Here is a 50,081-nt window from a genome sequence, read left to right on the forward strand (position 1 = left end):
AACGTCCGGATCGCGATCCGGCGGCGGCAGGCCCCCACCCGACCCCAGGCACGACAAAGGCCGGACCCCGGGGATCGGGGTCCGGCCCTCGCCGGCACTCACTCGGCCAACGGCGACGCGTCAGAGAGGTCAGACACGTCAAAGACGTCAGACGGTGACGCCCTTCGACCGGAGGTAGGCCAGCGGGTCGATGTCCGAGCCGTAGTCGGGGGTCGTACGCATCTCGAAGTGCAGGTGCGGGCCGGTGACATTGCCGGTCGCGCCCGACAGCCCGATCTGCTGGCCGCCGCTCACGGACTGGCCCGCGGAGACGCCGATCGAGGAGAGGTGGGCGTACTGGGCGTAGTAGCCGTCGGCGAGCTTGATGACGACCTGGTTGCCGTAGGCGCCGCCCCAGCCGGCGGAGACGACGGTGCCCGCGCCCACGGCCTTGAGACTCGTGCCGGTCGGGGCCACGAAGTCGACACCGGTGTGGTAGCCGCTGGACCACATGCTGCCGGCGGTCTTGTACGCCGTGCCGATGGTCGCGCCCTCGATGGGCAGGGTGAAGCCGGAGTTGTTCGCCGGAGCGGCCTGACCCGCAGACGTGTCGGCCACCTCCTTCGTCGCGGACGCGGAGGTCTTTGACGCCTCGGAGGGCTTGGACGGCTGCGTCGACGGGGCCTTCGTCGACGACTGCGACAGCCCGGCCTTCGCGGCCTTGCCGCCGATGGTGAGCTTCAGACCGGGGTGGATGAGCGAGGGGTCGGAGCCGATCACGGAACGGTTGTCCGAGTAGAGCCGCTTCCAGCCGCCCCGGACGTCCTGCTCGTCCGCGATCTTCGCGAGGTAGTCGCCGGCCTTCACCGTGTAGGTCTTCGTCGCCTTCTTCTTGGCGGCGACCTGTTCGACGGCACCCTTCTCGGGGGTGGCCGTGATCGTCTTCTCGGAAGCCCCGGAAACGGCGGCCGTGGGGGTCGCGGCGTGGGCACCGGCGGCACCCATCAGGGGCAGTGCGAGCGCGGCGCCACCGGTTCCGGCGGCGGCGATGGAGCGGGTGAGACGCTGGGACTTGGGACGGCGGTGCTTACCCTTCGCGGGCATGGCGAATTCCTCTCCGGCGCCTGCGAGGTGAGCTGTCGGGTGCGGACTGGAGATGTCCGGCCGGGCTTGTGCCCGGCTTTACCCCTAGCCGTTCCGGAGACCGGAACAGGCGGTACTACCTGTGGGTCCCCCGCTCCTGCCATGGATCGGGTCGGTACGCGGCTCCGGTCGGCGGCAGGATTGGGCGTCCGTCCGGATCGAGGGTGAACGTAAGCGACTTGTCCCCACAGAGACAACCATCGGGATTTCCTGTGCGTCTTCCTACGTGATCCATACAACGAATCCCGATTACGCTCCGTAAACAGGTGCCGGATATCCCATTCCAACGGACCTGGAAATGCGTGAAAATTACGTGGACATGGCGGCGACAGTGCGTCACGGATATGACGCTGCTCACGCACCTACGCCCCAGTAGTCTTTATTCCAGGGCTAGTTGGATTAACGGTTTCATTTCGGGCAGAACGCTCACATACGACGTAGGCGGACAACCTTCGCGTCGAAGTCGCCGCGCAGCCCCGTCCGCAGGCCGTGATGCAACAGCACCGCCCCTCGGTGCAGTTCGCCCGTTTCGCGGCATTCATAGGTTGCCGCGGGGTCGAGGCCGCGCAGCCGGAGCGGCGGGAGCGGCTCGCCGTAGTGCTGGGCCTGGAGGCAGGCGAGGACGACCACCTCGTCGCCGTGGACGTACTGCACGGCGCTCAGCCCTCCGCTCGGCGGGCGCAGCCGGTAGAGGTCGCCGCGCTGCACCACGGGCTTGATCTCCTTGTACAGCTCCACCCACTCCCGCGCCTCGGCCAGCTCCTCGTCGCTCCACTGCGTGAGGTCGCCGCCGACGCCGAGCACGCCCGCCATGGAGCTGACGAAGCGGAACCGCAGGGAGCTGACCCGGCCGTTGAGCTGGTTGTTCGGGCTGTCGGTGACCCAGGCGGCCATGACCCGCGCAGGGTGGATGTGGCTGAACCCGTGCTGGATGGCGAGCCGGTCCAGCGGGTCGGTGTTGTCGGAGGTCCACACCTGGTCGGTCCGCGACATGACCCCGAGGTCGATCCGGCCGCCGCCGCCCGAGCACGACTCGAAGGCGACGCCGGGGTGAGCGGCGCGCAGCCGGTCCAGCAGGGCGTAGTAGGCGTGCACGTGCTCGACCCACAGCTTCTGCGGGTACTCCTCACCGGGCCAGCCGGCGTCCGTGAAGCAGCGGTTGAAGTCCCACTTCACATAGTCGATCGGGGCGCTGGAGAGCAGGGTGTCCAGCTTCTCCCACAGGTACTCCTGGACGTCCTGCCGCGCGAGGTTGAGCACCAGCTGATTGCGCAGTTCCGTCCGCTTTCGTCCCGGTTGGAACTGCGCCCAGTCGGGGTGCGCCCGGTACAGCTCGCTGTCCGGGTTGACCATCTCGGGCTCCACCCAGATGCCGAACTGCATCCCGAGGGCGTGCACCTGGCCGGCGAGCGGCTTCAGCCCCTCGGGGAAGCGGTCCGGGTTGGGCGTCCAGTCGCCGAGTCCGGCCCGGTCGCTGGTGCGCGCCCCGAACCAGCCGTCGTCGACCACGAACAGCTCGACCCCGATGGCCGCCGCCCGCTCGGCGAGCGCCCGCTGCTGCTCCTCCGAGATGTCGAACTCGGTGGCCTCCCAGGAGTTGAACAGCACCGGACGGTCCCGCTCGGCGTCCGGGATGACGTACGCCCGCTGGTAGGCGTGCCAGGCGCGGCTCGCCCCGCCGTGGCCGCCGTCGGACCACAGTCCGGCGAAGACGGGAGTGGTGAACGTCTCGCCCGCCTCCAGTCGCAGCAGGCCCGACTCGTCGTACCCGGCGCCGCCGGTGATCTGCACCCGCGCGTCCGGGAGCTGGGCCACGGCGATCCGCCAGGAGCCCGACCAGCCGAGGGCGCAGCCGTAGACCTCGCCGTGCTCCTCGGTGGCGTCGGTGTCGAGGGCGACCCAGGGCAGGTGCTGGTGTCCGGTGTGCCCGCGGCGACTGCCGATGACCTTCTCGCCGTAGGTCAGCCCACCGCGCGCCAGCCGGGACTCGGCCGCCCACCGGCCGTGCAGCTGGGACAGGCGCCAGCTCTCCTCGCGGCGGGGCAGCGTCCAGGTCGCCGAGTCGGCCCGCAGCAGTTCCACGGTGGTCCCCTCGTTGGCGAGGGTCACCCAGCGCTCCACGACGTCGTCGCGCATCCGGTAGTGCAGCGTGATCCGCAGACCGTCGTCGAGGAAGCGCAGGCGCAGCTCGTCACCGTCCGCCTCGTACTCCTGGAAGGTCCACTCGGTGCCGCGCCGCTCCTCGGTGCGGACCGAGAGGGCGGGGCGGGTGAAGCGGGGCCCGCCCTCGACGGGGTACTCCTCGTGGCCGTCGACGGGGGCTTCGAAAGGCCAGTAGGGCAACTCCTGGCGGGCGGCCAGCTCCTCGGCGTCGGCGAGGGTGATCCTCGGGCCCCAGTGGAGGTGCAGCAGCTCGTCGTTCTCGGTGAGCCGCAGGGCGTAGCTGCTCCGGGGGCCCGTGAGAAGCCAGGTCCGGCCGTCCGTGGCGATGTCCAACATCATGGCCTCACAAATTCGAACAGGTGCGATCGTGCTTCAACATCATTGCAGGTCGTCGCGAGAGCGCACCGCCGCCTGTGGACAACGGGACGCCGACGCCGTGGGCGCCTGTGGACAACTCATTGCGTCAGGCACCCATGTCGTATCGTCGAGGGGCGCCTCGATGCCGAGCGCGTGCCCGTCGACGATCGGCGCCGACGGCCGGATGGGAGGAGCCCCCGTGACGCAGCAGATCCCGTCGACCGAACCCGAGTTGGCCGGGGTGCGCAATTTCCGCGATGTGGGCGGCCTGCCGACCGTGGACGGCCGCCGGGTGCGTCACGGAGTGCTGTTCCGCAGCGGGCATCTCGCGCACGCCACCGACGACGACGCCGCGTTCCTGAGCTCCCTCGGCCTGCACACGATCTTCGACTTCCGCAATGCGGCCGATCAGAAGCTGGAGGGCCCGGACGTCGAGCTGCCCGGCGTGCGGAACGTGAATCTGCCGCTGTCCGACCCGGCGGACGGCGCCGAGTTCTGGAAGATGGTCCGCGACGGCGATGTGGACCAGCTGCGCGCGCTGCTGGACGACGGCAAGGCGGCGGGCCGGATGATCGCCTCCTACCGCACGATCATCAAGCACCGCACGGCCGAGCACTCCCGTGTGCTGCACGCGCTGGCGGAGGACAGCGTGCCGGCGCTGATGCACTGCGCGGCCGGCAAGGACCGCGCGGGCCTCTCCATAGCGGTCACGCTCCTCGCCGTCGGCGTGGAGCGCGAGGCCGTCGTGGCCGACTACCTGAAGTCGAACGCCAAGCACCGCCGCTACAAGGTGCACCGCAGCAGCAGCTCCCCGAGCGCCTACTCCCCGGAGATCATGGAGCTGCTGAGCCCCCTGTTCGACGCCCGCGCCGAGTATCTCCAGGCGGCCTTCGACACGGTCGAGGAGACCTGGGGCGACGTGGACACCTACCTGGAGCAGGGCCTGAAGCTGAGCCCCGCGAGCCGGGAGCTGCTGCGCGAGCGCCTGCTCGACTAGTCACCGCAAGGCGCCCACGTCGGTCACCCACGGCGCGCCCACCTCGGTCACCGCACGGCGTCTCCCCTCGGTCACTGCTTGGCGCCCACCTCGAACAGCAGGTAGATGAAGGCCGCGAAGACATGGCCGACGGCGATGTAGATGATGAGCCGCACCCACAGGGCGCGGGGGAACTTCTCTTCCATGTCAGCCATGGGTGGTCTCCGGGGTGGTCGGCCCGAGGCACAGCGCGGCGGTCGGGCTCTGCAGCAGGGTATGGACGAACAGCAGGTCGGCGCCGTCGTGATCGGCGGCGGCGATACGGTGCGGGGTGAGCGAGTCGAAGTGCGCGCTGTCCCCGGGCCCGAGCAGGTGCGCGGCGTCCCCGAGGCGCAGCCGCAGGCGTCCCTTCAGGACGTACAGCCACTCCTCGCCGGGGTGCACGCGGACGATGTCGCCCTGGGAGCCGTACGGCACATGGACGCGCAGCGCCTGCATCCCGCGTCCGGGGGCGCCCGCCTGCCAGTATGTCCAGCCGCCGGCCCGGGTGGGCTCCATGTCACCGGCACGCAGGACGGCGTCCCGTTCGGGGACCGTCTCGCCGAGCAGTTCGGAGACGGTCGTACCGTAGACGCGGGCCAGCGCGAGCAGCATCGGCAGCGAGGGCTGGCGCTGCCCCGTCTCCAGCCGGGAGAGGTGCGCCGGTGACAGCCCGGCGGCCCGGGCCGCCGCCTCCAGCGTGAGGGAGGCCCGGCGGCGCAGGGCACGCAGCTGCGGGGCGACGACGGGCAGGTCCGCGTCCGCCGCGGGCTCGGGAGGGTCCGTACCCTCGGAAGGGCTCATGCCCTCCATTCAGCCCCAGCTTTGCCTGTGGGACAAACTTCTTGCCTCAGAGGCAAAGCGTCGGGCGCCGGGGGCCGGTCGCTCGGAGCGTGGCCTAACGGTTGGCCACCGCCTGCTTCACCAGGGTCTTGCCGAAGTCCCACATCAAACCGCCGCCGCTGTGCGCGTCGTCCATCACCTCGGTGAAGGCCGCGACGAACCGGTCCACCTCCCGCTCCCCGATGATCAGCGGCGGGATCAGCTTGATCACCTCCAGATGATCGCCGGAGACCTGCGTGAGGATGCGGTGCCGTTGCAGCAGCGGCACGACGACCATCTGCGCGAACAGTCCCTTGCGCGCCGCCTGGAGCATCGTCCACCGGCCGCGCAGCTTCAGCGACCTGGGTCTGCCGAACTCGATGCCGATCATCAGCCCCCGTCCGCGCACCTCGCTGAGCAGCTCGTACTTGTCGACCAGCGCGGCCAGCCGGCTCTTGAGCAGTTCTCCCGTGGCGCGGGCGTTCGCCACGATCTCCTCGTTCTCCATCACCGACAGGACGGCGAGCCCGGCGGCCATGGCCTGGGCGTTGGAGCCGAAGCTCGCCGAGTGGACGAGGACGCGGTCCATCGACGAGTAGACCTTCTTGAAGATCCACTCCTTGCCGAGGGTCGCACCGACCGGTACGTAGCCACCGGAGAGCGCCTTGGCGACGCACACCAGGTCCGGCTCCACGCCCTCCTGGTGCTGGTAGGCGTAGAAGTCCCCGGTCCGTCCGAGGCCGGTCTGCACCTCGTCGAGGATGAGCAGCGCCTTGTGCCCGTGCAGGAGTTCCTGGGCGGCGCGCAGATAGCCGGGCGGCGCCTCGTGCACCCCCTTGCCCTGGATGGGCTCCACGATCAGGGCGGCGACATCCCCCTTCTTCAGCTCCCTCGCCAGTGCGTCGAGATCACCGAGCGGTACGGCGGTGTCGGGCAGCAGCGGGGCGAAGCCGTCCCGGAAGCCGTTCTCGCCGTTGACGGAGAGGGAGCCGGTGGTGAGCCCGTGGAAGGCGTGGTCGCAGTAGAGGACGCGGGGCCGGCCGGTGGCGTACCGGGCGAACTTCAGCGCGGTCTCGACGGCCTCCGTACCGCTGTTGCCGAAGAACACCCGGTCCAGGTGCGGGCTGTGGGCGAGCAGCCGTTCGGCGAGCAGTCCGGGCAGGGGCTGGCAGTCGAAGCGGGTGAGATCGGCGAGTTGCGCGTCCAGGACGTCGTGCAGCGCCTTGCGGACGACGGGGTGGTGGCGGCCGAGGCCCATCACCCCGAACCCGGCGAGCATGTCCAGGTGGTCCTGCCCGTCGGCGTCCCAGAAGTGCGCGCCCTCGGCCCGCTCGTAGACCTTGTCGAAACCGATGGTGTGCAGCATGCGCGGGAGTTGGTGGTTCAGGTAGCGGGCGTGGAGTTCGTAGCGCTCGGCGCCGCGCTCGGCGAGCAGTCTTCCGAGGTCGAACTCCCCGTTCCCGGCGGCGGGTTCCGCGGTGGTCATTGCGGTGTCTCCTTGACGGGCTCCTTGACGGCCTCGGCCTCGATCGGATCCCCCTGCGACGCCGACACGCCCGTCGACGACGCCCCCCGAGCGCCCTCCTCCTTCGGCCGCTCCGTCACGGACGCGCCCTTGTGGACGGCCCTCTCGACGGGCGCGCCCTTCGCGACGGCCCCCTCGACGGAGGCCCCCTTCATGAGCGCCCCCTTCTCGATCGCGGCCTTCCCCGCCAGGCACGCGCTGATCCGTCCGGCGATGTCGACCGGTGTCAGGCCGATGTCCGCCAGCACCTCGCCCCGCTTGGCGTGCGCGAGGAACTGCTCGGGGATGCCGAACCGCCGTACGGGTACGTCCACGTCGGCGTCCCCCAGGGCCAGGGCGACCGCCGAACCGACTCCGGCCGCCCGGCTGTTGTCCTCCACGACCGCCACCAGCCGGTGCTCGTCGGCGAGCCACGGCAGCGCCGGGTCCACCGGCTTGACCCAGCGGGGGTCGACGACGGTGCAGCCGATGCCGCGCGCCTCCAGCAGCTCGGCGGCCTGGAGGCACACCCCCGCCATGACGCCGACGGCGACCAGCAGCACTTCGGGGTCCGCGGGGGCCGGGGTCCGGTGCAGGACGTCCATGCCGCCGACCCGTTCCAGGGACGGGATCTCGGGTCCCACCGACTCCTTCGGGAAGCGGATCAGGGTCGGCGCGTCGTCCACGGCGACCGCTTCCCGCAGCTGTGCCCGCAGTTGTTCGGCGTCGCGCGGCGCGGCGATCCGCAGCCCCGGCACGACCTGGAGGACGGACATGTCCCACATGCCGTTGTGCGAGGCTCCGTCGACGCCCGTGACCCCGGCCCGGTCCAGGACGAACGTCACCCCGCACCGGTGCAGGGCCACATCCATGAGCAGCTGGTCGAAGGCCCGGTTGAGGAAGGTGGCGTAGACGGCGACGACGGGATGGAGGCCGCCGGTGGCGAGGCCGGCCGCCGACACCGCCGCGTGCTGCTCGGCGATCCCGACGTCCCAGACCCGGTCGGGGAACTGCTCCGCGAACTTGCCGAGGCCCACCGGGTGCAGCATGGCGGCCGTGATGGCGACGACGTCCTCCCGCTCGTCGGCGATCCGGACGATCTCGTCGCCGAAGACCGACGTCCAGGACGGTCCACCGGGGGGACCGAGCGGCTCGCAGGTGAGCGGGTCCATCACGCCGACCGTGTGGAAGTGGTCCTCCTCGTCGGCGAGGGCCGGCTCGTACCCCCGCCCCTTCTGGGTCATGCAGTGGACGAGGACAGGCCCGTGGAACCGTTTGGCCCGCCGCAGCGCCGACTCGACCGCCTGGACGTCGTGCCCGTCGATCGGTCCGACGTACTTGAGGCCCAGGTCCTCGAACATGCCCTGGGGTGCGAACGCGTCCTTGAAGCCCTTCTTCGCCCCGTGCAGCGCCTCGTAGATCGGGTGGCCGACGACGGGGGTGCGCAGCAGGACGTCCTTGCCCCAGGCGAGGAACTGCTCGTAGCCGTCGGTGGTGCGCAGGGTGGCGAGGTGGTTCGCGAGGCCGCCGATGGTCGGCGCGTAGGAGCGTTCGTTGTCGTTGACGACGATGATCAGCGGCCGGTCCTTGGCGGCCGCGATGTTGTTGAGAGCCTCCCAGGCCATGCCCCCGGTGAGCGCGCCGTCGCCGATGACGGCGACGACGTGACCCCGCTCGCCCTGCACCTGGCGGGCCTTGGCTAGGCCGTCGGCCCAGCCGAGGGCGGTGGAGGCGTGGCTGTTCTCGATGACGTCGTGCTCGGACTCCTCACGCGAGGGGTAGCCGGACAGGCCGCCCTTGCCGCGCAGCTTGGAGAAGTCCTGACGCCCGGTCAGCAGTTTGTGGACGTAGCTCTGGTGACCGGTGTCCCACAGGATCCGGTCCGTGGGTGACTCGAAGGCCCGGTGGAGCGCGATGGTCAGCTCCACCACCCCCAGGTTGGGCCCCAGGTGACCGCCGGTCCTGGCGACCGCGTGCACCAGGAACTCCCGGATCTCCTCGGCCAGTGCACCGAGTTCCGCCTCGGTCAGCGCCTTCACATCGCGCGGTTGCCGGATGTTCTCCAGAATCGTCACGTCGGGCCCCCTCTCGATCCGTGCCTTACAGCCCGTGTCGTCAACTCACGGTGACCGCCGGTTCCCCCGACGCGACGCCGTCCTTCTCCATCTGCTCGGCGATCTTCATCGCCTCTTCGATGAGGGTCTCCACGATCTTCGACTCGGGCACGGTCTTGATGACCTCGCCCTTCACGAAGATCTGGCCCTTGCCGTTGCCGGAGGCGACCCCGAGGTCCGCCTCCCGCGCCTCCCCGGGACCGTTGACGACGCAGCCCATGACCGCGACGCGCAACGGCACCTCCATGCCCTCCAGCCCGGCGGTCACCTCGTCCGCCAGCCGGTAGACGTCGACCTGCGCCCGCCCGCACGACGGGCAGGACACGATCTCCAGCCGCCGCGCCCTCAGGTTCAGCGACTCCAGGATCTGGATGCCGACCTTGACCTCCTCCGCCGGCGGCGCGCTCAGCGAGACACGGATCGTGTCGCCGATGCCCTCGGACAGGAGCGCCCCGAAGGCCACGGCCGACTTGATCGTGCCCTGGAACGCGGGGCCCGCCTCGGTGACGCCCAGGTGCAGCGGATAGTCGCAGCGGGCGGCGAGCTGCCGGTACGCCTCGATCATCACCACCGGGTCGTTGTGCTTGACGGAGATCTTGATGTCCCGGAAGCCGTGCTCCTCGAACAGCGACGCCTCCCACAGGGCCGACTCGACCAGGGCCTCGGGCGTCGCCCTGCCGTACTTCTGCAGGAGGCGGCGGTCGAGGGAGCCAGCGTTGACACCGATGCGGATCGGGGTGCCTTGGTCCTTCGCCGCCCGCGCGATCTCCTTCACCTTGTCGTCGAACTGCTTGATGTTGCCGGGGTTGACCCGCACGGCCGCGCACCCGGCCTCGATCGCGGCGAACACGTACTTCGGCTGGAAGTGGATGTCCGCGATCACCGGGATCTGCGACTTGCGGGCGATGGTGGCGAGGGCGTCCGCGTCGTCCTGCGTGGGGCAGGCGACCCGCACGATCTGGCAGCCGGAGGCCGTCAGCTCGGCGATCTGCTGCAAGGTGGCGCCGATGTCCGACGTACGGGTCGTCGTCATGGACTGCACGGACACCGGCGCGCCGCCGCCGACGGCCACCGAGCCGACCTGGATCCGTCGGCTCTCCCGGCGCTCGGCGACCGGCCGGACGGGCACCTCCGGCAGCCCGAGGGACACGGCGGTCACGGCGTCACCCCTCGTTCCCGGAGACCGTCTCGCGCAGGGCGCGCAGCGACTCCTTCAGGGATCCCATGGTGGCGAGGACGGCGGTGGGCTCGTAACCGCAGTGCGCCATGCAGTTGGCGCACCGCGGGTCCTTGCCGCGGCCGTACGCGTCCCAGTCGGTGTCCTCGATCAGCTCCCGGTAGGTCGGGACGTAGCCGTCGCTCATCAGGTAGCAGGGCCTCTGCCAGCCGAACAGCGAGTAGTTGGGGATCGCCCACGCGGTGCACGGGAAGTCGACCCTGCCCTCCAGGAAGTCGAGGAAGAGGGGCGAGTGGTTCAGGCGCCAGCGGCGCCGGTTGCCGCCCGCGAAGGCCTTCCTGAACAGTTCGCGGGTCTGCTCCACACCGAGGAAGTGCTCCTGGTCGGGCGCCTTCTCGTAGGCGTAGGCGGGCGAGATCATCATCTCGTCGACCTTCAGGTCGTCGTTGAGGAAGTTGAGGACCTCGATGATGGTCTGCGGGGTGTCGGTGTTGAAGAAGGTCGAGTTGGTGGTCACCCGGAAGCCGCGCCGCTTGGCCTCCTTGATGGCGGCCACGGCCTCGTCGAACACGCCCTCCTTGGCCACCGACTCGTCGTGCCGCTCCCGCAGCCCGTCGATGTGCACGGCGAACGCGAAGTACGGCGAGGGCTTGAACTTGTCCATCTTCTTGCGCAGCAGCAGCGCGTTGGTGCACAGGAAGACGTACTTCCGGCGGGCCACCAACTGCCGCACGATCTCGTCGATGTGCGGGTGCATCAGCGGCTCGCCGCCGGCGATGGACACCATCGGCGCGCCCGATTCGAGGACGGCGCCCACGGCCTGCGCCACCGGCATCCGCTGCTTGAGCACCCCGGCCGGATGCTGGATCTTGCCGCAGCCCTCGCACTTCAGATTGCAGGCGTAGAGCGGTTCCAGCTCGACGATCAGCGGAAACTTGTCGCGCTTGCGGAGCTTCTGTTCAGCGAGATACGTCGCCACCTTGATGGACTGGCGGAGCGGCATGGCCATCTGGCTCACCTCCTGGGGAGCAGCAAGGAACGGTGCCATTCGTAGTAAGCGGGGAGGACGGCACGAAGAACGCGGAAAGCCGATATTCCACCGCGTACCGTGCCGATCCGGACCAGTTCGTGTTCTGGAGCGTCCACGACCACTCGGACGGCCGCAACCGGGCGCGCGCCCGCTCGCACGGCGCAGTGGAGCGTGACGGCGGATTCCATGTCGACCGCGATCGCTCCGGTGGCGAAGAGGTCCGCCCGTTCCTGACCGCGGACGACGTGAGCGGATCCGGTGAGCGGGCCGGTGTGGACCGTGCGTCCGGGCACGGCCCGCCCCAGCTCCTTGACCAGGCGTTCGACGCCCACACAGGGCGTGACGGCGCCGTCGGGCCCCCTCGTCTCCCCGGCGACGACGAGGTCACCGGGGTGCATGCCGGGGGCGAGCCCGGCACAGAATCCCGTGGCCAACACGGCGGCCCCGTCCAGCGCCCGGTCGGCGAGCAGCCGGGTGACGGCGCGCTCGGCGGCCTTCGGCCCCATGCCGGTCCGCAGGACGGTGACCGGGCCCCCGGCGCCGCCCGGGTCGCCGCTGCGCAGGGCGAACTGCTCGATGCCGAGCGCGCAGGCGATCAGCAGCGGGGCGGGGACGGCGGCCGTGTCCATCAGCTGGCCCCGGCCTTCAGCGCGGCCGGTTCGCCGTGGACGTACCGGCCGAGCGCGGTGAGCGGGAAGATCTGACGGTAGAGGTGGTAGTTGATGGAGAAGTCCCACGGGAAGCCGGTCCCCGTGAACTGGGGCTCGTCCCAGCCGCCGTCCCTACGCTGGGTCTGCGCGAGCCAGGCGACGCCGTGCTCCACGGCCTTGGAGTCCCGCTCCCCCGCGGCCAGCAGTGCGAGGAGCGCCCAGGCGGTCTGGGAGGCGGTGGAGGTGCCCTTGCCGCCCCATTCGGCGGGGTCGGGGTAGGAGCGCAGGTCCTCGCCCCAGCCGCCGTCGTCGTTCTGGACGGTCTCCAGCCAGGCCACGGCCCGGCGGATCGCCGGGTGCGCGGCGGGGAGCCCGGCGGCGACCAGCGCGGGGACGACGGACCCCGTTCCGTAGATGTAGTTGACGCCCCAGCGGCCGAACCACGCGCCGCCCGGCTCCTGTTCGGCGAGGAGCCATTCGATGCCGCGCCGGGTGCGCGGGTCGTGGGAGAGGCCCTCGACCGCGAGCATCTCCACCACGTGGGCGGTGACGTCGGCGGACGGCGGGTCGATGACCTCGCCGAAGTCGCAGAAGGGCAGCTTGTTGGGGAAGGCGCTGGTGTTGTCGACGTCGAAGGCGCCCCAGGCGCCGTTCTTCGACTGCATCCCGAGGTTCCAGCGGACGCCGCGGGCGATGGCCTTCTCGACGCGTTCGGGGTCGGGGTGCTTGACCCTGCGCAGGGCGAGCACCACCTCGGCGGTGTCGTCGATGTCGGGGTAGTTGTCGTTGTGGAACTCGAACGCCCACCCACCCGGAGGCAGTTGGGGGCGTCTGACGGACCAGTCGCCGGGGCGGACGATCTCCTCGCCGAGCATCCAGTCGGCGGCCCTGACCAGTTGGGGGTGGTCGGCGGGCAGGCCGGCGTCGGCGAGGGCGATGGTGGCGAGGCAGGTGTCCCACACCGGTGACTGGCAGGCCTCGATCATGCGGGCGCCGTCCTCGCGCCACACGGCGAACCGGTCCAGGGACTCCAGGCCCGCCCGCATCACGGGGTGCTGGAGGTCGTAGCCGAGCAGATGGAGCGCGATGATCGAGTACACGGCCGGCGGCTGGATACCGCCCCAGCAGCCGTCGTTCTCCTGCCGCTCGATGATCCAGCGGGCCGCGCTGTTCATCGCCGCCCTGCGCAGGCGCTTCAGCGCGACCTTGTGGTAGCCGTGCAGCACCTTGTCGAGCCGCTGGAAGGCGCCCTCCCATGTGCCCAGCGGGTCGAGGGGCGCGGGCGGGTTGGGCCGGCCGGGGTCGGTGTGCAATTCGTCGAGGGGGAACGGGGCGGGCCGCACCGGGCGCTTCGCGGAGACGACGGTGAGCGGCACGATGGTCTGGCGCGCCCAGCACCCGAAGTCGTAGATGTTCAGCGGCATCCACTTCGGGAAGTAGATCAGCTCCGGCGGCATCTCCGGCAGGTCGTCCCACTTCCACCAGCCGAACAGGGCGAGCCAGATCCGCGTGAAGACGCGGGCCGCGGCGATCCCTCCGCGCCCCCGGATCCACGCGGACGCCTTCGCCATGTGCGGCTCCGACGGATCGTCACCGGCCAGCCGCAGCGCGACATACGCCTCGACGGTCGCGGAGAGTTCGGGCGGGCCGCCGTAGAAGGTCGCCCAGGTGCCGTCCTCGCGCTGCTCGCCCCGGATGAACAGGGCGGCGGCCCGTGTCGTCTCCTCGTCGCGGATGCCCAGGAACTGACGGAGCAGCAGGTCCTCGGCGTCCATGGTGACGTTGGTCTCCAGGTCGCCCTTCCACCAGCCCTGGGCGTCCTGACGCGCGAGGAGGAACGCGGTGGCACGCCGCAGGGCGCGTTCGGCGGTGTCCTGGACCCCTGCCGCCACCGGGGTGTGGGTGTCGGTGTCGCTGGCCGAGGCAGCGCGGGGCGGCAGGGCCCCGGTGCTTCCGTCGGTCGTCGCTGTCATGGCTTCCCCTTCGTGCAGTGGACGGATCTCTGCGGTGGGTCAGCCGTCGGCCGGTGCGTGTCCGGTGAACGGGCACCGGCCGGCGACTACGCGAGGGCTATTCGACCGATGGCGGTCGGCGGTCGGTCGATGGCGGTCACCTCTTCCGTACGACGACGAAGTCGGCGAGGGCCGTGAACTGGTCCCGTACGTGCTCGGGCATCCGGATCGAGTCGAGTGCCTCGATGGCGACGGCGTGCTGGCGGCGGGCCTCCTCGGCGGTCCACTCCCGGCCGCCGGCCTCCTCGATGAGGGCGGCGCGGGCGGCGAACTCCGCCTCGGAGAAGTTCTCGAAGTCGCTGCTCTTGGCGTCGGCGGCGAGGAGTTCACCGAGCTGCTCGGAGGCGGGGCCGCCCGCCGCGAGCGCGGCCACCACGGGCAGGGACTTCTTGCGCTGGCGCAGGTCGCTCCAGGTCTGCTTGCCCGTGGAGACCGGGTCGCCCCAGATGCCCAGCAGGTCGTCGACGGCCTGGAAGGCGAGCCCGAGGTGGTAGCCGTACTTCTCCAGCGTGTCGGCGGTGCGGTCGTCGGCGCCGCCGAGGACCGCACCGATGGAGCAGGCGCAGGCGAGCAGCGCGCCGGTCTTGTTGCCCTCCATCTCCAGGCACTCCTCGACGGTGACCCGCTCGCGGTGCTCGTAGGAGATGTCCTGGGCCTGTCCGTCGATGAGCGCGCGGGTCGCGGTGGTGACGCGGCGGGTGGCGCGGGCCGCCTCGGCGGTGCCGAGTTCGAGGAGGATCTCGTTGGCGAGGACCATCAGGGCGTCGCCGACGAGGATGGCCTGGGCGGGGTCGTACGCCTTCCAGACGGTGTCGCGGTGGCGGCGCTGTTCGTCACCGTCCATGAGGTCGTCGTGCAACAGCGAGAAGTTGTGCACCAGCTCCACCGCGACCGCGCCGGGGATGCCGACCTCGGGGGCGGCGCCGGTGACCTCGGCGGACATGACGGCCAGCGCGGGGCGTACGGCCTTGCCGCCGTCCCCGGCGGCCGGGTTGCCGTGCGTGTCGATCCAGCCGAAGTGGTAGGCCGCGACGGTGTTCATGGGGGGCGCGAGCCGCTCGATCGCCGCCCGCAGCACGGGCGTGGCCAGGGTCCGCCCGCGCTCCAGGAGCGCGGTCACGTCCACCGCGTCGGCTGCCGTCGCGGCCGGGGGCACAGTGGGCACAGTCTCTCCTCTAGTTGCGGTGCCGAGAGTGCGGGAACCGTTCGGATGCGCTTCGAGCGTCACGCTGCCTCCTCGTGGACGAGGAGGTGGTCCCGGGGCCGGCCCAGGGCGGCGAGCGCGGCGGACGCCGCGCTCACGCCGCTGCGGACCGCACTCTCCATGGTCGCGGGCCACCCGGTGGCGGTCCACGCTCCGGCCAGGTACAGGCCGGGTGCCTTGGTGCGGGCGCCGGGCCTGAGCCGTCCGACGCCGGGGGTGGGAGCGAAGGTCGCGGTGCGCTCCCGGGTCACGAAGAAGTCCTTCACCCGCGCGCCGCGCGCACCGGGCAGCAGCCGCTCCAGCTCGGGCAGATAGCGCTCGCGGAGCACGGCCACGGGCTCGTCGATCTCGTGGTGCGCGGCCGACTGCGACAGCGCCAGGTACTGGCCCTCGCTCAGCCCGGACGCCTCGGTCCGGTCGAAGACCCACTGGACGGGCGAGCCGAGCGCCGCGAAGAACGGGCGGCTCAGCACCTTGCGGTCGTACACCACATGGGCGTTGAGGATCGGCGCGGTGCCGATCTCCAGCAGCCGCTCGGGCCGGTCGAGCGCGCCTGGCGGCAGCAGGTCGTACGCCTCGCGCTGCGGTACGGCGAGGACGACCGCGTCGGCGTCCAGGCTCTCGCCGGGCACCTCGACGCGCCAGCCGCCGTCCTCGCCGGCGGAGAGGGAGGTGACGCGGGTCCGCAGTTCGGTGCGGACGCCCGCCGAGTCGAGGGCCTTGCGGGCCAGCCGGTCGTGGAGTTCGCCCAGCGGGACCTGGGCCCAGCCGATGTCGGCCGCTCCGGGGTCGGACAGCAGTCCCGTCTTGAAGACCATCGCGGCGAGCCCGAGGGAGGCGTCCTTGGCCACGGCGTTGAGGGTGGCGACGCCCACGAGGTCCCAGAGCGCCTCGACGGCACGCGCGGACTGGCCGTGTGCGGTGAGCCAGTCGGCGAAGTCCCGCTCGTCCAGCGCGGGGTCGTCGAGGTCGAGCGCCTTGAGCGCCAGCGCGGCACGTCCCACCTTGGCGCGCTCGGCGAGCGAGAGGTGCGGGTACGTGGCCAGGCTGCGCCCGAGGTGCAGGGGCACGGGCAGCGCGTCGCGCCGCAGTCGGCCGAGCCGTCGGCCGGGCCTGCCCGCCGCGTCGAGCACGGGCACGTCGAGACGGTTCTGCAGCGGAGCCAGCGCGGCGGCGTCGATCCGGTCGAGGAACCAGCGGTAGGCGGTGCAGCAGCGCAGGTACACATGCTGTCCGTTGTCGACGGTGAGGGTGCCGCGCTGGAAGGAGAAGGCCAGTCCGCCGAGGCGGGGGCGTCCTTCCAGCAGGGTGACCCGTACACCGGCGTCGGCGAGTGCGAGGGCGGTGGTGACGCCCGCCAGTCCCCCGCCGACCACCACGGCCGTGCTGCCGGGTCGGCCGGTACGGTTCTCGCCCGGCGGTCCTCCGGGCCGTGCCGCTTCGGTCATCGCGCACCCTCCCCTGCCGGTCCGCCGGGGCGAGGGATCGGTCCGCGGCAGTCCGTCGCAGTCAGGGACGCCCCCGCGTCGCGGAGGGTTGCGTACCACTTGTTCCCGATGGGATCGCGTTGGTCCAGATTGTCCATCAGACGCGCCTCCTGACGGTGCGCCGGGAGGCATGGCGGGTGTCCAGGCCGGACAGTCCGCGCACCGCGACATAGGCCTTCTCGCGTCCGGGCAGCGAGACCCGGCCGCGCAGCACGGCCTCCGGCTCGCGCTCGATGCGGTCGAGCAGCCGCCGGTAGATGCCGGCCATGGCGGCGACGCAGGCTCCGCTGCGCCGGTCGAGCATCGGCAGCAGGCGGTAGCCCTCGGCGAAGAGGGCGCGGGCCCGGCGCACCTCGAAGTGCACCAGACCCGCGAAGTCGGAGTCGGTCGGCGGGAGCGGCCCGGCGAACCCCGCCGAGCAGCCGAATTTCGCGAGGTCGTCGCCGGGCAGATAGGTTCTGCCGCCCTGGGCGTCCTCGCGAACGTCTCTGAGGATGTTGGTGAGTTGCAGGGCGAGGCCGAGGGTGTCGGCGTACTCGGGTGCGCGCTCCGCTCCGCGTGCCGCGGGTTCGGTGCCGAAGACGCCGAGGGAGAGGCGGCCGATGGCGCCGGCGACACAGCGGCAGTAGACCTTCAGGTCGTCCCAGGTCTCGTAGGTCTCGCCGCGCACGTCCATGAGGACGCCGTCGATGAGTTCGTCGAGGGCGTCGAGCGGGACGGGGAAGCGGCTCACGGTGTGGGCGAGGGCCACGACCACGGGGTCGGTGTCGTCCTCGTCGACGGTGCCCGCGCGGATCCGGGCGAGCTGCGACCGGGTCTCCTCCAGCCGGGCCGTCTTGACCTCGGCCGCGAGGGCGCCGTCGCCGATGTCGTCGACGCGCCGCGAGAAGGCGTACAGCGCGGACATGGCGCGACGCTTGGGCGTCGGCAGCAACCGGATGCCGTAGGCGAAGTTGCGGGCCTGCTGTCCGGTGACGGCCTCGCAGTAGCTGTAGGCGGCGAGTACCGGCGCGGACGCGTGTGGTTCCGACTCCACGGTCCGGATCACCTCTCTCCTCGCAGGGTCGCGCCCATGCCCCGCAGCAACCGGAGCCTGCCGGGCTTGGGTGGGCCGGGAAGTACGTCGTGTTCGGCGGCGGCGATCGCGTGGAGGGCCGCCCTTCCCCCCGCCACGAACCCCGCGAGGAGCAGCCTCAGCCTGCCGTGGACGCTGCCCACCAGCGGGGCGCCCTCGTCCAGCAGCTTGCGGGCGCGTTCCGCCTCGTAGGCGATCAGCGCGCGCACCGACGCGCCCGCCGTGGGCGCGGCGAGGTCCGCCTCCTGGACGTGGAAGCGCTTCAGGTCCTCGGCGGGCAGGTAGACGCGGTCGCGGCGGAGGTCCTCGGCCACGTCCTGGAGGTGTTCGACGATCTGCAGCGCGGTGCAGATCGCGTCGGACAGGCGGATCCGCTCGGGGGTTGTCGTGCCGGTGACGGCGAGCACCAGGCGGCCCACGGGGTTCGCGGACAGCGCGCAGTAGGAGAGCAGGTCGTCGTAGGTCTCGTAGCGCGTGACGAGCTGGTCCTGGCGGTTGGCCGCGATCAGGTCGAGGAAGGGTCCGGGGCCGAGGCGGTGGCGGCGGACCGTGCGCTGGAGGGTGCGGAGCAGGGGGTGTGCGGGGGTGGCGTCGAAGACCTTGCGGAGGTCGGCCTCGAAGGCGTCGAGGAGGAGGAGCCGGTCGTCGGCGTCCCGCGGGGGGACGCCCAGGAGGCGGGCGTCGGCGCCGCCGGGGGCGAGGTCGCCGTCGCCGATGTCGTCGACGAGGCGGGCGAAGCCGTAGAGGGCCGTCAGGTCGTCGCGCCAGGCCCGGGGCAGGAAGAACGGCGCGACGGGGAAGTTCTCGGCCGCGGCCTTGTCGAGGGTGTCGCGCTCCGGGTCGCCGGTGCGCGCCGTCCCGCTTTCGGTCACCGCTCGTCACCCGGTGCGGGGACGGCGGAAGCGTTGTTGAGCTGGGGAGTTTCCGTAGCCATGGCCGTCACATCTCCCGTTCTACACTGCCGACCCAAGACGCACTATTTCGGACACGCCGCCCAATCGTCAGCGTGTGCGGCGGATGCCGGGTGTCGCGCATTATGGACCCACTTGCCGCGATTCGGCACCGGTACAGCTTACGTTCTACAACGCACCATGCTCCGACGGGGTGTCCTGCACATCACAAGAACGCACCGATTGCCCCCAAGATTCCTACGGGTGGCCGGAGTTGACTGTTCCTTGCCGGAGTTGGCGGTTCCTTTGCGGACGCCGTGTCTCCCTCTCCTCCGCAGACGCCGGGCCCCACCGGAGCAGTTCCGGCGGGGCCCGGGCGGAGGCGGACTACTTGCCCGTGAACTGCTCGTACTCCTTCAGGACCTCTTCGGTCGGTCCGTCCATGCGCAGCTCGCCGCGTTCCAGCCACAGGACCCGGTCGCAGGTGTCCCGGATCGACTTGTTGTTGTGGCTGACGAGGAAGACCGTGCCGGCCTCCTTGCGCAGCTCGCGGATGCGGGCCTCGGAGCGCTTCTGGAACTTGCGGTCACCCGTGGCGAGGGCCTCGTCGATCATCAGGACGTCGTGGTCTTTGGCCGCCGCGATGGAGAAGCGCAGTCGCGCCGCCATGCCGGAGGAGTAGGTGCGCATCGGCAGGGTGATGAAGTCGCCCTTCTCGTTGATGCCCGAGAAGTCGACGATCTCCTGGTAGCGCTCCTTGATCTGCTCGCGGGACATGCCCATCGCGAGGCCGCCCAATATGACGTTCCGTTCGCCCGTGAGGTCGTTCATCAGGGCGGCGTTGACGCCGAGGAGGGAGGGCTGGCCGTCGGTGTAGACCTTGCCCTTCTCCGCGGGGAGGAGGCCGGCGATGGCGCGCAGCAGGGTGGACTTGCCGGAGCCGTTGGAGCCGATGAGGCCGATGGCCTCGCCCCGGTAGGCGATGAAGGAGACGCCCTTGACGGCGTGTACCTTGCGCACGCCCCGCGCCGCGTCGTCGGAGCCTCTCTTGAGTATCCGGCTCAGGGCGGCCGTCGCGCTGCCCTTGCCGGTCTTGGCGCCGTTGACGCGGTAGACGATGTGCAGCTCGTCCGCGATGACGGTGGGGACTCGGGTCTCAGCCACGGCCGTACCTCTCCTCCGCCTTCCAGAAGTACACGAAGCCGCCGAGCGCGACCAGCACGGCCCAGCCGCCCGCGACCGCCCACACGTGCGGGGGCAGGTTCTCGGAGCCGTAGCCGTCGATGAGCGCGAAGCGCATCAGGTCCATGTAGATGGCGGCCGGGTTCCACTGGAGGACGTCGCTGATCCACTGAGGGTGTTTGGCCAGCATCACCGGGATGGAGAACATGACGCCGGAGGCGTACATCCAGGTCCGCATCACGAACGGCATCAGCTGGGCGAGGTCCGGGGTCTTGGCTCCCATACGGGCGAAGACGAGGGCCAGGCCGGTGTTGAAGCAGAACTGGAGCACCAGCACCGGGAGGATCAGCAGCCAGGACAGCTTGGGGTAGCTGCCGAAGCCGATCGCCACGGCGAACATCACGATCATCGAGAACAGCAGCTGCTGGAGCTGCTGGAGCGCGAAGGAGATGGGCAGCGAGGCCCGGGGGAAGTGCAGCGCGCGCACCAGGCCCAGGTTGCCGGAGATCGCGCGGACGCCCGCCATCACCGAGCTCTGGGTGAAGGTGAACACGAACACACCCGTGACCAGGAACGGGATGTAGACCTCGCGGGACATGCCGCGGTCGGCGTCGAGGATCAGGCCGAAGATCAGGAAGTACACCAGCGCGTTCAGCAGCGGGGTGGCCACCTGCCACAGCTGGCCGAGCTTGGCCTGGCTGTACTGCGCGGTGAGCTTCGCCTGGGAGAAGGCGAGGATGAAGTGACGCCGCCCCCACATCTGGCGGACGTACTCGGCGAGTCCGGGCCGGGCACCGCTCACGGACAGCCCGTACTTGGCGGCCAGTTCCGCCGCGGAGATCCCGTCGTCGGGCGACGGGCGGTCGCTCACCGCGAGCCTGCCGTCATGCGTTGTCTCACTCACAAATGGATACTTTCGTCCTCAAAGTGCGCAGCCTGGTCGGGCCGAGGCGGAAACCTGGGACCGGGTACCGCCGCATGCTCTCAGATGTCGAGCTTGTCAGATGACGGGAGGTCGTCCCAGTCGGGTCAGGCGCCACACCGTACGCCACTTCATGGGCCGGCGGGGACCGCAGGAGCTGACCCAGCCCTCCTTGAAACCGCCGAACCAGGCCTTCAGCGCCGGGCCCGAGGGCTTGCGCAGCAGCGTCAGCAGCAGCCAGACGCCCAGGTAGACGGGGACGAGCAGCGCGGGCAGGTTGCGGCGCGCGAGCCAGACGCGGTTGCGGGCGACCATGCGGTGGTAGACCGCGTGCCGGGAGGGCGCGGTCGTGGGGTGGTACAGCACCATGTCGGACCGGTAGTCGATCATCCAGCCCGCGTCGAGGGCCCGCCATGCCAGGTCGGTTTCCTCGTGTGCGTAGAAGAACTCCTCCGGGAGCCCGCCGACTTCGGCGAAGACCCGGGTGCGTACGGCGTTGGCGCCGCCGAGGAACGTGGTGACCCGGGAGGAGCGCATCGGGTCGGAGGCGCGCAGCCGGGGCACATGGCGCCGCTGGGTCTCGCCGGTCTCGGGGTCGGCGATGCGGAAGCTGATGATGCCGAGCCGGGGGTCCGCCTCGAAGGCGCCACGGCACAGTTCGGCGGTGTCGTGGTGGGCGAGCAGACCGTCGTCGTCCAGGAAGAGGAGGACGTCGACGTCCCGGCCGCCGGGGCCGAACGCCTCGATGCCGACGTTGCGGCCGCCGGGGATGCCGAGGTTCTCGGGCAGCTCGATGGTCCTGACGCCCTCGGGGACGTCCGGGACGGGTGAGCCGTTGCCGACGACGACCACCTCGACCCGGTCGCCCTCCTGCTTGGCGACCGAGTCGAGGAGGGCGCGGAGTTCGTCGGGGCGGTTGCCCATGGTGATGATGACCGCGCCGACCTTCATGCCGCCGCTCACTTCAGCCTGCTGGAGGCGAGGATGGACACCAGGTGCAGCAGGGTCTGCAGCAGGGCGATGCCCGCGAGGACGGCGACGCCGAGCCGCGAGTAGAAGAGGTCGTCCCGGACCTGGTCGACGATCGCGAGGACCAGGACCAGCAGGGAGGCCTCGACGCCGAGGATCAGCCGGTGGAACTTGAGCGCGGCGGCGGCCCGGCGGGCCAGGGCCATGCCTGAGGAGCGGGGCACCGAGGCCGACTCCTGGACCGGCGGCTTCCCGGTCTGGTGCCGGGCGACCCCGACGAGGTCGGTCTCCGCCTTGATCAGGATGGCGCCGAGGGCGGCGAGAGTGCCGAGGAAGGCCCACAGCCAGTCGATCCGGCCGGTGCCCCACAGGTCGGCGGCGCGCAGACCGAAGCCGACGAGGACGGCCGCGTCGCACAGGTACGCGCCGACCCGGTCGACGTAGACGCCGGCGATCGAGTACTGCTTGCGCCAGCGGGCGATCTCCCCGTCGACGCAGTCGAACAGCAGGTACAGCTGGACCATCAGCACACCGAGGACGGCGCCCCAGATGCCCGGGACGAGCAGCGCCGGGGCGGCGAGGACGCCGAAGACGGTCATCAGGTAGGTCAGCTGGTTGGGCGTGACCCGGGTGTTCACCAGGTGCCGGTCTATGCGCAGGGAGATTTCGCGCATGTAGAGCCGGCCGGCCCAGTGCTCACCGCTCCGCCGGTCCTTCACACCCGGGGGGTGGACGACCGGTCGGAGCTCAGCTACCGATGGCTTTGGCATAGTCGGCGTATGCGTCCTTGATCTGCTCGGTGCTCAGTTCGAGGTGCTCGAGGATGGTGTACCGGCCCGGCCGGGTCTGCGGCGCGAACTCCACGACCTTGACGAACTCGTCGATGGTGAAGCCGATCTCCTCCGGGAGGACGGGCAGCCCGTGGTGCCTGAGGACCTCGGTCATCTGGCCGGCGATCTCCTTGTCGCCCCGCAGGAACGTGGCGAAGGCGCCGCCCAGTCCGCACTGCTCGCCGTGGAGGGCGTTGCGCTTGGGGAAGCTGAGGTCGAAGGCGTGGCTGATCTCGTGGCAGGCGCCCGAGGCGGGACGGCTGTCGCCGGCCACGGACATGGAGATCCCGCACAGCACGAGGGACTCGGAGAGGGTCGTGAGGAAGTCGTCGTCCCCGATGCCGCCGGGGTGGCGGAGCACGGCCTCGGCGGCCTGGCGGGCCATCGCGGCGGCCAGTCCGTCGACCTTCTCGCCGGTCTCGCGGCTGGACAGCTCCCAGTCGGCCACGGCGGAGATCTTGCAGATCACATCGCCGATACCGGCCCGCACGAAGCGCACCGGGGCCTCACGGATGACATCGAGGTCGATGACGATCCCGATGGGGTTCGGCACACCGTACGAGCCGCGGCCCGCGTCGTTGTCGAGCGTGGCGACCGGGGAGCACAGGCCGTCGTTGGCGAGGTTGGTGGCGACGGCTACCAGCGGCAGGCCCACCCGGGCCGCGGCGTACTTGGCGCAGTCGATGACCTTGCCGCCGCCGAGCCCGACCACGGCGTCGTAGTGACCGCCCTTCTTGATCGAGTCGGCGAGCCGTACGGCGCCGTCGATGGTGCCGTCGGCGTCGCTGAACCAGTCCGCCTCCGGGAACGCGGGGGCGAACCGGTCGCGCAGCGCCGCGCCGGAGCCGGCGCTGATCGCGAAGGCCAGCCGGCCCGACGGCGCGATGCGCTGGTCCGACAGGATCGTCGCCAGATCATCGAGCGCGCCGGGACGGATGTCCACGACGACCGGCGAGGGGATGAGCCTCGTCAGTACTGGCACGCGATCTCACGTCCCTTGGCGAGGTCGTCGTGGTTGTCGATCTCGACCCACTTGACGTCGCCGATGGGGGCCACGTCGATGCGGAAGCCGCGGTTCACGAGCTCCTGGTAGCCGTGCTCGTAGAACTGCTGCGGGTCGGTCTCGAAGACCGTCTTCAGCGCGTCGGCCAGCTCGTCGGCGGCCTCGCCCTCGATGAGGGTGACGCCGATGTACTCGCCGGTCGCCTCGGCCGGGTCCATCAGCTTCGTGATCTTCGTCATGCCGCCCTCGGGGCCGACGACGACCTTCATCTCCTCGTCGGCGAGGGACTTCACCGTGTCGAGCGCGAGGATGATCTTCTTGTCGCCGCCGCGGGCGGCGAGCAGGGTCTTCTCGACGGAGACCGGGTGCACGGTGTCGCCGTTGGCGAGGATCACCGAGTGCTTGATGGCGTCACGGCCGCACCACAGGGAGTAGGCGTTGTTCCACTCCTCGGCCTTGTCGTTGTCGATCAGGGTGATCTTCAGGCCGTACTTCTGCTCCAGCGCCTCGCGGCGTTCGTAGACGGCCTCCTTGCGGTACCCGACGATGATCGCGACCTCGGTCAGGCCGATCTCGGCGAAGTTGCCGAGCGTGAGGTCGAGAACGGTGAGGCTGTCCTCGTTGCCCTCGGGGCCGACCGGCACCAGAGCCTTGGGCAGGGTGTCGGTGTAGGGGCGAAGACGCCGTCCGGCGCCGGCCGCCAGCACGAGGCCGATCATGCGGGTTCTCCTTCATCGTGTACGGCGGGTGCGCCGGTTTTATGGGCGGTCACCCAGAAGCGGATGCTCTCGAGGAGCACCACGAGCGCCACGGCCACGGCGAGCACCGTGAGCGCGACCTTGAAATCTGTGGGCGCGAGCAGCGCGGCCAGGACGGTGACCAGCAGCGTCCTGCCTTCGTGACCGCCGATCACCCGCACCAGCCACCGCGGCGGCGCGCCAGCGTCACCGCGGATGCGGTACACCGTGTCGTAGTGATGGTAGGCGACGGCCGCCACCAGCCCGAAAGCCGCGGGAAGGGCTCCGTTCACGTCGGCTTCGGCCGCCAGTACCAGTACGGTGCCGTATTCGGCCGCCCGGAACAGCGGGGGAACCAGCCAGTCCAGGGCGCCCTTGAGGGGGCGCTCGACGGCTTCCGCCGACAGCAGGACGTACAGCCCGGCCGCGAGGACGACCTGCCAGGACGGGCCCCAGACCCAGGCGGCGGTCACCACGGCCGCGGCTCCGACGGCCGCGCTGAGCAGTGCCGTCTTGCGCGGGGGGCCGGGCAGGAGCCGCGCCAGCGCCTCGGAGAGCGGGCCGCTGTCGGCGAGGTCCGCCAGTGCCTGGGCCGCCCGGTCGGTGCGCTGTGCCTTGCGGGTCAGCGAGCGCAGCACGCGGCCCGCCGTGGTGTAGGTCGCGGCGAACGCGCAGCCGATGAGCAGCGCGTAGAAGGTGATGCGGGGGGTGGTGACCGCCGTGAGGACGGCGATCATCGCCCAGCGCTCGCCGATGGGCAGCACGATCATCCGGCGCACCCACACCGTCCAGCCGACGCTGTCGAGCTTGTCGGAGAGGGCGGCGGTGGGGCTGGTGTTGGCGGTGGCGTCGTGGTTCGCCTCGTTGAAGGAGAAGTCGACGACGTGGCGGCAGGTCTGGAGGACCATCGCGGCGAGCGCGAGCGCCCATACGTCGTCACCGCCGCGGGCGGCGCCGAGCGCGAGGCCCGCGTAGTAGGCGTACTCCTTGGCGCGGTCGAAGGTGGCGTCGAGCCAGGCGCCGAGGGTCGAGTACTGCAGCGAGTAGCGGGCCAGCTGGCCGTCGGTGCAGTCGAGGACGAAGGAGAAGATCAGGAGCAGGCCGGCGGCGACGAATCCGCCGCGGGTGCCGGTGGCCGCGCAGCCCGCCGCGATCAGGGCGGTGATCAGCGAGGCGGTGGTGACCTGGTTCGGGGTGAGGCCGCGGCGGGCGCACCAGCGGGCGAGGTAGCGGGAGTAGGGGCTGATGAAGTGCGTGGTGAAGAAGCCGTCGCGGGACTTCACGGCCGTCCGCAGCCGTACGGCCTCGTCGTCGACGGCGGCGAGCGCCTGGCGGGCCTCGTTGCGGGTCTGCGGGTCGGTGGGGACGACGGCGACCAGGGTGCCGAGGTCGGGCCGGTGCAGGGCGACGCCGTCGGCGTCGAGGGCGGCGACCACCCGGTCGGCGACGCTGTCGACGGCGACGGCGGTGCTGCCGCTCGCGTCGGAGTTCTCGCGGGCCAGCGCGCGGGTGAGGGCCTGGCGGGCGGCGGGCCGCACGGTCACGGCGCCGGGCAGGGCGGCGGCGTCGAAGCGGGGGTCGGTGAGGCCGAGGCGCAGGGCGTGCACGTGCCCCACGAACCGGGCGTCGACGATCGCGACCCGCTGACCGGCGGGAACGGTGGCCAGGAGCGTCTCGGCGTCACCGGCGTCGGAGGCGACCCGCACGTCGAAGCCGAGCGACCGCAGATCGCCCTCCAGCGACGATCCGGGGACCGGCTGACCGGTGAGGATGGCGGTCGACAGACGAACTCACTCCCTGGGTGCCGACGCGACCGCGCCGGGCATGTGCGTGGTGGGGACGCCCCGGCCCGCTACGGCCCGGCGGCGTGTCGGCAGAGGTTATCGGATGAAGGGAAACGAGGATTCACCGCCCGTTCACGGCCCGATCAACTGGGCCTGCTGGGCTCCGCCGCGATCATCATCGGGGATCCGAGGGGCACGCGACAAACTCCGATTCGCATATCGGCTCATAGGCGATATACGGCGAAGCCCGCACGACATCACACCAGGTTCAACAAATTCCAACATAAGCAAACAGAAAACATCAGCATGATCCCGGGGACCCGGTTAAGGTAGGTGCCCATGACTTGGCTGATCACAGGCGGAGCCGGATATATCGGCGCACACGTGGCGAGGGCCGTGGCCGACGCCGGAGAACAGGTGGTCGCGCTCGACGACCTCTCGGCGGGTGTCCCCGGTCGCCTCCCCGACCGCATCCCGCTCGTCCACGGCTCGGCCCTGGACGGCGACCTCCTGAAGCGGACCCTCGCCGAGCACGCCGTGACCGGTGTGGTGCACCTGGCGGCCCGCAAGCAGGTCGGCGAGTCGGTGGCCCAGCCGACGCGCTACTACCAGGAGAACGTGGGCGGACTGGCCACGCTCCTGGACGCGGCGGCGGGCGCGGGCGTGAAGCGGTTCCTGTTCTCCTCCTCCGCCGCCGTGTACGGCAACCCGGATGTGGACCTCATCACGGAGGACACCCCCTGCGCGCCGATGAGCCCCTACGGCGAGACCAAGCTCACCGGTGAGTGGCTGGTCCGCGCGGCGGGCCGGGCGCACGGGATGGCCACCGTGTGCCTGCGCTACTTCAATGTGGCCGGCGCCGCCGAGCCCGCCCTCGCCGACACCGGCGTCTTCAACGTGATCCCGATGGTCTTCGACCGCCTCACCCGGGACGAGGCGCCCCGCATCTTCGGCGACGACTACCCGACCCCGGACGGCACCTGCGTCCGCGACTACATCCATGTCGCCGACCTCGCGGAGGCTCACCTCGCCGCGGTCAGGCGGCTCGGCACGGAGGGCGCGTCCGGCGACCTGACCGTGAACATCGGACGGGGCGAGGGCGTGTCGGTGCGCGAGCTGGTCACGCTCGTCGGCGAGGTGACCGGCGACCGCCGGCCCGCCCTCGTCGAACCCCGGCGCCCCGGTGACGCGCCGCGCGCCGTCGCCTCGGCCGCGCTGGCCGAGCGGGAACTGGGCTGGACGGCCCGGCGCGGGGTACGCGAGATGGTCGAGTCGGCATGGGCGGGCTGGTGCCTGCACCGCGGTCTCCGACCAGATCCCCGATCATGAACCCTGACCTGCGTATCGTTTCCGCAGGTCAGAGCACATGACAACGGTGTTCAGTGCCGCGTTGCCCTATACCCCCCACCCGTAGTTGACTGTGATCCCGGAGCCGGACACACGGACACGGAAGGGCGGATTCCATGGGGGCTGGGCACGATCACGGGCACGCGCATCACGCGCCGACCAGTGGTACGGCGGCAGCGGCGTACCGCGGGAGGCTGCGGATCGCGCTGTCGATCACGCTCACCGTCATGGTGGTCGAGATCGTCGGCGGAGTCCTCGCCGATTCCCTCGCGCTCGTCGCGGACGCGGCGCACATGGCGACGGACGCGGTGGGTCTCGGCATGGCGCTCCTCGCCATCCACTTCGCCAACCGCCCGCCGAGCGGCAACCGCACCTTCGGTTACGCCCGCGCGGAGATACTCGCGGCCCTCGCCAACTGCGTGCTGCTGCTCGGTGTCGGCGGCTATGTGCTCTTCGAGGCGATCCAGCGTTTCATCACACCGGTCGGCACACAGGGCGGACTGACCGTCGTGTTCGGCGCGGTCGGCCTGGTCGCCAACATGATCTCGCTCACCCTGCTGATGCGGGGCCAGAAGGAGAGTCTGAACGTACGGGGCGCCTTCCTGGAGGTGGCCGCCGACGCGCTCGGCTCGCTGGCGGTGATCGTCTCCGCCGTGGTCATCCTGCTCACGGGCTGGCAGGCCGCCGACCCGATCGCCTCGCTGATCATCGGCGTGATGATCGTGCCGCGCACGGTGAAGCTGCTGCGCGAGACCCTGGACGTCCTGCTGGAGGCGGCGCCGAAGAACGTCGACATGGCGGAGGTGCGGGCCCACATCCTCGCCCTGCCCGGCGTCGAGGACGTCCACGACCTGCACGCCTGGACCATCACCTCCGGCATGCCCGTGCTGTCCGCCCATGTCGTGGTCGGCTCCGACACGCTCGACGCCATCGGCAACGAGAAGATGCTCCACGAGCTCCAGGGCTGCATCGGCGACCACTTCGACGTCGAGCACTGCACGTTCCAGCTGGAGCCCGGCGGACACGCGGAGCACGAGGCGAAGCTCTGCCACTGATCGCGCCGCTGATCCCCGCCACCGCTCCACGCCACTGATCCACGCCACTGATCCACGCCACTGATCCACCGCTGATCCCTGCCCCGGAACCCGACCACCGATGACGCGCGCGGCCCGCCTCGTGCGTGCATCCGGGTACGCCGTCCAGGGGGCGCGCGATCCATGGGTGTCCCCGCCGGGGGTGCGGGGGTAGGACATGCGGGTTGGCGTGAAGTGCCAGGAGTGCCGGTTCCCTACGGCAGACTTGGGGCTCGAGGAACGAAGCGAAGGATGGGCATGCCGATCACACCTGCCACCGCGATGCACGACGCACCGGACAGCACCACGGAAGCGATCCTGCTGGAGCTGGTCGATGAGGAGGGCACGACGATCGGCACGGCGGAGAAGCTCTCCGCGCACCAGCCGCCCGGGCAGCTGCACCGGGCGTTCTCGGTGTTCCTCTTCGACGAGCGGGGCCGGCTGCTGCTCCAGCAGCGCGCCCTCGGCAAGTACCACTCCCCCGGAGTCTGGTCGAACACCTGCTGCGGCCACCCCTACCCCGGCGAGTCCCCGTTCGCGGCGGCCGCGCGGCGGACGTACGAGGAGCTCGGGGTGTCCCCGGCGCTGCTCGGCGAGGCGGGCACGGTCCGCTACAACCACCCCGACCCGGACTCGGGCCTGGTGGAGCAGGAGTTCAACCATCTCTTCGTGGGGTTGGTGCGGTCCCCGCTGCGCCCGGACCCGGAGGAGGTCGGGGCCACGGCCTTCGTGACCCCGCAGGAGCTCGCCGAGCGGCACGCCCAGGACACCTTCTCGGCCTGGTTCATGACGGTGCTGGACGCGGCCCGCCCCGCGGTCAGGGAGCTGACGGGCCCCTCCGCGGGCTGGTGAGCCAGCTCCGCTAGTGCTGTGACCGGAAAGGTTTGCNNGTACTGGATGTACTCGGGTCATGCGACAACGCCGCGAGGTGCCGTGCCGGGCGTCGCGAGCCGGTGAACCTTTCCGGTCACAGCACTAGAGGGGGTGCGAGGGTTTGAGCGGCAGGGTGACCCAGATCACCTTGCCGCCGCTCGCGGTGTGCTCGACATCGCAGACCCCGCCGGCCTCCCTGGTGATCTCCCGCACCAGCAGCAGCCCCCGCCCGCCCAGCCGGCCGTGATCGGTCTCCAGGGCGGTGGGGCGATAGGGGTGGTTGTCCTCCACCGCGACACGCACCCACTCCGCTCCGACCCCGACCTCGACGGCGAGCGTGGGCGAGAGCACCGCCGCGTGCTTGACGGCGTTGGTCACCAGCTCGGAGACGATCACCATCAAGCCCTGGACGAGGTCGTCCGAGATCGGCACGCCCTGACGGGCCAGCAGGTCTCGGACGGCGCGCCGCGCCTGCGGCACCGAGGCGTCGACGGCGGCCGCGGTGAACCGCCAGACCCCTTCGTACGGCAGCGGTCCCGGCGGCCTCAGGCCGTCGGGAGCGTGCCCGCCGACTCCAGGGCGTGGGTCGCCCCCGCGCCCTCGGTCGTCCATGGTCCGGTCGCCGCCCTTGCGCTCGATTGTCACCACACGTTAAGTGTTGGCGACTCTACGCCGTCCACGGATGACTGAACACAAGTCAGCACGTATCGACGTTTTCCCGACCGATCTCGTTCCGGACGACCAACAGAATGAACGATTCTGCCGGGCGGGTGCCGCTTTGGGAACTATTCGGGTTGTACGGGTTCGGTGCCGTGCCCGCTCTTCCCGCCCGTCTGCCGGTGACTCTCCGTGATTTTCTCCGAGACCAGGCCCACGATGCGCCGCCCCCCGAACCCGGTGGCGATCAGCCCGAGGCCGTCGAAGAGCAGGGCGAGCGAGAAGAAGGTGCCGATGACGTACTTGCTGCTGCTCGGCCAGGTGGCGAGCACCAGGATGCCGAGGAGCAGGTCGAACGCTCCCTGGAGCAGCGTCCAGCCGAACTGAGGGCCGCGGACGACGAGGCTGCCGACCAGCCGGAACAGTCCGCCGGTGAGGAACAGCAGCGCGGCGAACATGGTGAGCGCCTCTGCCCCCGCCTCAGGGGTCTTCAGGACGACCACACCGGCGGCGATGTTCAGCGCGGCGACCACGACGCCGAGCCAGAAGAAGTGCGTGCCTCGGGCCTGCACCGCGTGCAGCAGGCCGATCACGCCGCCGATCAGCAGCAGCCAGCCGAAGAGGATCATGGTGGTCAGGGTGGCGAGGCCGACGTAGCACAGCCCGACGACGCCCGCGATCACCAGGACCACGCCGAGCGCGGCGATCCAGCCGAAGTCCCGGCCCAGTTTGGCGGTGTCCGCCTCCGCGTCCCCGATGGCGCGCCTGCCGGTCGCGGGGTTCGTACCGCGCGGGGCGTGCGTGTCCTTGGCGTGCCTGGATCCGAGCATGCGGGGCCTCCCTCGCGTTCGGGCCCCTTCTTGATCGTATGGGTGCGGGGGGTGGCTAGCATCCGGTGCATGGACCCTCAACTGCTGCATTCCACCGCCGACGGGGTCGCGACGGTCGTGATCCACCACCCGGCCAAGCGCAACGCCATGACGGCCGGGATGTGGCGGTCGCTGCCGCCGCTGCTCGACCGGCTGGCCACCGACCCCTCCGTACGAGCGCTGGTGCTGACCGGGGAGGGCGGGACGTTCTGTGCGGGGGCCGACATCTCCACGCTACGGCAGTCGCCGGGCGAGGCCCAGGGGTTGGCGCTGCGGGCCGAGGAGGCGCTCGCGGCCTTTCCCAAGCCGACGCTCGCGGCGATCCGGGGGCACTGTGTGGGCGGGGGGTCGCAGCTCGCGGCGGCCTGTGACCTGCGGTTCGCGGAGGAGGGGTCGCTGTTCGGGATCACCCCCGCGAAGCTGGGGCTCGTCTATCCGTCGTCCTCCACCCGGCGGTTGGTGTCGCTGGTCGGTCCCGGTACCGCCAAGTACCTGCTGTTCTCCGGTGAGTTGATCGACAGCGAGCGGGCGCTGCGTACGGGGCTGGTGGACGAGGTGCTGCCCGGGGGCGGGCTGGCGGAGCGGGTCGCGGAGTTCACCCGGGTGCTGGTCTCGCGCTCCCGGCTGACCCAGGCGGCGGCCAAGGAGTTCACCGACGGGCGGACCGACCGGGACGCCCACTGGGCCGAGCAGGCGCGCGGCAGCGGCGACGCCGCGGAGGGCGTCGCCGCGTTCCTGGAGCGCAGGGCGCCCCGGTTCACCTGGACGGTGTGAGGGGCCGGAGCGGCCCGAGGGTCACATCAGGGCGAAGCGGCTGTTGGTGCGGAACTCCTCCACGAGGTGGGCGGGCGCCTTGTGCGGGGCGCCCGCGTCGTACGGCGGCTGCGGGTCGTACTCGGTCATCAGCTGGACGGCCTGGGCGTGCTCGTCTCCCGCGATCCGGCCGATCAGGGTGAGGCCCATGTCGATGCCGGAGGAGACCCCGGCCGCGGTGACGTACTTACCGTCGAACACGACCCGCTCCCCCGTCGGCTCGGCGCCGTACTGCTTGAGGAAGTCCAGCGCCAGCCAGTGCGAGGTGGCCCGGCGGCCTTCGAGGAGGCCGGCGCCGGCCAGGATCAGGGAGCCGGTGCAGACGGAGGTCGTCCAGGTGCTCGTACGGTCGGCCGCGCGCAGCCACGCGAAGAGGGTCTCGTTCTCCATCTGCGCGAACTGGCCGGGCCCGCCCGGCACCACGACGACGTCGGGGGCCGGGACCTCGGCGAGCGTCCTGTCCGCCGTGAGGGCGAGCGCGCCGGTGTCGCTGCGGACGGGGCCGGTCTCCTCGGCGACGAAGACCAGTTCGGCGTCGGGGAGACGGCCGAGGGTCTCGTAGGGGCCGACGGCGTCGAGGGCGGTGAAGCGGTCGAACAGGACGATCGCGATCTGCATGGGGTTCCCTTCAGTGGGTGGGGGCGGAAGCCGGCCGGAAACGGCGGCGGTACTCCGCCGGGGCCGTGCCGAGGGCCTTGACGAAGGCCCGGCGCATGGCCTCGGGGGTGCCGTAGCCGCAGGCGCCCGAGATCTCCTCGACGCCGTCGGAGGTGTCCTCCAGCAGCCGGCGGGCGTGTTCGAGGCGGACCCGGTCGACATAGCGGCCCGGGGTCATGCCGGTCTCGGCCTGGAAGGCGCGGGCGAAGTGCCGGGGTGAGAGGCGGGCGCGGGCCGCCAGCGTCTCGACGCTCAGATCGCCGCCGGGGTGCTCGGTGATCCACTGCTGGACCTCACGGAGCGGTGCCCGGCGCGCGGTCTGCGCGGCGAGCTGGGCGCTGAACTGGGCCTGGTTGCCGGGGCGGCGCAGAAAGACGACCAGGTGGCGGGCAATGTCGAGGGCGACCTCGCGGCCGAGGTCCTCCTCGACGAGCGCCAGCGCCAGGTCTATGCCCGCGGTGACCCCGGCGGAGGTGGCGACATGGCCGTCGCGGACGTAGATGGGGTCCGGGTCGACCTCCACCGACGGATGGTCGCGGGCCAGCTTGTCGCAGTACGCCCAGTGGGTCGTCGCCCGGCGGCCGTCCAGGAGGCCCGCCTCGGCGAGCAGGATCGCGCCGGTGCAGACCGACACCAGGCGCTCCGCGCGCGGGCCGTGCTCCCGCAGCCAGGCGACGATGTCGGGGGCGGGGTCGCGGGTGCCCTGGCCGCCGGGGACGAGCAGGGTGTGCGGGGTGGCCGACGCCGTCAGCGCCTGGTCGGGGACGACGGTGAGGCCGCTGGAGGTGCGCACCGCGGCGCCGTCCAGGGAGGCCGTGCGGATGCGGTACGAGCCCGGGGCGTGCAGCTCACCGCCCTGGAAGACCTCCAGGGGGCCCGTGACGTCGAGACTCTGCACGCCGTCGAAGAGGACGACCAGGACTGTGCGCATGTCTCGATTCTTGGGAGCCCGGGCGAGGGCCGCAATGACGAGTACCCCACCTTTCCTGCCATCGGCCGCGGGCCGGGCGGCGCGGGGGTGAGCAAGGGCACGTGGGGCCTCTCCCACCCGGCGAACCGACCAGTCGGTAACCTGCGGGGCATGACGTCTTCCTCCCTGCCGGAGCGCGCCGAGCGGCGCTGCCACAACCTGCTCAATCCGTTCCACTCCGCGCACTACTTCTCCCCGGACCTCGGGCGGGAGCTGGGCGCCGCTGGGGTCGAGCACCCGAGCGCGGCGTACTTCGCGGTGCGGGCCGCCGCCATGGGCCCGGTCGGACCGGGCGTCGTGACGGCGACGTTCTTCAACTTCCGGCACGAGTTGGTGGCGCGGCATGTGCCCGCCGTGTGGGAGACGGCCTCACCCGCGGTGGTGCTGGCGGCCCGCGAGCGGGTCGTCGACGCGACGCTGCGGCGGCTGCTCGGCGAGGAACGGATCGGCTCCAAGGAGGTCGCGGAGGCGGCCGAGCTGGCCCTGCGCGCCACCGAGGCGTGCGTCCGGACGGCGCGCCCCCTGTACGCCGCGCACGCCGACCTCCCGATACCCGAGCGCCCGCACCTGGCGCTGTGGCACGCGGCCACGCTGCTGCGGGAGCACCGGGGCGACGGGCACCTCACGGTCCTCCTCGGTGCCGGGCTCGACCCGGTCGAGGCGCTGGTCAGCCACACCGCCACCGGCAAGGGCATGTCCCCGAAGTGGATGCTCGGCACCCGCGGCTGGACGCGGGCCGACTGGGAGGCGGCCCGCGGGCGGCTCCAGGAGCGCGGACTGGTGGACGGTGAGGGCGAGTTGACCCGGGCGGGCGTCGCGCTGCGCGAGGAGATAGAGACGGCGACGGACCGCCTCGACCGGGCCCCGTACGAGCATCTGGGCGCGGCCGGCGTGGAACGCCTCACCGAGCTGATGGGCGGCATCGTGCCGCCGATGCTCGGCGCGGGGGCGTTCCCGGAGGGGATGATCGGCAAGAAGTGACCGGGCCGGGGCGGCGCGTCGGCCGGGGCGGCGGCACACGGACAGGTCGGCGGCACGCCTGTGGTCCGGCTCTCCGGCCGACCTGCGCCGTTCACGCATGAAGGAAGCGGGACGCGGTACCCGTGCTCTCCCGGCCCGGTCGGCCGGGAGAGGAAAGGGGAAGTACGTGTTCCGTGCGATCGCAGATGTGTTGCGGCAGATCGGAGGGGCCGTCGCCACGGTGGTGACCCTGCCGTTCCGGGCCGTGGCCCGGCTGTTCGGCGGCGCCTCCAGCTCCACGCGCCGCACCGGACGCGCCCGCCGGGCCTGACCCCGGCCGAGCCGCCGACCGAGGGAGCCGGACGCGACTCCGCGTCCGGCTCCCGGCATGCCCGGGCCCCGCTCCCCGAGCCTCCGGACCCACTCCCCGGTTCGCCCGGGTCCTGTTGCCCGGTCCGCCCGGGTCGTGCTCCCTCGTCCTTCCGGTCCGGTGACCGGCACGCGCCGCCCTGATCCCCCGTTGTCGGCGTCACCTGCCACAATTGCCGCGCAACCTCAGTGGAGAAGGCGGTACGGGATCGTGACGACACCCGGATCCATCGAAGTAGGGTCCATCGAAGGCAGGATCGCCGAGGAACTCGGCGTACGGGAGCGGCAGGTGAAGGCCGCGGTGGAACTGCTCGACGGCGGTTCGACCGTTCCCTTCATCGCCCGCTACCGCAAGGAAGCGACCGAGATGCTCGACGACGCGCAGCTGCGCACGATCGAGGAGCGGCTGCGGTATCTGCGCGAGCTGGAGGACCGCCGTGCGGCGATCCTCGACTCGGTGCGTGAGCAGGGCAAGCTGACACCCGAGGTGGAGGCGCAGATCCGCGGCGCCGAGACCAAGGCGCGGCTGGAGGACATCTACCTGCCGTTCAAGCCGAAGCGGCGTACCAAGGCGCAGATCGCCCGCGAGGCGGGGCTCGAACCGCTCGCCGAGGGCCTGCTGAGCGACCCGACCGTGGAGCCGTCGGCCGCCGCCGCGGCGTTCGTCGACGCCGACAAGGGCGTCGCCGACCCGCAGGCCGCGCTGGACGGCGCGCGGGCCATCCTCACCGAGCGGTTCTCGGAGGACGCCGACCTGATCGGCGAGCTGCGCGAGCGCATGTGGGTACGGGGCCGGCTGGCGGCCAAGGTCAAGGACGGCAAGGAGGAGGCGGGCGCCAAGTTCGCCGACTACTTCGACTTCGCGGAGCCGTTCACCGAGCTGCCCTCCCACCGCATCCTCGCGATGCTGCGGGGCGAGAAGGAGGATGTCCTCGACCTGGTCCTGGAGCCGGAGGAGCCGACGGACGGCCCGTCGTCGTACGAGGGCATCATCGCGCACAAGTTCGGGATCGCCGATCGTGGGCGTCCCGCCGACAAGTGGCTCACGGACACCGTCCGCTGGGCGTGGCGGACCCGCGTCCTCGTGCACCTCGGTATCGACCTGCGGCTGCGGCTGCGCACGGCCGCCGAGGACGAGGCGGTCAACGTCTTCGCGGCGAACCTGCGCGACCTGCTGCTCGCCGCCCCCGCCGGGACCCGCGCGACGCTGGGCCTCGACCCCGGTTTCCGTACGGGTGTGAAGGTCGCCGTGGTCGACGCGACGGGCAAGGTGGTCGCGACCGACGTCATCTACCCGCACGTTCCGGCCAACAAGTGGGACGAGGCCATCGCCAAGCTGGCCCGGCTCGCCAAGGAGCACGCGGTCGAGCTGGTCGCCATCGGCAACGGCACGGCGTCCCGCGAGACCGACAAGCTCGCCGGTGAGCTGATCACCCGGCACCCGGAGCTGAAGCTCACCAAGGTGATGGTGTCCGAGGCGGGCGCGTCGGTGTACTCGGCGTCGGCGTTCGCCTCGCAGGAGCTGCCCGGGATGGACGTCTCGCTGCGCGGTGCCGTCTCGATCGCGCGGCGGCTGCAGGACCCGCTCGCCGAGCTGGTGAAGATCGACCCGAAGTCGATCGGCGTCGGCCAGTACCAGCACGACCTGTCCGAGGTGAAGCTGTCGCGCTCGCTGGACGCGGTCGTCGAGGACTGTGTGAACGGCGTCGGCGTCGACGTGAACACGGCCTCCGCGCCGCTGCTCGCGCGGGTGTCCGGCATCTCCTCCGGTCTCGCCGAGAACATCGTGGCCCACCGGGACGCCAACGGTCCGTTCCGGTCCCGTTCCCAGCTGAAGGGCGTGGCACGGCTCGGCCCGAAGGCGTACGAGCAGTGCGCGGGCTTCCTGCGGATCCGGGGCGGCGACGATCCGCTGGACGCGTCCAGCGTGCACCCGGAGGCGTACCCCGTGGTGCGGCGGATGGTGAAGGCGGCGGGCAGCGAGGTCGCGGCGCTGGTCGGCAACACGGGCGTGCTGCGGTCGCTGAGGCCGGGTGACTTCGTGGACGAGACGTTCGGTCTGCCGACCGTGACGGACATCCTGAAGGAGCTGGAGAAGCCGGGGCGCGACCCGCGGCCCGCCTTCAAGACGGCCACGTTCAAGGAGGGCGTCGAGAAGATCTCCGACCTGGTCTCCGGGATGGTGCTGGAGGGGGTCGTGACGAACGTGGCGGCCTTCGGTGCCTTCGTGGACGTCGGGGTGCACCAGGACGGGCTCGTGCACGTGTCCGCGATGTCCAAGACGTTCGTGAAGGACCCGCGGGACGTCGTCAAGCCCGGCGACATCGTCAAGGTGAAGGTCCTCGACGTCGACATTCCGCGCAAGCGGATCTCGCTGACGCTGCGGCTGGACGACGAGGCGGCGCCGCAGGGCCAGTCCGGCGGGGGCGCGCGGCCGCAGCGGGGCGCCCGGGCTCCTCAGCAGCGGCAGGGCCGTGGCGGCGGTGGCGGTGGCGGTTCCCGGCAGCAGGGCTCCGCGCCGGCTCCGTCGAACAGCGCGATGGCGGACGCGCTGCGCAAGGCGGGGCTGCTGGACCCGAAGCGCCGCTGAACCGACCGGTGCGGTGCCGCTCCTTCCGGTGCGGTGCCGGCCGTGTCGGTGCCGGGCGCCCCGTTCGCGGGGTGCCCGGCACCGGTGTGCCGCAAGGCCGTGGCCCGCGGCTCAGTTCTCCGTGACCTTGCCCGAGGTCACCTCGAAGCGCCTGGTCACCCGTACCGCGTCGAGCATGCGGCGGTCGTGGGTGACCAGGAGCAGGGTGCCCTCGTAGGCGTCGAGGGCGGACTCCAGTTGCTCGATGGCGGGCAGGTCGAGGTGGTTGGTGGGCTCGTCCAGGACCAGGAGGTTCACGCCCCGGCCCTGGAGCAGGGCGAGGGCGGCGCGGGTGCGTTCCCCGGGTGAGAGGGTCACGGCCGGGCGCAGGACGTGGTGGGACTTCAGGCCGAACTTGGCCAGGAGGGTGCGGACCTCGACCGGCTCGGTGTCGGGCACGGCCGCGCAGAAGGCGTCGAGGAGGGACTCGGGGCCGTGGAAGAGCGCGCGGGCCTGGTCGACCTCGCCGACGAGGACACCGGAGCCGAGGGAGGCGTCGCCCGAGTCCAGCGGGATCCGGCCCAGCAGGGCGCCGAGGAGCGTGGACTTGCCCGCGCCGTTGGCGCCGGTGATGGCGACGCGGTCGGCCCAGTCGATCTGCAGGGACACCGGGCCGAAGGCGAAGTCGCCCCGCTTCACCTGCGCGTCGCGCAGGGTCGCGACGACGGCGCCGGAGCGAGGGGCCGACGCGATCTCCATGCGCAGCTCCCACTCCTTGCGCGGCTCCTCGACGGCATCGAGGCGCTCGATCATGCGCTGGGTCTGCCGGGCCTTGGCGGCCTGTTTCTCGCTGGCCTCGCTGCGGAACTTGCGGCCGATCTTGTCGTTGTCGTTGCCCGCCTTGCGCCGGGCGTTCTTGACGCCCTTGTCCATCCAGGAGCGCTGCATCTGGGCGCGGTCCTGGAGCGCGGCCCTCTTGTCGGCGTACTCCTCGTAGTCCTCGCGGGCGTGCCGCCGGGCCGTTTCGCGCTCCTCCAGGTACGCCTCGTAGCCGCCGCCGTAGAGGTTGATCTGCTGCTGCGCCAGGTCGAGTTCGAGGACCTTGGTGACGGTGCGGGTGAGGAACTCGCGGTCGTGGCTGACGACGACCGTGCCGGCCCGCAGGCCGCTCACGAAGCGTTCGAGGCGTTCCAGGCCGTCGAGGTCGAGGTCGTTGGTGGGTTCGTCGAGGAGGAAGACGTCGTAGCGGGAGAGGAGGAGGGAGGCGAGGCCGGCGCGGGCGGCCTGGCCGCCGGACAGGCCGGTCATCGGCTGGTCCAGGTCGACGGCCAGGCCGAGGGAGTCGACGACCTCCGCCGCCCGCTCGTCGAGGTCGGCACCGCCGAGGTCGAGCCAGCGCTCCAGGGCGGCCGAGTACGCGTCGTCCGCGCCCGGCGCCCCGTCCACGAGCCCCTGGGTGGCGTCGTCCATCACGCGCTGGGCCTCCGCGACCCCGGTGCGGCGGGCGAGGAACTCCCGGACCGTCTCGCCCTCGCGGCGCTCCGGCTCCTGCGGGAGGTGCCCGACGGTGGCCGTGGGCGGGGACAGCCGCAGCTCTCCCTGTTCCGGCGGGAGGAGCCCGGCGAGCAGCCGCAGCAGCGTGGACTTGCCCGCGCCGTTGGCGCCGACCAGCCCGATCACGTCGCCGGGCGCGACCACGAGGTCGAGCCCGGAGAAGAGGGAGCGGTCGCCGTGGCCGGCGGCGAGGTTCTTGACGACGAGGGTGGCGGTCACAGGGTGCGATCCTAACGACCCGCGGCCGACCGACAACCGCGGCCCGTCACCGCCCCCACGGCGACCCTCACCTCCGGTCAGCGCCCCACGGGCACCCCCGCCTGCGGTCACCGCCCACAGGCATCCTCACCTCCGGTCGCGGCCCCACAGGCACCCCCGCCTCCGGTCACCGCCCCATCGGCTCCACCAGCACCGTCCCCGTGGTCCGGGCCACGATGAACGACTCCCCCTTCACGGACTTCGCGTCCAGCCCGATCCGGTGCTGCCCCGCCGGCAGGATCCCGTCGAAGAACCGGTAGGTGTGCGTCCGGTACAGCCGGTCGAGACGGTACGCGGTCAGCTCCACCCGGCAGGTCGAGGTGATCTCGATGCCGGCCTGCCCGTCCGCCGCGATCAGCCGGGTGAGCCGGCGCTGTCGGGCCGGGCTGCGGTCGAGCGCGTTCTCGATCTGCGCGACGAGAAGCGGAATGATCGGGGCGAACCCGTCGACGTACGCGACCTCCACCCCCGCCCGGTCGAAGGCGCGCCGCACCGCCTGCCGGTCCTGCTCGCCGACGGCCCGGCCGAAGACGACCGCGCCGTAGCCGCGCAGTTCCTCGTCGGGCACGCCGGCGGCGTCGTGCGCTATGTCGGCGCCGATCCCGATGGCCCGCAGGGCGGCGGCGAGTTTGGCGAGGACGGCGACCCGGGCACCGATGAGGAGGACCCGTCGGCGCGGTGGCGTCTCGTCGGCGTCCTCGCGCAGCAGCGACTGCAGGGCGCTCCGGTACTCGGCGCCGTGGAACCGGAAGGGGCCGATGCCGGTGTAGCCGTTCAGTCTGAGGTCGGCCTCCTCGTCCGTCTGCCAGGCGAAGTCGCGCCACACGTAGTCGTCGCCGTCCCGCTCTATCACCGCGGTCACGGCCCCGCAGGCGAGGTCCGCGCACTCGGGGCAGCCGTAGATGACGTACCGGCCGCCGGTGAGGGGAGCGTCGGCCTCCAGGAGCAGGCCGCGCACCTGGGCGGTGAAGATCGAGGGCGGGACGTCGGAGGCGAGCGGGGAGACGGCGTCGAGGTCGGAGAGCTGGAACAGCAGCGGGCGTCCGTCGACGATGAAGTCCACGAAGTCCCGGTGGGCTTGGTAGGCACCGTCGGCGAGGACGCCACCGGCGCGGATCGCCGGTGCCAGGCCGAAGGTCGCGTACTCGGCAGACATGGTGTGAGTATCCCCACAAAACCAGACTTGTGAGCACGGCATGACATATTCCGTTAACGTCCCCTCGTGACCAAGGAATCGAACAGCGATGTGATCGTGGTCGGTGGCGGTGTCATCGGTCTGACGACGGCCGTCGTCCTCGCGGAGAGCGGCCGACAGGTACGCCTCTGGGCACGGGAGCCCGCGGAGCGGACCACGTCCGCCGTGGCGGGCGGGCTGTGGTGGCCGTACCGCATCGAGCCGGAGGCGCTCGCCGGCGCGTGGGCGCTCGTATCGCTGGCGGTGTACGAGGAGTTGGCGGCGCGGCCGGACGAGACGGGCGTACGCATGGTCGAGGGCGTACACGGCGAGACCACACTGGACGGACTCGGGACGTGGGCCTCGCGGGTGGCGGGGCTGCGGGCCGCCACGGCACAGGAGTACGCGGGGACCGGGTTGTGGGCGCGGCTGCCGGTGATCGACATGCCGGTCCATCTGCGGTGGCTGCGCGAGCGGTTCGTCGCGGCGGGCGGAACGGTCGAGGAGCGCGCGGTCACGGATCTCGGGGCGGTCGACGCCCGGGTGGTCGTCAACTGCACGGGGCTCGACGCCCGCGACCTGGTGCCGGACCCGTCGGTGCGGCCGGTGCGGGGGCAGTTGGTGGTGGTGGAGAACCCGGGGGTCACCACCTGGATGACGTCGGTGGATCACGCCGACGCCACGAGCACGTACTTCATTCCGCAGCCGGGCGGGTTGATCCTCGGGGGGACGGCGGAGGAGGACGCGTGGTCCATGACGCCGGATCCCGTGACCGCCGAGGCGATCGTGCGGCGGTGCGCGGCCGTGCGGCCGGAGATCGCGGGGGCGCGGGTGATCGAGCACCGGGTGGGGCTGCGGCCGACCCGGCCCGCCGTACGGCTGGAGCGTGAGCGTGCGGCGGTCGGGCGGCTGTTGGTGCACAACTACGGGCACGGCGGGGCGGGCGTGACGGTGGCCTGGGGATGCGCCCGGGAGGCCGCGGAACTCGCCGCCGGGTGACGGCGAGGCCGGGGCAGGGGGCGCCGGACCGGTCCGGCGCTCCCCCCGGTGGCGGTCATTCCTTGCGGTGTCCGATGGGGTCGCCCTCGATCTCCGTTCCCTGCCCCGGACCGACCCTGATCTCGAACTCGCCGTCGTAGCGCTTGTGGCCCTCGATGACCGCGAGTTCGACGGCCTCGGAGGCCATCTCCTCCCGCACGATCACCGAGTCGCGGCGCAGGTCGCGCATGAGCGCCACACACATGCCGATCATGACCAGGACGAACGGGGCGGCCGCCAGGATCGTGAGGTTCTGCAGGCCGGTGAGGGCGTCGCCCTGGCCGCTGCCGACCATGAGCATGATCGCGGCGACGGCTCCGGTGAGGACACCCCAGAAGACGACGACGAAACGCCCCGGTTCGAGGGCGCCGCGCTGGGAGAGCGTGCCCATGACGATGGAGGCGGCGTCGGCGCCGGAGACGAAGAAGATGCCGACCAGGACCATCACCAGCAGACAGGTGACGGTGGCCGCCGGGAACTGGTTGAGGACCGCGAACAGCTGGCCCTCGGGGGTGGACTCGTCGCCGAGTCGGCCCTGGTCCTGGAGCTTCATGGCCGTGCCGCCGAACACCGCGAACCACACGAGGCTGACCGAGCTGGGGACGAGGATGACGCCGCCGATGAACTGGCGGATGGTGCGGCCACGGCTGATGCGCGCGATGAACATGCCGACGAAGGGCGTCCAGGAGATCCACCACGCCCAGTAGAAGACAGTCCAGCTGCTCAGCCAGTCGGCCACGCCCTTGCCGCCGGACGCCTCGGTGCGGCCGGCGAGCTGCGGCAGGTCACCGAGGTAGGAGAAGACCGAGGTGGGCAGGAGGTCGAGGACGAGGATGGTCGGGCCGGCCACGAAGACGAAGAGGAGCAGGGCCAGGGCCAGCACCATGTTGGTGTTGGACAGCCACTGGATGCCCTTCTCCACGCCGGACACCGCGGAGGCGACGAAGGCCAGGGTCAGCACGGCGATGATGCCGACGAGCAGCCCGGTGCTCACCTTGTCCATCCAGTCCAGCTCCCGCGCGCCGGAGCCGATCTGGAGCGCTCCGAGGCCGAGGGAGGCCGCCGAGCCGAAGATGGTGGCCACGATGGCGAGGATGTCGATGACCCGGCCGCCGGTGCCGTTCGCGTGCTTCTCGCCGATCAGCGGGGTGAAGACGGCGCTGATCGTCTGGCGGCGGCGCTTGCGGAAGGTGCTGTAGGCGATGGCGAGGCCGACCACCGCGTAGATCGCCCAGGGGTGGAGCGTCCAGTGGAACAGCGTGGTCGCCATCGCCGTCTCCATGCGCTCACCGGCCACCTCCGGGTTGGTGCCCGGCGGGGGCGTGGTGAAGTGCGCGAGGGGCTCGCTGACGCCGTAGAACATCAGACCGATGCCCATGCCGGCGCTGAACATCATGGCGACCCACGACACCGTGCGGAACTCGGGCTTCTCCCCCTCCACACCGAGGTGGATACGGCCGTAGCGGCTGGCGGCGAGCCACAGGGCGAAGACCACGAAGCAGGAGGCGGCCAGCATGAACGCCCAACCGCCGTTGTGGATGAGGCCGCTCAGCATCTTGCCGGAGACGCTCTCCAGCGAGTCGGTGGCGAGGGCACCCCAGAGCACGAACGCCAAGGTCAGTGCTGCCGTCACGCCGAACACGACGCGATCGGTTCTGGGCCGCCCGCCGCCGGGGAGACCCGCCTCCGAGCCGGGAAGCAGGCCTCCCCCGTGGTGGGTGGTGGTGGGATCGTGCGTCACAGGTGGAACCCTTCCGCGAGTGGCTGGAACTGAGCTACTCCTGCCCAGCGAGCCCTACCGCATGTGACCCCGACCCCTTCTTCTTCAACAGGTGGTGTCGGGTTCTCCCACCGCCAGGTGGTACGGCGCCCGTTCGTCCAGGAGCAGGGGAACCAGCGCGCGCAGTTGCTGGCGCAACGGAACGAGCACACCGTCGTCGCGGGTTTGCGCGCGGACGCCGTGCAGGGCCAGCTCGTCGCCGGCCTCCGCGTACTGCCGAGCGGAGAGCCGATAGCCGCAGGGTGGGTCCTGGAGCATCTCGGCGGGTTCGGCGGGGTCGTTGTCGGCGCCGCCGAGATACACCGGCCCGGTGTCGCGCAGGCCGGCGAGACGGGCCGCGCGGGTCGCCGCGTCGACCTGACGGCCCCGCTCCACCGAGAACCCGAACAGGCCCTTCAGGGACGCGCGTTGGGAGTCCACGCGACGCCGGTTGTTGACCGGCTCGGGAGTGTCAGGTGTCGGCGGTTCGACACGGCTCTCGATGAGCAGGCCGACGGAGTGCTTGACGCCGGACATGTTCCGCAGGATGCGTTCCTGGCCGTCGCCCGCGACCTGCCGGATCGGTTCGCCGGTCACCGGGTCGGTCCAGATGCCGTACGTGCCGGTCGAGTGGCCCGCCGCCCGCGCCGCCGGCCGTACGTGGTCCAGGGACAGGGTGCGCGCCTCGGTGTGGACGGCCGTGTCCGTGTTGAGGTTGCGCGGCCAGAGGTCGAACAGGTCCTTGTCGTAGTACGGGGGTGTAGCGCCGTACTCGTGCAGGTCGTAGACAATGTCCGGTTTGCGATCGCGGACGATCGCGGCGAGTGCCCTGGCCTCCGCGGTCCGCAGGGCCAGATGGTCGCGGTTGATGTCGACGCCGTCGCTGTTGCCGCGGGTGTCGGCGGCCCTGCCGTCGGGATTGGCGGTGGGCACGACGAGCACGGTGGTGGTTTTCAGCAATCGCTCGGCCCGCCGGTCACCGGGCCGGGCGAGGTCCCGGACGGTGGTGAGGCAGGCCTCGCGGCCGGAGGGCTCGTCGCCGTGCTGGCTGCACACGAGGAGCACCGTCCGCGAGGTGGGGCGGGTGCCGATCCGGACGAGGTGGAGCGGGCGGTCCTGCGCGGTGGTGCCGACGCGGGTGACCGACACCCGGTGGCTCGCCCGGTCCACAGCGGCGAGGAACTCCTCCTCTTCCGGCTGGCTCGTCCACCGGGCTCCGCCCGACTGCTCGAATCCGGTGCGCGGCAGGGGCGTGGTGTCCGCCGCGTACGCGGGGGTCGACAGCAGGGGCGCGGCGAGCGCGGTGGCGATCAGCGCGGCGCTCCGCGCCCTCATGCGCCGTCACCGGGGAGGCGGGCGGGCCCGCTCGGGTCGCCGACGCCGTCGAGGACGGAGCCCTTCGGTGCGGGGGTGGAGCCCTTCGGTGCGGGGGTGGCGCCCGAGGTCGCCTTCTTGAAGGCGGTGGGTCCGCCGACCAGCGGCACCTTGGCGTAGGTGCGCGTGAGGTCGAGGGTCAGGGTGGGCGTCGTCGACGGCGGGTCGATGAGGCCCTCGTCGGTGCCCGCGACGATGAGGGCGAGCCGGTGGCCGGCCGGGACGACGTGGTCGCTCGCGTGCAGGTCGAGGGTGAGGGTGTACGGGGTGCCGGGGGTGAGCGGGGAGCCGGTGCCGGAGGAGTGGTTGCCGAGGTCGGCCCAGCCGCGGCTGAAGATCGTGTAGTCGACGGCGGCGGTCTTCGCCCGGGTCTTCAGGTAGCAGGAGCTGTCACCGGCGGTGCTCGGGCCCCAGCAGGTGCGGTCGGTGAGGGTGGTGATGCCCTCGCCGGCGGTGGAGTAGTCGCGGATGGTGTCCGGACCGAGGTCCACGAGGATCGCCGAGAGGTGGGCGGTCGAGGTGGTGGGCGTGGCGGTGACGGTCACCTTGGCGGAGCCGGACAGCCGCAGGTCCTTGGTGAGCGGGGCGGTGACGAAGCCCGCCTTCTCCGGGGTGGAGCGGCCGATGTGCGCCGCCCAGTCGGTCTCGTTCAGGGTGGGGTTGTCGGTGAAGGTCTCGGTGCCGGACCGCCTGCGCAGACCGAGGGTGCCGAGGCCGGCCTGGGCGCCCTTGCCGGGGCGGAGGGTCGTGGACTTCGTCGTGCGCGGCGGCCAGGTCTTCGTCGTCACCCACTGGTCGGGGTGGCGCTCGATGTCGGCCATGGGTTCGTCGTCGATGCCGTTGTCGTAGCCGAGGAGTTCGTGGTCGAACCAGCGGTGCAGGGTGTCGACCCAGGCGGCGCGGCGGAAGTCGAAGGGGTCGACGTGGCCGGTCTGGGAGAGCCAGATCTTGCGCTCGACGCCGTGCTTCGCGAGGGCGTCCCACCACTGACCGAAGTGCTTGGGGCGGACGTTGAGGTCCTGCCGGCCGTGGATGACGAAGACGCTGGCGTCGATCTTGCGGACGTCCTTGACGTAGTCGCGGTCGGTCCACAGCCGCGTCCAGTCACCGGTGCGCGGGGCGCCGTCCACGAGCGCCTGCTGGACGTGGGCGCACTTGGCGCGGGCCTCGGGGCTCTCGACGGCGTCGGACAGCCAGTCGGGGCCGGAACTGTAGAGGGGGGCGCCCTTGGCGAAGTAGTAGTCGTACCAGGAGGAGATGGCCCCGATCGGGACGATGGTCTCCAGGCCCTCGACGCCGGTCGCGGCGACCCCGTTGGCGATGGTGCCGTCGTAGCTCTTGCCGATCATGCCGGTTCTGCCGTTGGTCCAGCCGGCCTTGGCCCTCGTGGAACCCGTGCGGGTGGTGTACGCCTTTCCGCGGCCGTTCAGCCAGTCGACGACCGCCTTGGCGGACTGGATGTCGGAGCGGCCGCCGACGTCCACGCAGCCGTCGGAGCGGTTGGTCCCGGCGAGGTCGACGGCGACGAAGGCGTAGCCGCGGGGCACGAAGTAGTTGTCGTAGAACAGCGGCATCTGGACGACGTCGCCGTTCGCGTCGTACGTCTTGCGCTGGCTCTCGTTGCCGCGTCCACAGCACGAGTAGTAGGGGCTGGCATCCATGATCACGGGGATCTTCCGGCCCCGCTGGGCGGGTTCACTCGGGCGGACGATGTCGACGGCGACGCGGTCGTTCCTTCCGTCGCGGTCGCCGTCGAGTCCGGTGTCCACCCAGACAGCCTCGCGGATGGCCTTGTCGTACGCGTAGACGGGCCGGCTCTTCCGCGGCGTCGCGCTGTCGGCGACCGCCGGGGTGACGAAGGTGGCCATCAGGGCGGCGGACGTGGCGACCGTGGCGAGAGATCTCCAGGTCGAAAGGGGGGTGCGTCGCGCAGATATCGGCATGCGCCGGACGGTACTGCTGTCAACTCTCGTTCAAAAGAGGGCCCATTGGTGCGCGCGGGAGATCGGCCACGGTGTTGGCTTGAAAGGAGCGTCAAGGGGGGTGACTCATGTCGGCCGAATGGCGATCGTGTGACAGCGGTGGCCATGGACACGGCTGGGCGCACAGGGACTCAATAGGCTCCGCACAGACAAGCGGCACCGTTCACCGACGACTTGGAGTGATTCGTGCACCGCAGCCTCATCGCCCCGGGCGCGTTCGTGGCCTCCCTCTTGCTGGCGATCCCGGCATCGGCGGCCTCCTACGAGCCCGGTGCGCCGGGGATCGGCGACCCCTACTACCCGGCCTACGGCAACGGCGGATACGACGTCTCCCACTACGACCTCCGGCTCAAGTACCAGCCGGGGACGGACCGGTTGGAGGGTACGGCGACCCTGCTGGCCCGGACCACCGAGAACCTGTCCCGCCTCAACCTGGACTTCCTCCTCGACGTGAGCGAGGTACGGGTCAACGGCACCAAGGCTGCCTTCACCACCTCCGGCGAGCACGAGCTGGAGATCACGCCGAGGAACCCGCTGCCCAAGGGCACGGAGGTCACCGTCGTGGTGCGCTACGCCGGGGTGCCGTCCGCCGAGGAGGCGTACGGCTTCACCAGCTGGCTCCGCACCCCGGACGGCGGAGTCGCGGCGGGCGAGCCCGAGGCGGCCTGGTGGTGGTTCCCCAGCAACGACCACCCGCTCGACAAGGCCACTTACGACGTGTCGGTCCTCGTCCCGGACGGCACCCAGGCCCTCTCCAACGGCACGCTCCAGTCGACCTCGTCCCGCGCGGGATGGACCCGCTACAACTGGCGCTCCAACAAGCCCCAGGCCACGTATCTCGCCACGCTCGCCGTCGGGAAGTTCGACATCACGACCGGACGGACCGAGAACGGCATCCCTGTCGTCAACGCCTACAGCAAGGACCTCGGCGACGACGGCGGCGCGGCCCGCGCGAGCGTCGAGCGGACCGGCGAGGTCGCGGCCTGGCTGACCGAGTACTTCGGGCCGTATCCGTACAACGCCCTCGGCGGATACGTGCCCAACACCCCGCAGGTGGGGTACGCCCTGGAGACACAGACCCGCCCGTTCTACAGTCCCCGCCAGTTCGCGAGCGGGTCGAACGTGTCGGTGGTCGTGCACGAGCTGGCCCACCAGTGGTACGGCGACCTCGTCTCCGTCGCCGGGTGGAAGGACATCTGGATCAACGAGGGCTTCGCCCGGTACGCGCAGTGGCTGTGGTCCGAGCACGAGAACGAGGGCACGGCGCAGGAGATCGCCGACCATGTGTACGCCTCCCGCGCGGCCGACGATCCCTTCTGGACGGTCAGGCCGGGCGACCCGGGGCCGGAGAACCAGTTCCACATCGCCGTGTACGACCGGGGCGCCCTGGCGTTGCAGGCGCTGCGCAACGAGATCGGTGACACGGCGTTCTTCGAGATCCTGAAGGGGTGGCCGGCGAGGTACGCGTACGGCAATGCGACGGTGGGCGACTTCGTCGCGTACGCGGAGGAGGTGTCGGGGCGGCGGCTGGACGCGCTGTTCGACACGTGGCTGTACCAGCCGACGAAGCCGGGTGCCGCGGCGGCCGAGCGGGCAGGGGTCGCCGCGCGGGGGGACGGGGTGGTGAAGGCGCCGAAGTCCTGGAAGAAGATCGCGGCGACGAACTCCGTGCACGAGAGCGGGCACGGGGCTGAGGGCGGGCACGGGCGCGGAGCCGGTCGCTAGGGATCGGGCCTGCTGCCGCGTGGCGGCGGGCCCGTCGTGGCCGAGCGCGCCTTCCTCGCCGCCGTTGGAGGAGGAGCTGGGGGCCACGCCCCCGCTCCTACCGGCGTGGCCGGGCCTCGGCCTCGATCCGTTCACCCAGGACCTTGCTCGCCAGGTTCGAGGCCAACTCCGAGACATAGACGCGGAGTTCGGCCTCGGCGGCGGCGCGGTCGGAGGCGATGCGGACCTGGCCCTCGGTGAGGATGGTGGCGTACTCGCGCTGGGCTTCCGTGCGGGCCTCGGCGACCAGGGTGGTGCCCTCCTCGAAGGCGCGCTGGCGGATGCGGGCGGCCTCGTGGCGGGCCTCGGCCAGGGTCGCGGCCACCTCCGCCCGCTTGACCTCCGCCTCCCGCCGTACCGCCTCGGCCCGCGCCTCCACCCCGTCGGTGACCGCTTCCCGCTCCGCCAGCACGCGCTGCACCCGGGGTGCCAGCCGGACGAAGAAGAGGAACACCAGCGCGAACAGCACCGCCGCGACGACGAGTTCCGCGACCGGGGGGTTCAACGGACCGATGTCCACCGGAAGAAGTTTCATACCGGTGGCTTACCCGTTCACACGCGCGACGCGTCGCACGTCTGCGCCAGAGTTGACCGATAATCGACGACGGTTCACCCGGGCGGCCGCCGCTCGGCCCGGCACGCCGCCGGGCCGTCAGTCCCCGTGGTCGTACACCGTCACCGCTATCCCCCGCCGCACGAGCCGCTCGGTGATCAGGGGCTCCACCCGCGACCATGTGCCGCCGGCGAGACCGCAGCCGATGCGCGGCATGTGGACGGAGGCCCCGAGCTCCAGGGCCTTGTCGGCGAGCAGGGCGAGGGCCGCGTCGATGGCCTCGTAGCGGACGGGGACGCCCTTGCTGCCCGTACGGATACCGCGCTGGCCGATCAGGTTGGCCACCCAGGTGTACGGGCCGACCTGGACGAACTGGGCCGCGCCGAGCCCGAAGTCGTTGTGCGCGCGGTCGCGGTGCCAGGCGCGGTAGGCCGCCTCCGGTTCCGGCCAGCGGCGGGACACGGCGAGGACGAAGCCCTTGCCCCAGCCGCCGAGGTCATTGCTGACGTGGGCGATGACCTTGACGCCCTTGCCCAGCGGCACGGTGGCGTCCCCCCTGACGTACGTGATCCCCGACATGGCCCCCACCGTACGGGCCACCACTGACAATCGCCCTGAGCAGCTGTTGAAGGTTTCACAGCACTGGTGGGACAGCAATACTGCTGTGCATGACGACCGAGACCGGGGAAGGCGCCGACGCGGCCGAGGACACCGAGGAGGGGGTCCTGACCGTGGACGAGCTGGCCGCGCGGGCCGGCGTGACGGTGCGCACGGTCCGCTTCTACAGCACCAAGGGTCTGCTGCCGCCGCCGGTGATCGGTCCGCGTCGGGTCGGCCGGTACGGGCGCGGCCATCTGGCCCGACTCGCGCTGATCGAGGAACTCCAGCGGCAGGGCATGACCCTGGCCGCCATCGAACGGTATCTGCGGCAGCTGCCGCCGGATCTGTCGCCGCGCGATCTCGCGCTCCAGCGGGCCGTCGTGGCCTCCTGGGCGCCGAACGCGGTGGAGACGGTGACACGGGAGGAGCTGGAGCCGCGGGCCGGGCGGCCCCTGGACGAGGACGACGTGGAGCGGCTCACGGCGATGGGCCTGGTCGAACGGGACGGGGACCGGTTCCGGGTGGACCCCGGTCTGCTGCGGCTGGGCGCGGAACTCCTCGACGTGCCCCTGTCCCAGGAGTCGATCCTCGCCGCGCGGAACGTCCTGATCGAGCACGCCCGGGCGGCCGCCCACGAGCTGTCCGGTCTCTTCCGCGACGCGGTGGCCGAGCGGGACCCGCAGGCGGTGAAGTCCCTCTCGGCCCATATGCAGCCCCTGGTCGTGCAGGCCCTGCTGACGACGTTCCAGCGCTCGCTGAGGGACGAGCTGCGGGAGTGGCTGAAGGAGGGGTGAGGGGGCGGGGGCCGTGTCGTTCGTC

44 protein-coding genes and 1 riboswitch are annotated in these 50,081 nt (G+C 71.4%); of the genes, 11 read left to right on the plus strand and 33 right to left on the minus strand.

Annotated features, from left to right (window positions below; translation table 11 throughout):
* Positions 1 to 147 precede the first annotated feature (147 nt).
* Complete coding sequence (locus tag AOK23_RS19590; RefSeq protein WP_055713994.1) at positions 148 to 1,083, minus strand: M23 family metallopeptidase; 936 nt, start codon at positions 1,081 to 1,083, stop codon at positions 148 to 150.
* A 4-nt stretch (positions 1,084 to 1,087) separates the two neighbouring features.
* Positions 1,088 to 1,246: riboswitch (cyclic di-AMP (ydaO/yuaA leader) on the minus strand.
* Positions 1,247 to 1,548: 302 nt separating this feature from the next.
* Positions 1,549 to 3,621, minus strand: a complete 2,073-nt coding sequence (locus AOK23_RS19595; RefSeq protein ID WP_055714029.1) for an alpha-galactosidase — start codon at positions 3,619 to 3,621, stop codon at positions 1,549 to 1,551.
* A 220-nt stretch (positions 3,622 to 3,841) separates the two neighbouring features.
* Here AOK23_RS19595 and AOK23_RS19600 point away from each other — a divergent pair, with 220 nt between their 5' ends.
* Positions 3,842 to 4,639 (plus strand): tyrosine-protein phosphatase, encoded by a 798-nt coding sequence (locus AOK23_RS19600; RefSeq protein WP_055713995.1) that lies wholly within the window; start codon positions 3,842 to 3,844, stop codon positions 4,637 to 4,639.
* A gap of 71 nt (positions 4,640 to 4,710) precedes the next feature.
* On the opposite strand, the gene AOK23_RS19605 is transcribed toward AOK23_RS19600, so the two are convergent.
* The 20 genes from AOK23_RS19605 to AOK23_RS19695 all read right to left on the minus strand — a co-directional run bounded on the left by AOK23_RS19605 (position 4,711) and on the right by AOK23_RS19695 (position 26,049).
* Positions 4,711 to 4,833, minus strand: coding sequence for a DUF6126 family protein (locus AOK23_RS19605; RefSeq protein WP_055521055.1), 123 nt, complete (start codon positions 4,831 to 4,833; stop codon positions 4,711 to 4,713).
* Positions 4,826 to 5,461 (minus strand): helix-turn-helix domain-containing protein, encoded by a 636-nt coding sequence (locus AOK23_RS19610; protein WP_055521056.1) that lies wholly within the window; start codon positions 5,459 to 5,461, stop codon positions 4,826 to 4,828. Before AOK23_RS19610 ends, AOK23_RS19605 begins: the two co-directional genes overlap by 8 nt.
* A 94-nt stretch (positions 5,462 to 5,555) precedes the next feature.
* Entirely contained in the window at positions 5,556 to 6,965 is a 1,410-nt protein-coding gene (locus tag AOK23_RS19615; RefSeq protein WP_055713996.1) for an aspartate aminotransferase family protein, read from the minus strand.
* On the minus strand, positions 6,962 to 9,058 hold the full coding sequence (gene dxs / locus AOK23_RS19620) for a 1-deoxy-D-xylulose-5-phosphate synthase (RefSeq protein ID WP_055713997.1): 2,097 nt from the start codon (positions 9,056 to 9,058) through the stop codon (positions 6,962 to 6,964). Before dxs ends, AOK23_RS19615 begins: the two co-directional genes overlap by 4 nt.
* A 40-nt stretch (positions 9,059 to 9,098) precedes the next feature.
* The gene (ispG, locus tag AOK23_RS19625) at positions 9,099 to 10,256 is read right to left on the minus strand and encodes a flavodoxin-dependent (E)-4-hydroxy-3-methylbut-2-enyl-diphosphate synthase (protein WP_055713998.1); all 1,158 of its coding nucleotides are present in this window, start codon (positions 10,254 to 10,256) and stop codon (positions 9,099 to 9,101) included.
* Between the two features lie 4 nt (positions 10,257 to 10,260).
* On the minus strand, positions 10,261 to 11,283 hold the full coding sequence (hpnH, locus tag AOK23_RS19630) for an adenosyl-hopene transferase HpnH (RefSeq protein ID WP_055713999.1): 1,023 nt from the start codon (positions 11,281 to 11,283) through the stop codon (positions 10,261 to 10,263).
* 5 nt (positions 11,284 to 11,288) lie between these two features.
* Entirely contained in the window at positions 11,289 to 11,933 is a 645-nt protein-coding gene (locus AOK23_RS19635) for a phosphorylase family protein (RefSeq protein WP_055714000.1), read from the minus strand.
* Complete coding sequence (shc, locus tag AOK23_RS19640; protein ID WP_055714001.1) at positions 11,933 to 13,927, minus strand: squalene--hopene cyclase; 1,995 nt, start codon at positions 13,925 to 13,927, stop codon at positions 11,933 to 11,935. Before shc ends, AOK23_RS19635 begins: the two co-directional genes overlap by 1 nt.
* Positions 13,928 to 14,063: 136 nt before the next feature.
* Positions 14,064 to 15,131, minus strand: a complete 1,068-nt coding sequence (locus AOK23_RS19645) for a polyprenyl synthetase family protein (RefSeq protein ID WP_055714002.1) — start codon at positions 15,129 to 15,131, stop codon at positions 14,064 to 14,066.
* Between the two features lie 59 nt (positions 15,132 to 15,190).
* Complete coding sequence (gene hpnE / locus AOK23_RS19650; protein WP_055714003.1) at positions 15,191 to 16,618, minus strand: hydroxysqualene dehydroxylase HpnE; 1,428 nt, start codon at positions 16,616 to 16,618, stop codon at positions 15,191 to 15,193.
* A complete protein-coding gene (locus AOK23_RS51940; protein WP_420823722.1) occupies positions 16,615 to 16,755 on the minus strand; it encodes a DUF6380 family protein in 141 nt (46 codons plus the stop codon). Before AOK23_RS51940 ends, hpnE begins: the two co-directional genes overlap by 4 nt.
* Positions 16,755 to 17,705 (minus strand): presqualene diphosphate synthase HpnD, encoded by a 951-nt coding sequence (gene hpnD / locus AOK23_RS19655; protein WP_055714004.1) that lies wholly within the window; start codon positions 17,703 to 17,705, stop codon positions 16,755 to 16,757. Before hpnD ends, AOK23_RS51940 begins: the two co-directional genes overlap by 1 nt.
* Positions 17,702 to 18,604: a squalene synthase HpnC gene (hpnC, locus tag AOK23_RS19660; RefSeq protein WP_055714005.1), complete on the minus strand. Its 903-nt coding sequence runs from the start codon at positions 18,602 to 18,604 to the stop codon at positions 17,702 to 17,704. Before hpnC ends, hpnD begins: the two co-directional genes overlap by 4 nt.
* A gap of 405 nt (positions 18,605 to 19,009) precedes the next feature.
* On the minus strand, positions 19,010 to 19,786 hold the full coding sequence (locus tag AOK23_RS19665; protein ID WP_055714006.1) for an ABC transporter ATP-binding protein: 777 nt from the start codon (positions 19,784 to 19,786) through the stop codon (positions 19,010 to 19,012).
* The gene (locus AOK23_RS19670; RefSeq protein ID WP_055714007.1) at positions 19,779 to 20,708 is read right to left on the minus strand and encodes an ABC transporter permease; all 930 of its coding nucleotides are present in this window, start codon (positions 20,706 to 20,708) and stop codon (positions 19,779 to 19,781) included. Before AOK23_RS19670 ends, AOK23_RS19665 begins: the two co-directional genes overlap by 8 nt.
* A 96-nt stretch (positions 20,709 to 20,804) precedes the next feature.
* Positions 20,805 to 21,677 carry a glycosyltransferase family 2 protein gene (locus AOK23_RS19675; RefSeq protein ID WP_420823723.1) on the minus strand — a complete coding sequence of 291 codons (873 nt, stop codon included), beginning with the start codon at positions 21,675 to 21,677 and terminating at the stop codon, positions 20,805 to 20,807.
* Positions 21,678 to 21,685: 8 nt separating this feature from the next.
* A complete protein-coding gene (locus tag AOK23_RS19680; protein ID WP_055714009.1) occupies positions 21,686 to 22,414 on the minus strand; it encodes a CDP-alcohol phosphatidyltransferase family protein in 729 nt (242 codons plus the stop codon).
* A 28-nt stretch (positions 22,415 to 22,442) separates the two neighbouring features.
* Positions 22,443 to 23,507, minus strand: coding sequence for an iron-containing alcohol dehydrogenase family protein (locus tag AOK23_RS19685; RefSeq protein WP_055714010.1), 1,065 nt, complete (start codon positions 23,505 to 23,507; stop codon positions 22,443 to 22,445).
* On the minus strand, positions 23,495 to 24,247 hold the full coding sequence (locus tag AOK23_RS19690; RefSeq protein WP_055537839.1) for a phosphocholine cytidylyltransferase family protein: 753 nt from the start codon (positions 24,245 to 24,247) through the stop codon (positions 23,495 to 23,497). The genes AOK23_RS19685 and AOK23_RS19690 overlap by 13 nt, the downstream gene beginning before the upstream one ends.
* Positions 24,244 to 26,049, minus strand: a complete 1,806-nt coding sequence (locus AOK23_RS19695) for a DUF5941 domain-containing protein (RefSeq protein ID WP_055714011.1) — start codon at positions 26,047 to 26,049, stop codon at positions 24,244 to 24,246. The genes AOK23_RS19690 and AOK23_RS19695 overlap by 4 nt, the downstream gene beginning before the upstream one ends.
* Positions 26,050 to 26,388: 339 nt before the next feature.
* Here AOK23_RS19695 and galE point away from each other — a divergent pair, with 339 nt between their 5' ends.
* The 3 genes from galE (at position 26,389) to idi (ending at position 29,321) form a co-directional block, all read left to right on the plus strand.
* On the plus strand, positions 26,389 to 27,378 hold the full coding sequence (galE, locus tag AOK23_RS19700) for a UDP-glucose 4-epimerase GalE (protein WP_055714012.1): 990 nt from the start codon (positions 26,389 to 26,391) through the stop codon (positions 27,376 to 27,378).
* Positions 27,379 to 27,512: 134 nt separating this feature from the next.
* A complete protein-coding gene (locus AOK23_RS19705; RefSeq protein WP_055714013.1) occupies positions 27,513 to 28,451 on the plus strand; it encodes a cation diffusion facilitator family transporter in 939 nt (312 codons plus the stop codon).
* Between the two features lie 276 nt (positions 28,452 to 28,727).
* Positions 28,728 to 29,321 carry an isopentenyl-diphosphate Delta-isomerase gene (idi, locus tag AOK23_RS19710; protein ID WP_055714030.1) on the plus strand — a complete coding sequence of 198 codons (594 nt, stop codon included), beginning with the start codon at positions 28,728 to 28,730 and terminating at the stop codon, positions 29,319 to 29,321.
* Positions 29,322 to 29,444: 123 nt separating this feature from the next.
* Here idi and AOK23_RS19715 read toward each other — a convergent pair whose 3' ends face one another.
* Together AOK23_RS19715 and AOK23_RS19720 are read right to left on the minus strand one after the other, a co-directional pair.
* Positions 29,445 to 29,954, minus strand: coding sequence for an ATP-binding protein (locus AOK23_RS19715; protein ID WP_055714031.1), 510 nt, complete (start codon positions 29,952 to 29,954; stop codon positions 29,445 to 29,447).
* Between the two features lie 173 nt (positions 29,955 to 30,127).
* Positions 30,128 to 30,829 carry an HdeD family acid-resistance protein gene (locus AOK23_RS19720; protein WP_079049572.1) on the minus strand — a complete coding sequence of 234 codons (702 nt, stop codon included), beginning with the start codon at positions 30,827 to 30,829 and terminating at the stop codon, positions 30,128 to 30,130.
* 69 nt (positions 30,830 to 30,898) lie between these two features.
* On the opposite strand from AOK23_RS19720, the gene AOK23_RS19725 reads away from it, so the two are divergent.
* The gene (locus tag AOK23_RS19725; protein ID WP_055714014.1) at positions 30,899 to 31,642 is read left to right on the plus strand and encodes an enoyl-CoA hydratase/isomerase family protein; all 744 of its coding nucleotides are present in this window, start codon (positions 30,899 to 30,901) and stop codon (positions 31,640 to 31,642) included.
* Between the two features lie 21 nt (positions 31,643 to 31,663).
* On the opposite strand, the gene AOK23_RS19730 is transcribed toward AOK23_RS19725, so the two are convergent.
* Together AOK23_RS19730 and AOK23_RS19735 are read right to left on the minus strand one after the other, a co-directional pair.
* Complete coding sequence (locus tag AOK23_RS19730) at positions 31,664 to 32,299, minus strand: DJ-1/PfpI family protein (protein WP_055714015.1); 636 nt, start codon at positions 32,297 to 32,299, stop codon at positions 31,664 to 31,666.
* Positions 32,300 to 32,309: 10 nt separating this feature from the next.
* The gene (locus AOK23_RS19735; protein ID WP_055714016.1) at positions 32,310 to 33,269 is read right to left on the minus strand and encodes a GlxA family transcriptional regulator; all 960 of its coding nucleotides are present in this window, start codon (positions 33,267 to 33,269) and stop codon (positions 32,310 to 32,312) included.
* A 150-nt stretch (positions 33,270 to 33,419) separates the two neighbouring features.
* Here AOK23_RS19735 and AOK23_RS19740 point away from each other — a divergent pair, with 150 nt between their 5' ends.
* The 3 genes from AOK23_RS19740 to AOK23_RS19745 all read left to right on the plus strand — a co-directional run bounded on the left by AOK23_RS19740 (position 33,420) and on the right by AOK23_RS19745 (position 37,227).
* Complete coding sequence (locus AOK23_RS19740; protein WP_055714017.1) at positions 33,420 to 34,289, plus strand: SCO6745 family protein; 870 nt, start codon at positions 33,420 to 33,422, stop codon at positions 34,287 to 34,289.
* A gap of 166 nt (positions 34,290 to 34,455) precedes the next feature.
* Positions 34,456 to 34,599, plus strand: a complete 144-nt coding sequence (locus tag AOK23_RS48475) for an LPFR motif small protein (protein ID WP_169800313.1) — start codon at positions 34,456 to 34,458, stop codon at positions 34,597 to 34,599.
* 249 nt (positions 34,600 to 34,848) lie between these two features.
* Positions 34,849 to 37,227 (plus strand): Tex family protein, encoded by a 2,379-nt coding sequence (locus AOK23_RS19745; RefSeq protein WP_055714018.1) that lies wholly within the window; start codon positions 34,849 to 34,851, stop codon positions 37,225 to 37,227.
* 111 nt (positions 37,228 to 37,338) lie between these two features.
* Here AOK23_RS19745 and AOK23_RS19750 read toward each other — a convergent pair whose 3' ends face one another.
* Together AOK23_RS19750 and AOK23_RS19755 are read right to left on the minus strand one after the other, a co-directional pair.
* Positions 37,339 to 38,979, minus strand: coding sequence for an ABC-F family ATP-binding cassette domain-containing protein (locus AOK23_RS19750; RefSeq protein WP_055714019.1), 1,641 nt, complete (start codon positions 38,977 to 38,979; stop codon positions 37,339 to 37,341).
* Positions 38,980 to 39,145: 166 nt separating this feature from the next.
* Positions 39,146 to 40,174, minus strand: a complete 1,029-nt coding sequence (locus AOK23_RS19755; protein ID WP_055714020.1) for a hypothetical protein — start codon at positions 40,172 to 40,174, stop codon at positions 39,146 to 39,148.
* Positions 40,175 to 40,240: 66 nt separating this feature from the next.
* On the opposite strand from AOK23_RS19755, the gene AOK23_RS19760 reads away from it, so the two are divergent.
* Positions 40,241 to 41,191: an FAD-dependent oxidoreductase gene (locus AOK23_RS19760; protein ID WP_079049573.1), complete on the plus strand. Its 951-nt coding sequence runs from the start codon at positions 40,241 to 40,243 to the stop codon at positions 41,189 to 41,191.
* A gap of 55 nt (positions 41,192 to 41,246) precedes the next feature.
* Here AOK23_RS19760 and AOK23_RS19765 read toward each other — a convergent pair whose 3' ends face one another.
* The 3 genes from AOK23_RS19765 to AOK23_RS19775 form a co-directional block, all read right to left on the minus strand.
* Entirely contained in the window at positions 41,247 to 42,971 is a 1,725-nt protein-coding gene (locus AOK23_RS19765; protein ID WP_055714022.1) for a BCCT family transporter, read from the minus strand.
* An 84-nt stretch (positions 42,972 to 43,055) separates the two neighbouring features.
* Positions 43,056 to 44,324: a M14 family metallopeptidase gene (locus tag AOK23_RS19770; RefSeq protein ID WP_055714023.1), complete on the minus strand. Its 1,269-nt coding sequence runs from the start codon at positions 44,322 to 44,324 to the stop codon at positions 43,056 to 43,058.
* Complete coding sequence (locus AOK23_RS19775; RefSeq protein WP_055714024.1) at positions 44,321 to 46,306, minus strand: Xaa-Pro dipeptidyl-peptidase; 1,986 nt, start codon at positions 46,304 to 46,306, stop codon at positions 44,321 to 44,323. Before AOK23_RS19775 ends, AOK23_RS19770 begins: the two co-directional genes overlap by 4 nt.
* Before the next feature lie 225 nt (positions 46,307 to 46,531).
* On the opposite strand from AOK23_RS19775, the gene AOK23_RS19780 reads away from it, so the two are divergent.
* Complete coding sequence (locus AOK23_RS19780; protein ID WP_055714025.1) at positions 46,532 to 48,070, plus strand: M1 family metallopeptidase; 1,539 nt, start codon at positions 46,532 to 46,534, stop codon at positions 48,068 to 48,070.
* Between the two features lie 97 nt (positions 48,071 to 48,167).
* On the opposite strand, the gene AOK23_RS19785 is transcribed toward AOK23_RS19780, so the two are convergent.
* Both AOK23_RS19785 and AOK23_RS19790 read right to left on the minus strand, forming a co-directional pair.
* On the minus strand, positions 48,168 to 48,644 hold the full coding sequence (locus tag AOK23_RS19785; protein ID WP_055714026.1) for a F0F1 ATP synthase subunit B family protein: 477 nt from the start codon (positions 48,642 to 48,644) through the stop codon (positions 48,168 to 48,170).
* Positions 48,645 to 48,761: 117 nt separating this feature from the next.
* Positions 48,762 to 49,241, minus strand: a complete 480-nt coding sequence (locus tag AOK23_RS19790; RefSeq protein ID WP_055714027.1) for a macro domain-containing protein — start codon at positions 49,239 to 49,241, stop codon at positions 48,762 to 48,764.
* Between the two features lie 89 nt (positions 49,242 to 49,330).
* Here AOK23_RS19790 and AOK23_RS19795 point away from each other — a divergent pair, with 89 nt between their 5' ends.
* Positions 49,331 to 50,056 carry a MerR family transcriptional regulator gene (locus AOK23_RS19795; RefSeq protein WP_055714028.1) on the plus strand — a complete coding sequence of 242 codons (726 nt, stop codon included), beginning with the start codon at positions 49,331 to 49,333 and terminating at the stop codon, positions 50,054 to 50,056.
* Positions 50,057 to 50,081 lie beyond the last annotated feature (25 nt).

Source organism: Streptomyces torulosus (genome assembly GCF_001419765.1).
Taxonomy (GTDB): domain Bacteria; phylum Actinomycetota; class Actinomycetes; order Streptomycetales; family Streptomycetaceae; genus Streptomyces; species Streptomyces torulosus.

Bases quoted from the DNA above. Each gene is read 5' to 3' on its own strand.
- AOK23_RS51940 (WP_420823722.1), bottom strand. From the start codon at position 16,755: ATGGACAATCTGGACCAACGCGATCCCATCGGGAACAAGTGGTACGCA.
- AOK23_RS19795 (WP_055714028.1), top strand. From the start codon at position 49,331: ATGACGACCGAGACCGGGGAAGGCGCCGACGCGGCCGAGGACACCGAG.
- AOK23_RS19635 (WP_055714000.1), bottom strand. From the start codon at position 11,933: ATGGACACGGCCGCCGTCCCCGCCCCGCTGCTGATCGCCTGCGCGCTC.
- AOK23_RS19590 (WP_055713994.1), bottom strand. From the start codon at position 1,083: ATGCCCGCGAAGGGTAAGCACCGCCGTCCCAAGTCCCAGCGTCTCACC.
- AOK23_RS19735 (WP_055714016.1), bottom strand. From the start codon at position 33,269: ATGCGCACAGTCCTGGTCGTCCTCTTCGACGGCGTGCAGAGTCTCGAC.
- AOK23_RS19615 (WP_055713996.1), bottom strand. From the start codon at position 6,965: ATGACCACCGCGGAACCCGCCGCCGGGAACGGGGAGTTCGACCTCGGA.
- shc (WP_055714001.1), bottom strand. From the start codon at position 13,927: ATGACAGCGACGACCGACGGAAGCACCGGGGCCCTGCCGCCCCGCGCT.
- hpnH (WP_055713999.1), bottom strand. From the start codon at position 11,283: ATGGCCATGCCGCTCCGCCAGTCCATCAAGGTGGCGACGTATCTCGCT.
- AOK23_RS19725 (WP_055714014.1), top strand. From the start codon at position 30,899: ATGGACCCTCAACTGCTGCATTCCACCGCCGACGGGGTCGCGACGGTC.
- hpnE (WP_055714003.1), bottom strand. From the start codon at position 16,618: ATGACCGAAGCGGCACGGCCCGGAGGACCGCCGGGCGAGAACCGTACC.
- AOK23_RS19785 (WP_055714026.1), bottom strand. From the start codon at position 48,644: ATGAAACTTCTTCCGGTGGACATCGGTCCGTTGAACCCCCCGGTCGCG.
- AOK23_RS19720 (WP_079049572.1), bottom strand. From the start codon at position 30,829: ATGCTCGGATCCAGGCACGCCAAGGACACGCACGCCCCGCGCGGTACG.
- AOK23_RS19605 (WP_055521055.1), bottom strand. From the start codon at position 4,833: ATGGCTGACATGGAAGAGAAGTTCCCCCGCGCCCTGTGGGTGCGGCTC.
- idi (WP_055714030.1), top strand. From the start codon at position 28,728: ATGCCGATCACACCTGCCACCGCGATGCACGACGCACCGGACAGCACC.
- AOK23_RS19690 (WP_055537839.1), bottom strand. From the start codon at position 24,247: ATGATCGGCCTCGTGCTGGCGGCCGGCGCCGGACGGCGTCTTCGCCCC.
- AOK23_RS19775 (WP_055714024.1), bottom strand. From the start codon at position 46,306: ATGCCGATATCTGCGCGACGCACCCCCCTTTCGACCTGGAGATCTCTC.
- AOK23_RS19675 (WP_420823723.1), bottom strand. From the start codon at position 21,677: ATGAAGGTCGGCGCGGTCATCATCACCATGGGCAACCGCCCCGACGAA.
- AOK23_RS19770 (WP_055714023.1), bottom strand. From the start codon at position 44,324: ATGAGGGCGCGGAGCGCCGCGCTGATCGCCACCGCGCTCGCCGCGCCC.
- AOK23_RS19755 (WP_055714020.1), bottom strand. From the start codon at position 40,174: ATGTCTGCCGAGTACGCGACCTTCGGCCTGGCACCGGCGATCCGCGCC.
- AOK23_RS19730 (WP_055714015.1), bottom strand. From the start codon at position 32,299: ATGCAGATCGCGATCGTCCTGTTCGACCGCTTCACCGCCCTCGACGCC.
- AOK23_RS19705 (WP_055714013.1), top strand. From the start codon at position 27,513: ATGGGGGCTGGGCACGATCACGGGCACGCGCATCACGCGCCGACCAGT.
- AOK23_RS19790 (WP_055714027.1), bottom strand. From the start codon at position 49,241: ATGTCGGGGATCACGTACGTCAGGGGGGACGCCACCGTGCCGCTGGGC.
- galE (WP_055714012.1), top strand. From the start codon at position 26,389: ATGACTTGGCTGATCACAGGCGGAGCCGGATATATCGGCGCACACGTG.
- AOK23_RS19715 (WP_055714031.1), bottom strand. From the start codon at position 29,954: ATGGACGACCGAGGGCGCGGGGGCGACCCACGCCCTGGAGTCGGCGGG.
- AOK23_RS19595 (WP_055714029.1), bottom strand. From the start codon at position 3,621: ATGTTGGACATCGCCACGGACGGCCGGACCTGGCTTCTCACGGGCCCC.
- AOK23_RS19740 (WP_055714017.1), top strand. From the start codon at position 33,420: ATGACGTCTTCCTCCCTGCCGGAGCGCGCCGAGCGGCGCTGCCACAAC.
- AOK23_RS19610 (WP_055521056.1), bottom strand. From the start codon at position 5,461: ATGAGCCCTTCCGAGGGTACGGACCCTCCCGAGCCCGCGGCGGACGCG.